This is a genomic window from Leeia speluncae, from assembly GCF_020564625.1.
Classification (GTDB): domain Bacteria; phylum Pseudomonadota; class Gammaproteobacteria; order Burkholderiales; family Leeiaceae; genus Leeia; species Leeia speluncae.
In genome coordinates this window covers 1-57,671 of record NZ_JAJBZT010000002.1, presented here as the reverse complement: position 1 = coordinate 57,671, position 57,671 = coordinate 1, and the positions used below count along the sequence as shown (strand labels likewise).

47 protein-coding genes and 1 tRNA gene (1 of these 48 running past the window's edge) are annotated in these 57,671 nt (G+C 44.9%); 24 read left to right on the top strand and 24 right to left on the bottom strand.

Annotation, left to right across the window (positions count from 1 at the left end; translation table 11 throughout):
• From LIN78_RS03205 to LIN78_RS03195, 3 genes are all read left to right on the top strand, one after another.
• Positions 1 to 402 carry the 3' portion of a histidine phosphatase family protein gene (locus LIN78_RS03205; protein WP_227178407.1) on the top strand. The gene continues 141 nt to the left of window position 1, outside the view, so 402 of the gene's 543 nt are visible here — the last part of the coding sequence; its start codon lies off the left edge, out of view; the stop codon is at positions 400 to 402.
• Positions 402 to 1,871 carry a cobyric acid synthase gene (locus LIN78_RS03200; protein WP_227178406.1) on the top strand — a complete coding sequence of 490 codons (1,470 nt, stop codon included), beginning with the start codon at positions 402 to 404 and terminating at the stop codon, positions 1,869 to 1,871. The genes LIN78_RS03205 and LIN78_RS03200 overlap by 1 nt, the downstream gene beginning before the upstream one ends.
• 135 nt (positions 1,872 to 2,006) lie before the next feature.
• Positions 2,007 to 4,040 (top strand): putative bifunctional diguanylate cyclase/phosphodiesterase, encoded by a 2,034-nt coding sequence (locus tag LIN78_RS03195; RefSeq protein ID WP_227178404.1) that lies wholly within the window; start codon positions 2,007 to 2,009, stop codon positions 4,038 to 4,040.
• A gap of 87 nt (positions 4,041 to 4,127) precedes the next feature.
• Here the strand turns inward: LIN78_RS03195 and LIN78_RS03190 are convergent, their stop codons facing one another.
• Positions 4,128 to 6,416 carry a penicillin-binding protein 1A gene (locus LIN78_RS03190; RefSeq protein ID WP_227178402.1) on the bottom strand — a complete coding sequence of 763 codons (2,289 nt, stop codon included), beginning with the start codon at positions 6,414 to 6,416 and terminating at the stop codon, positions 4,128 to 4,130.
• 179 nt (positions 6,417 to 6,595) lie between these two features.
• Between LIN78_RS03190 and LIN78_RS03185 the strand changes: the two genes are divergently transcribed.
• Genes LIN78_RS03185 through aroB form a run of 7 tightly spaced genes read left to right on the top strand, consistent with a single transcriptional unit; the run spans position 6,596 to position 13,131 of the window.
• Positions 6,596 to 7,678 (top strand): pilus assembly protein PilM, encoded by a 1,083-nt coding sequence (locus LIN78_RS03185; protein ID WP_227178400.1) that lies wholly within the window; start codon positions 6,596 to 6,598, stop codon positions 7,676 to 7,678.
• On the top strand, positions 7,675 to 8,247 hold the full coding sequence (locus LIN78_RS03180) for a PilN domain-containing protein (protein ID WP_227178398.1): 573 nt from the start codon (positions 7,675 to 7,677) through the stop codon (positions 8,245 to 8,247). The genes LIN78_RS03185 and LIN78_RS03180 overlap by 4 nt, the downstream gene beginning before the upstream one ends.
• 3 nt (positions 8,248 to 8,250) lie before the next feature.
• Positions 8,251 to 8,886 carry a type IV pilus inner membrane component PilO gene (locus LIN78_RS03175; protein WP_227178396.1) on the top strand — a complete coding sequence of 212 codons (636 nt, stop codon included), beginning with the start codon at positions 8,251 to 8,253 and terminating at the stop codon, positions 8,884 to 8,886.
• A 2-nt stretch (positions 8,887 to 8,888) separates the two neighbouring features.
• Entirely contained in the window at positions 8,889 to 9,419 is a 531-nt protein-coding gene (locus LIN78_RS03170) for a pilus assembly protein PilP (RefSeq protein ID WP_227178394.1), read from the top strand.
• On the top strand, positions 9,419 to 11,488 hold the full coding sequence (locus LIN78_RS03165; RefSeq protein ID WP_227178393.1) for a type IV pilus secretin PilQ: 2,070 nt from the start codon (positions 9,419 to 9,421) through the stop codon (positions 11,486 to 11,488). Before LIN78_RS03170 ends, LIN78_RS03165 begins: the two co-directional genes overlap by 1 nt.
• Before the next feature lie 28 nt (positions 11,489 to 11,516).
• Positions 11,517 to 12,059, top strand: coding sequence for a shikimate kinase AroK (gene aroK, locus LIN78_RS03160; RefSeq protein ID WP_373307738.1), 543 nt, complete (start codon positions 11,517 to 11,519; stop codon positions 12,057 to 12,059).
• Entirely contained in the window at positions 12,052 to 13,131 is a 1,080-nt protein-coding gene (gene aroB, locus LIN78_RS03155) for a 3-dehydroquinate synthase (RefSeq protein ID WP_227178389.1), read from the top strand. Before aroK ends, aroB begins: the two co-directional genes overlap by 8 nt.
• 83 nt (positions 13,132 to 13,214) lie before the next feature.
• On the opposite strand, the gene LIN78_RS03150 is transcribed toward aroB, so the two are convergent.
• Both LIN78_RS03150 and LIN78_RS03145 read right to left on the bottom strand, forming a co-directional pair.
• On the bottom strand, positions 13,215 to 14,405 hold the full coding sequence (locus tag LIN78_RS03150) for a DesA family fatty acid desaturase (protein ID WP_227178387.1): 1,191 nt from the start codon (positions 14,403 to 14,405) through the stop codon (positions 13,215 to 13,217).
• 56 nt (positions 14,406 to 14,461) lie between these two features.
• Positions 14,462 to 15,751, bottom strand: coding sequence for a mechanosensitive ion channel family protein (locus LIN78_RS03145; protein WP_227178385.1), 1,290 nt, complete (start codon positions 15,749 to 15,751; stop codon positions 14,462 to 14,464).
• A 106-nt stretch (positions 15,752 to 15,857) separates the two neighbouring features.
• On the opposite strand from LIN78_RS03145, the gene LIN78_RS03140 reads away from it, so the two are divergent.
• On the top strand, positions 15,858 to 17,339 hold the full coding sequence (locus LIN78_RS03140) for a YdgA family protein (RefSeq protein WP_227178383.1): 1,482 nt from the start codon (positions 15,858 to 15,860) through the stop codon (positions 17,337 to 17,339).
• Between the two features lie 91 nt (positions 17,340 to 17,430).
• On the opposite strand, the gene LIN78_RS03135 is transcribed toward LIN78_RS03140, so the two are convergent.
• From LIN78_RS03135 to purM, 4 genes are read right to left on the bottom strand one after another with little or no spacing between them, the layout of a single operon-like run.
• A complete protein-coding gene (locus tag LIN78_RS03135) occupies positions 17,431 to 18,684 on the bottom strand; it encodes an RsmB/NOP family class I SAM-dependent RNA methyltransferase (protein ID WP_227178381.1) in 1,254 nt (417 codons plus the stop codon).
• Positions 18,685 to 18,734: 50 nt separating this feature from the next.
• Positions 18,735 to 19,865: a DUF3108 domain-containing protein gene (locus tag LIN78_RS03130; RefSeq protein ID WP_227178379.1), complete on the bottom strand. Its 1,131-nt coding sequence runs from the start codon at positions 19,863 to 19,865 to the stop codon at positions 18,735 to 18,737.
• 10 nt (positions 19,866 to 19,875) lie between these two features.
• Entirely contained in the window at positions 19,876 to 20,472 is a 597-nt protein-coding gene (gene purN, locus LIN78_RS03125; protein ID WP_227178377.1) for a phosphoribosylglycinamide formyltransferase, read from the bottom strand.
• Between the two features lie 5 nt (positions 20,473 to 20,477).
• Complete coding sequence (gene purM / locus LIN78_RS03120; RefSeq protein WP_227178375.1) at positions 20,478 to 21,512, bottom strand: phosphoribosylformylglycinamidine cyclo-ligase; 1,035 nt, start codon at positions 21,510 to 21,512, stop codon at positions 20,478 to 20,480.
• A 252-nt stretch (positions 21,513 to 21,764) separates the two neighbouring features.
• On the opposite strand from purM, the gene LIN78_RS03115 reads away from it, so the two are divergent.
• Genes LIN78_RS03115 through LIN78_RS03105 form a run of 3 tightly spaced genes read left to right on the top strand, consistent with a single transcriptional unit; the run spans position 21,765 to position 24,232 of the window.
• Entirely contained in the window at positions 21,765 to 22,832 is a 1,068-nt protein-coding gene (locus LIN78_RS03115) for an AI-2E family transporter (protein ID WP_227178373.1), read from the top strand.
• A 3-nt stretch (positions 22,833 to 22,835) separates the two neighbouring features.
• Positions 22,836 to 23,567, top strand: coding sequence for a DnaA regulatory inactivator Hda (gene hda / locus LIN78_RS03110; RefSeq protein WP_227178371.1), 732 nt, complete (start codon positions 22,836 to 22,838; stop codon positions 23,565 to 23,567).
• Positions 23,564 to 24,232 (top strand): histidinol-phosphatase, encoded by a 669-nt coding sequence (locus LIN78_RS03105; RefSeq protein WP_227178369.1) that lies wholly within the window; start codon positions 23,564 to 23,566, stop codon positions 24,230 to 24,232. The genes hda and LIN78_RS03105 overlap by 4 nt, the downstream gene beginning before the upstream one ends.
• Here the strand turns inward: LIN78_RS03105 and murI are convergent.
• Positions 24,216 to 25,034: a glutamate racemase gene (gene murI, locus LIN78_RS03100; protein WP_227178366.1), complete on the bottom strand. Its 819-nt coding sequence runs from the start codon at positions 25,032 to 25,034 to the stop codon at positions 24,216 to 24,218. The genes LIN78_RS03105 and murI overlap by 17 nt on opposite strands.
• Positions 25,035 to 25,175: 141 nt before the next feature.
• On the opposite strand from murI, the gene LIN78_RS03095 reads away from it, so the two are divergent.
• On the top strand, positions 25,176 to 25,892 hold the full coding sequence (locus LIN78_RS03095) for a substrate-binding periplasmic protein (protein ID WP_227178364.1): 717 nt from the start codon (positions 25,176 to 25,178) through the stop codon (positions 25,890 to 25,892).
• Positions 25,893 to 26,001: 109 nt separating this feature from the next.
• Here LIN78_RS03095 and gcvP read toward each other — a convergent pair whose 3' ends face one another.
• Together gcvP and gcvH are read right to left on the bottom strand one after the other, a co-directional pair.
• Positions 26,002 to 28,872, bottom strand: coding sequence for an aminomethyl-transferring glycine dehydrogenase (gene gcvP / locus LIN78_RS03090; protein ID WP_227178361.1), 2,871 nt, complete (start codon positions 28,870 to 28,872; stop codon positions 26,002 to 26,004).
• 70 nt (positions 28,873 to 28,942) lie between these two features.
• Positions 28,943 to 29,314: a glycine cleavage system protein GcvH gene (gene gcvH, locus LIN78_RS03085; RefSeq protein ID WP_227178358.1), complete on the bottom strand. Its 372-nt coding sequence runs from the start codon at positions 29,312 to 29,314 to the stop codon at positions 28,943 to 28,945.
• Positions 29,315 to 29,439: 125 nt separating this feature from the next.
• Between gcvH and LIN78_RS03080 the strand changes: the two genes are divergently transcribed.
• Together LIN78_RS03080 and LIN78_RS03075 are read left to right on the top strand one after the other, a co-directional pair.
• Positions 29,440 to 30,321 (top strand): LysR substrate-binding domain-containing protein, encoded by an 882-nt coding sequence (locus LIN78_RS03080; protein WP_227178356.1) that lies wholly within the window; start codon positions 29,440 to 29,442, stop codon positions 30,319 to 30,321.
• 35 nt (positions 30,322 to 30,356) lie between these two features.
• The gene (locus LIN78_RS03075) at positions 30,357 to 31,739 is read left to right on the top strand and encodes a carbonic anhydrase family protein (protein WP_227178354.1); all 1,383 of its coding nucleotides are present in this window, start codon (positions 30,357 to 30,359) and stop codon (positions 31,737 to 31,739) included.
• A gap of 80 nt (positions 31,740 to 31,819) precedes the next feature.
• Here LIN78_RS03075 and gcvT read toward each other — a convergent pair whose 3' ends face one another.
• The 4 genes from gcvT to LIN78_RS03055 all read right to left on the bottom strand — a co-directional run bounded on the left by gcvT (position 31,820) and on the right by LIN78_RS03055 (position 36,951).
• Positions 31,820 to 32,944, bottom strand: coding sequence for a glycine cleavage system aminomethyltransferase GcvT (gcvT, locus tag LIN78_RS03070; protein ID WP_227178352.1), 1,125 nt, complete (start codon positions 32,942 to 32,944; stop codon positions 31,820 to 31,822).
• A gap of 116 nt (positions 32,945 to 33,060) precedes the next feature.
• Complete coding sequence (locus LIN78_RS03065; RefSeq protein WP_227178351.1) at positions 33,061 to 34,461, bottom strand: L-serine ammonia-lyase; 1,401 nt, start codon at positions 34,459 to 34,461, stop codon at positions 33,061 to 33,063.
• A gap of 324 nt (positions 34,462 to 34,785) precedes the next feature.
• The gene (locus LIN78_RS03060; RefSeq protein ID WP_227178348.1) at positions 34,786 to 36,402 is read right to left on the bottom strand and encodes a methyl-accepting chemotaxis protein; all 1,617 of its coding nucleotides are present in this window, start codon (positions 36,400 to 36,402) and stop codon (positions 34,786 to 34,788) included.
• 87 nt (positions 36,403 to 36,489) lie between these two features.
• Positions 36,490 to 36,951, bottom strand: coding sequence for an Lrp/AsnC ligand binding domain-containing protein (locus tag LIN78_RS03055; RefSeq protein WP_227178346.1), 462 nt, complete (start codon positions 36,949 to 36,951; stop codon positions 36,490 to 36,492).
• Positions 36,952 to 37,279: 328 nt separating this feature from the next.
• Here LIN78_RS03055 and putA point away from each other — a divergent pair, with 328 nt between their 5' ends.
• Complete coding sequence (putA, locus tag LIN78_RS03050) at positions 37,280 to 40,417, top strand: bifunctional proline dehydrogenase/L-glutamate gamma-semialdehyde dehydrogenase PutA (RefSeq protein WP_227178344.1); 3,138 nt, start codon at positions 37,280 to 37,282, stop codon at positions 40,415 to 40,417.
• A 126-nt stretch (positions 40,418 to 40,543) separates the two neighbouring features.
• Complete coding sequence (locus tag LIN78_RS03045; protein ID WP_227178341.1) at positions 40,544 to 41,089, top strand: hypothetical protein; 546 nt, start codon at positions 40,544 to 40,546, stop codon at positions 41,087 to 41,089.
• Between the two features lie 27 nt (positions 41,090 to 41,116).
• On the opposite strand, the gene LIN78_RS03040 is transcribed toward LIN78_RS03045, so the two are convergent.
• Positions 41,117 to 42,904 carry an ABC transporter ATP-binding protein/permease gene (locus tag LIN78_RS03040; protein ID WP_227178339.1) on the bottom strand — a complete coding sequence of 596 codons (1,788 nt, stop codon included), beginning with the start codon at positions 42,902 to 42,904 and terminating at the stop codon, positions 41,117 to 41,119.
• On the bottom strand, positions 42,888 to 43,661 hold the full coding sequence (locus LIN78_RS03035; protein WP_227178338.1) for an RNA methyltransferase: 774 nt from the start codon (positions 43,659 to 43,661) through the stop codon (positions 42,888 to 42,890). The genes LIN78_RS03040 and LIN78_RS03035 overlap by 17 nt, the downstream gene beginning before the upstream one ends.
• A gap of 160 nt (positions 43,662 to 43,821) precedes the next feature.
• Between LIN78_RS03035 and LIN78_RS03030 the strand changes: the two genes are divergently transcribed.
• On the top strand, positions 43,822 to 44,646 hold the full coding sequence (locus LIN78_RS03030; RefSeq protein WP_227178336.1) for an inositol monophosphatase family protein: 825 nt from the start codon (positions 43,822 to 43,824) through the stop codon (positions 44,644 to 44,646).
• Between the two features lie 64 nt (positions 44,647 to 44,710).
• Here LIN78_RS03030 and LIN78_RS03025 read toward each other — a convergent pair whose 3' ends face one another.
• From LIN78_RS03025 to LIN78_RS02990, 8 genes are all read right to left on the bottom strand, one after another.
• A complete protein-coding gene (locus tag LIN78_RS03025) occupies positions 44,711 to 45,235 on the bottom strand; it encodes a hypothetical protein (RefSeq protein ID WP_227178334.1) in 525 nt (174 codons plus the stop codon).
• A gap of 87 nt (positions 45,236 to 45,322) precedes the next feature.
• Positions 45,323 to 45,898, bottom strand: a complete 576-nt coding sequence (gene pth / locus LIN78_RS03020) for an aminoacyl-tRNA hydrolase (RefSeq protein WP_264474482.1) — start codon at positions 45,896 to 45,898, stop codon at positions 45,323 to 45,325.
• Between the two features lie 120 nt (positions 45,899 to 46,018).
• Complete coding sequence (locus LIN78_RS03015; protein WP_227178333.1) at positions 46,019 to 46,585, bottom strand: 50S ribosomal protein L25/general stress protein Ctc; 567 nt, start codon at positions 46,583 to 46,585, stop codon at positions 46,019 to 46,021.
• A 106-nt stretch (positions 46,586 to 46,691) separates the two neighbouring features.
• Positions 46,692 to 47,642: a ribose-phosphate pyrophosphokinase gene (locus LIN78_RS03010; RefSeq protein WP_227178331.1), complete on the bottom strand. Its 951-nt coding sequence runs from the start codon at positions 47,640 to 47,642 to the stop codon at positions 46,692 to 46,694.
• Between the two features lie 89 nt (positions 47,643 to 47,731).
• A tRNA-Gln gene (locus tag LIN78_RS03005) sits at positions 47,732 to 47,806 on the bottom strand.
• 13 nt (positions 47,807 to 47,819) lie between these two features.
• The gene (gene ispE / locus LIN78_RS03000; protein ID WP_227178329.1) at positions 47,820 to 48,668 is read right to left on the bottom strand and encodes a 4-(cytidine 5'-diphospho)-2-C-methyl-D-erythritol kinase; all 849 of its coding nucleotides are present in this window, start codon (positions 48,666 to 48,668) and stop codon (positions 47,820 to 47,822) included.
• 14 nt (positions 48,669 to 48,682) lie between these two features.
• Complete coding sequence (lolB, locus tag LIN78_RS02995) at positions 48,683 to 49,240, bottom strand: lipoprotein insertase outer membrane protein LolB (RefSeq protein ID WP_227178327.1); 558 nt, start codon at positions 49,238 to 49,240, stop codon at positions 48,683 to 48,685.
• A gap of 53 nt (positions 49,241 to 49,293) precedes the next feature.
• Positions 49,294 to 50,979: a tetratricopeptide repeat protein gene (locus LIN78_RS02990; RefSeq protein WP_227178325.1), complete on the bottom strand. Its 1,686-nt coding sequence runs from the start codon at positions 50,977 to 50,979 to the stop codon at positions 49,294 to 49,296.
• A gap of 192 nt (positions 50,980 to 51,171) precedes the next feature.
• Here LIN78_RS02990 and mutM point away from each other — a divergent pair, with 192 nt between their 5' ends.
• The 4 genes from mutM (at position 51,172) to LIN78_RS02970 (ending at position 57,576) form a co-directional block, all read left to right on the top strand.
• On the top strand, positions 51,172 to 52,008 hold the full coding sequence (gene mutM, locus LIN78_RS02985; RefSeq protein WP_227178323.1) for a bifunctional DNA-formamidopyrimidine glycosylase/DNA-(apurinic or apyrimidinic site) lyase: 837 nt from the start codon (positions 51,172 to 51,174) through the stop codon (positions 52,006 to 52,008).
• A gap of 114 nt (positions 52,009 to 52,122) precedes the next feature.
• Positions 52,123 to 54,081, top strand: coding sequence for a dynamin family protein (locus tag LIN78_RS02980; protein WP_227178321.1), 1,959 nt, complete (start codon positions 52,123 to 52,125; stop codon positions 54,079 to 54,081).
• A gap of 202 nt (positions 54,082 to 54,283) precedes the next feature.
• Positions 54,284 to 55,000 carry a response regulator gene (locus LIN78_RS02975; protein ID WP_227178320.1) on the top strand — a complete coding sequence of 239 codons (717 nt, stop codon included), beginning with the start codon at positions 54,284 to 54,286 and terminating at the stop codon, positions 54,998 to 55,000.
• 35 nt (positions 55,001 to 55,035) lie between these two features.
• Positions 55,036 to 57,576 (top strand): ATP-binding protein, encoded by a 2,541-nt coding sequence (locus LIN78_RS02970; RefSeq protein ID WP_227178318.1) that lies wholly within the window; start codon positions 55,036 to 55,038, stop codon positions 57,574 to 57,576.
• The last annotated feature ends 95 nt before the right edge of the window (positions 57,577 to 57,671 follow it).

Sequence of the window (57,671 nt, the reverse complement as noted above, 5' to 3'; positions counted from 1 at the left end):
TTAATGTCTAGTCCCTCTAGTCGATGCCAAAAATTGGCAGAAGAAATTGCTAGGGAAAAGAGTGTTTCTATCTCCACGTCAGAACTGCTGAGAGAATTATATTTTGGATATTGGGAAGGACGTGCTTGGGAGAGCATTTCTGTGGAGGAATTAGATGCATGGGCACAAGATATTTGGGGCTATTGTCCGGGTGATGGGGAATCAGCCTCTTCATTAAAAGACCGATGCCTTCAGTTCCTTGCTTGGATGCAGCAGCAGCCAATAACAAAAGATATTGTCGTGATTTCTCATGCTGGGTTTATTCGCATGTGCCTTTCTTTGCTTGGGAAAATTTCACCGGACGAGCAATGGACTTATCCCATTGCTTACATGCATCCCTATCTCATAGAAGAATTCGTTTAATGCCAACCATTATGATTCAAGGGTGTACCTCTGATGCCGGGAAAAGTACGATGGTTGCGGCATTGTGCCGTGTGCTCGCTAAACATTCTCTACGTGTTACCCCCTTTAAACCACAAAATATGGCTTTAAATAGTGCGGTAACGATTGATGGTGGTGAAATTGGCCGTGCGCAAGCTTTTCAAGCCTTGGCTGCGGGCATTCCTGCACATTCGGATCAAAACCCTGTATTACTCAAACCTACTTCGGATTGTATGGCCCAAGTCATAATCCAAGGAAAGGTACTAGGCAATTTAAATGCAATTGACTATCACGAGTATAAAAAAACCGCAAAAAATGCGGTCATGGATTCTTGGCAACGCCTTTCTTCCCTGTTTGACTGGGTCGCAGTCGAAGGGGCGGGTAGCCCTGCTGAAGTGAACCTTCGTGAAGGTGATATTGCGAATATGGGCTTCGCGGAAGAGGTTGATTGCCCTGTCTGGTTAGTCGCAGATATTGATCGTGGCGGAGTTTTTGCTCATATCATTGGCACGCTAGCTTGTTTGTCTGAGTCAGAGCAAGCCAGAATTCAAGGGTTTATCATTAACCGATTTCGTGGGGATATTGCTCTGCTTGAACCGGGTATTACCTGGCTAGAGGAAAAGACGAATAAGCCCGTGCTCGCCGTCATTCCCTATCTGCATGGTCTGACGATTGCTGCGGAAGATGCTATCCAAACCGAACATCAAGGGGATGGAAAATTTCGCATCTTGGTACTGACGCTACCGCATATTTCTAATCATACCGATTTTGACCCGCTTCGTTTGCATCCTGAAGTGACACTTACATTTAGCACGCCAGAGCAACCATTGCCCTCAGCCGACTTAATCATTATTCCCGGCTCCAAAAATACAAGGAGTGATCTCGCCTGGCTAAAGCATTTTCATTACGATGCTGCGATTACTCGGCATCTTCGTTATGGTGGAAAGGTGATCGGCATTTGTGGTGGTTACCAGATGCTGGGTGAATGGGTTGACGACCCCTCTGACATAGAAGGTGAGCTAGGTAGATCCGCAGGTTTATGTTTTTTACCGATTGGTACGACGCTACACCCAGTGAAACAGTTAAAAGAAGTTCAAGGGACATTAACTTTGTTAAATGAGCGAGTGCCTGTAAAAGGATATGAAATTCATCAAGGGATAAGCCAGATTTTAGAAAGTGGAACTCAACAAATTATTGAAAATACTGTAGACCAATCATACATTGGATGCCTTTCCAAGGATGAAATGATTCTTGGTACTTATCTGCATGGTGTATTCGATGACCCCAATGCTTGCCAATTACTATTGAAATGGGCAGGACTAAACGCGTCTGTCCAACCCTCAATTGACACGTTGTATGAACAGGCGATTGAAAGACTCTCTACGGCTTTCGAAACCGCGTTTGAAGAAAGGCAAAGAGGATCTTTGCTAACTTATCTGACTGGTGAGTAACTTAACTCAATAAGTTTGATTTTTTACAAAACATTCATCAATTATTCCCGATAAAGTCATTAAAATTTCTGCATAATTGCATGGAATATGCTGAAGTACTCTGCAAGTTTTTGTGAATGGAAAAAGGGGTTTCATATGAATGATGTAGCTAGCTTGTTTGACGAGGTCTTGCCACCCTTGTCTCAGCAGTTGGATACGTACTATGAAGCACTCAACTTTCTTAATATCCCTGTGTGGGTATTTGATATTGATTACCGCAGAGTATATTGGGCCAACGATTCTGCGTTGTTTGTCTGGAAAGCCGATAATCTTGAAGAGTTGCTCGCTAGGGACATGGGGGCCGACATGTCGCTTACTGTGGCACAACGCTTGGCTCAATATCAGCAGGATTTCATTTCTCAGCCAGAGTGTACGTTTACAGAGCAATGGACTTTATATCCGTTAGGGTTGCCAGTCGTGACAACGGTGATTTTTAGCGGTCATCGTTTAGCCGATGGTCGGATGGGTATGCTATGTGAGGCAAGGCCCATTGACGAACATGCGCCGGAATCTCGCCGTTCGGTAGAGGCGTTACTGCATACATCGGTGATGATTACGCTCTACTCGAGAGAAGGGATTCCCTTGTATCGTAATCCCGCCGCGAGATCTTCAACATTACACCCAGAAGAGACGCTTCAAGATCGAATTCAACATAGTAATCAGAGTTTTAGCTTATCGACGGTACTGTCTGCTAATAATTTAAGCTCATTTTCTTTACCTGTTGACACGCCTCATGGCGCAAGATGGCATGAAATATCCGCGAGAGTATGTCGTGATGCCGTATCTGGCCAAGAGGCTATCTTGGTTAGTGAAACAGATATTACTTCTGTCAAAGAAACGGAAGCGATGGCACATCATCAAGCCATGCATGATTCACTAACGGGTTTACCTAATCGAATCCATGCAATGGAGCACTTTGACCGTATCATTTCTAGTTGCGATAGTGGCAAAGTAGAAGCGGCAATGCTCTTTATTGACTTGGATCGTTTTAAAGATGTAAATGATTCGCTAGGGCACAATGCTGGGGATGAGTTACTTGTAGAAATTAGCGAGAGACTCAAAAAGGTCATTAAAAAAGATGACCTACTCGCACGGCTGGGCGGCGATGAGTTTTTAATCATGCGTGCGTGCGCTGATGTAAAAACAGAAGTACTCCGGCTAAAGGTGTTGTTGCTGAATGTGATCTCTACACCTGTGCTTATTAATGGGGTAGAGGTACGGGTAACGCCAAGTATTGGCGTTTCACTTTTCCCTAATGATGGCAATTCGATGGAGACGTTGCTAAGACATGCTGATTTAGCTATGTATTCGGCAAAAGAGGCCGGGAGAAATGGTCTTGCGTTTTATCATGCACAACTTTCCGAACAAGTGGTTAAGCGCGTTAAATTAGAAAGCGATTTGAGGCTTGCTTTTGAACGGAAAGAGTTTGTATTGCACTATCAGCCTCGCGTATCCGTGCAAACGGGGAAAATCATTGGTGTAGAGGCGCTGGTTCGGTGGTATCATCCCGAGCGCGGTTTGGTATTTCCTGACGCTTTCATTCCTATTTGTGAGTCAAATGGAATGATTCGGCAATTAGGCAAAGAAGTATTGGACATAGCCACTAAACAGCAAGCGATTTGGGCGCAGCAAGGGCAACCGATTTCCGTTGCAATCAATATCTCTCCACAACAAATTAAACACGATGGCTTCTTTGAAGAAATTGTGGAGATTGTCATGCGGAATAAATGTAACCCACGTTTAATCGAATTAGAAATTACTGAGTCGACTTTGCTAGGCAATGATCAGCAAGTTCATAACTTCTTAAGTGCGGTTGAATCAATGGGGATGTCCATTGCGCTAGATGACTTCGGGGTGGGCTATTCAAATCTGATTTATTTGCAACGTTTCCCAATTAAAACGCTAAAAATTGATAAAAGCTTTATTCAGGGTTTAGAGGAAAATAAAGCGTTGGCGAGTTTGGTTGTCTCTATGTGTCAATTAATGGGATTTACAGCGGTTGCAGAAGGGGTAGAAACTGAAGCGCAAATGAAATGGGTTGCGGAACAAGCAATCGAAGAGTATCAGGGCTATTACTTCTCTAAGCCTCTACCATTAGCAGAGATCAATCAATTACTTGCAATTCGATAGATTCAGACTGAAACAACTCTCACTCTGACGAAATTGGCGTATTAAAAAAGGCGGTTCAACCCTTGTGTGTTGAACCGCCTTTTTATCTTAGAAGAGCATATCTTTAATCGTGTCTACGCTCGTTGCTGAACTAGCTGGCACTTCTTCGGTTGAAGAATTATCTAGTCCAAGATCCGGTGCAACATTTGTGTGTTCACCATAGAAGACTTCTCCACCACTATTCACCATGCCTTGCGGTGCTTGAAGTGGCCGCTCAGGTACGCCTTTTAGCGTTTGCGCCATGTAGTTCATCCAGATCGGCAATGCCGCATGCCCCCCAGACTCCGAACCACCTAGCGGTTTCGGTTGATCATAACCAACCCACACAATCGCTACCAAGTTTCGTTGAGAGAAACCAGCAAACCACGCATCAATCACATCATTCGTGGTACCCGTTTTACCCGCTAAATCGCGCCGTCCTAAAGACATCGCACGTGCAGCAGTACCATATCGAACCACATCACCAAGCATACTAGTCATAATGTATGCATTCCTTGGGTCAATCGCTAAGGGGGCATTTTCACCTGCTTTATATGGTTTGCTCTGGAAAATGGTCTTGCCTTTACTATCTTCAATACGATCAATAAAGTAGGTTTGAACCTTATATCCGCCATTAGCAAATACGCTATATGCGCCGGCCATTTGGTATGGTGTTACGGTCCCAGCACCCAGTGCCATGGTTAAATAAGCGGGATGATGGTCTGGGCTAAATCCAAATTTCTTGATGTACTCCTGTGCGTATTGCGGCGTAATGGCTTGCAGTAATCGGATTGACACAAGGTTCTTCGACTTGGTTAGCGCACGACGAATCGTCATTGGACCTTCATACTTGCCATCCGAGTTCTTTGGTTCCCAGTGTTGTCCGCCTTGATCAATACTCAATGGTGCATCATTAACTACTGTCGCCGCTGTAAAACCTTTTTCGATTGCCGCCGAGTAGATAAATGGCTTGAAGCTAGACCCCGGTTGACGCCATGCCTGTGTTGAATGGTTGAAATTGTTTCGGTTGAAATCAAAACCACCAATGAGGGCTTTAATTGCACCTGTGTTCGGGTCTGCCGAAACAAATGCAGATTCAATCTGAGGAATTTGGGTAATCGACCAATTGCCATCATCCCCTTTTGTTACACGAATCACCGCACCAGGGCGAATACGAACAGATTCATTCGCCTTATTGGATAGCATCGATTTCGCAAATTTTAACCCATTGCCGGTGATTTCGATGGCACCACCAGATTTACGATAAGCGACAACTTTATTCGTAGATGCCTCAAGTACTACCGCAGGATAAATGTCGCCACTATCCTTTACTTCGGCAAGCGCTGCATCTAAATACTCTTCAGAGCTGTCGTTTGAGATATCAATGAATGATTCCGCACCGCGGTAGCCATGGCGTCTATCGTAAGACAGCAAGCCAAATCGAACTGCATCATAAGCAGCCTCTAGGTGCTTACTTTCAACCGTCGTGTAGACTTTAAAACCTTGTGAATAGGCGGCTTCTTTGAATTGGTCGTACATAAACTGCCGTGCCATTTCTGCAACATACTCACCATGCGCAGGGAAGCCTTCCACGCTTTTTACCACATGTAGTTGTTCGACTTTTGCCGCTTCATATTCTTCATCGGTAATGTATTTCAACTCATGCATTCTACGCAGTACATACATTTGGCGTAGCTTTGCTCTGTCGGGGTTTACAACCGGATTAAACTTACTCGGTGCTTTAGGTAGGCCCGCAAGCATTGCCATTTCTGCAACAGAGAGTTCTGAAAGTGGTTTGCCAAAGTAGGTTTTAGCGGCAGCTCCAAATCCATATGCACGCTGACCCAGGTTAATCTGGTTCATGTACAACTCAAGAATTTGATCTTTGCTTAGGTTTTGTTCAATTTTAAACGCAAGCAGTGCTTCTTTAAACTTGCGCTCCAATGTGCGTTCAGGAGATAGAAAGAAATTCTTCGCCACCTGCTGGGTGATTGTACTCGCCCCTGATACCGTATGGCCTTGGGTTAGGTTGGCGAGTAATGCTCGTCCAACGCCAACATAATCAACACCGCTGTGTTCATAAAAACGTTCATCTTCAGCTGACATAATGGCGTGCTTCATTTGTTGAGGCACGTCCTGAATTTTGACAAAGTCACGTCTTTCTTGACCAAATTCCCCAATTTGCACGCCATCTGCTGTATAAATCTTTAAGGGAATCACAGGGCGATAGTCTTGCAACCCTTGTACGCTTGGTAAACGAGGGTAAGTAATCATAATGGCAATCGCTAACGTTGCGACGCCGATGAGGCCAAGCGTGATCAACGTAAGGATTGGGTACAGAATCCACTTTTTTGACATGATTTTTTGGGGTTCCCATCAAATTGTTAGGTGCATTTTAAACGAAATGGCCAAATTCTGTTGTGATTCTGCACATGATATATGCATGGATGCTTTACTTGCTTAATTCCTGCTGCTAGGATTTGATGTAGTTTCACACAATTCTTGTGTAACTTGCTTAATGCACTAGGAAAATTGCCTTGAAAACAGGTCTAAATTTTGAATTTCTAAAACCAAAGTTACCTCCCGTCATTGGGGTCGACATCAGTGCGGCTTCCGTTAAGATGGTTGAGCTAAATAAAAGCGGTAACGGGTTTTCTATCGAGCGCTACGTAATTGAGCCACTGCCAAAAGACTCTATGTCTGACGGCAATGTTAGCAATTATGAGGCAGTGACTGATGCAATTAAGCGTGCTTGGCGTAAACTCGGCAGCCGGACCAAAAATGCAGCGCTTGCATTACCGGCTGGTGCGGTCATTACTAAAAAGATTACGGTGCCTGCAGGGCAAAAAGATCGTGATCTTGAGATGCAAGTTGAGTCAGAAGCCAATCAATACATCCCATTTGCGCTAGAAGAAGTGAATTTAGACTTCCAAGTGATTGGACCATCACCTGCCGCCCCTTCTGAAATCGAAGTGCTTATTGCCGCGTCGAAAAAAGAAAAAGTGGAAGAACGCGTTTCAGTTGCAGAGGCCGCGGGACTGCGTGCTATTGTGATGGATGTCGAGTCATTTGCAACACAAGCCTCATTAGAGTTAATCCAAAAGCAATTGCCAAGCGCTGGTAAAGATCAAACCATAGCTATGGTCGATGTTGGTGCAACCATGATGCACATCATGGTCGTTAGAAATAACCAGCAAGTGTTCCTAAGAGAGCAGGCATTCGGTGGTAATCAACTAACCCAAGATATTCAGCGTCGCTTCAACCTTTCTCAAGAAGAGGCAGAAGCTGCCAAACGCAATGGCGGACTTCCTGAGGCTTACGAGCCAGAAGTGCTTAAGCCATTCATGGAGTCACTCGCGAATGAAGTAAGTCGCTCGTTACAGTTTTTCTTTGCTTCAACCCAATTTAATCAAGTGGATTTCATCTTGCTAGGTGGTGGTTGTGGCAGCATCCCTGGGCTAGATGAAGTAGTTGCGAACCGCACTCAAGTCAGTACATTAATTGCCAACCCATTCCTAGGTATGTCTCAACCTAATCGCATAAAACCACGTCAATTATTGCAAGATGCACCCGCTTTATTGATTGCATGTGGACTAGCCTTACGGAAGTTTGAACTATGATTCGATTAAACCTTCTTCCGCACAGAGAGCTTCGAAAAGCTCAACAGATTAAGCAGTTTTATGTTGTCTTAGGTGTTGTACTTGCCGCTAGTGCTGCATTTGCCTTTGGTGGATATCAGTTCCTAGATTTGCAAATTGCAAATCAAAATAATAGAAACAACTATCTCCAATCTAAAATCGATGTCTTAAGTAAGCAAATTGAAGATATTCAAACACTGAAAAAGGAGCGTGATTCGTTACTCGCTCGTAAGAAGGTTGTTGAAAAACTTCAAACTAGCCGTTCTGAAGTTGTACGTTTGATGGATCAGCTAACTAGGTTAACGCCTGAAGGCATTTACTTAACATCCATTAAACAGACAGATGCAACAGTTAATTTGGTTGGAATGACGCAATCAAATGCACGGGTTTCAACATTTATTCGTAATATAGAGAACTCAACATTTCTCACTTCGCCTCGATTAATTGAGATTGCAAGGTCTCAGGCTGACAGTAAACTGAATCAGTTTTCAATGACCCTAGAGATTAAAAGAGAGTCTGAAGAATCTGTCGCATCAGGTGCAAAAGGGTAAGTCATGGCAATGGATCTCGACGAATATAGAAACTTAGATATTAAAGAAATCGGTGCATGGCCATTGCCTGCCAAGTTAGCGGTGTTTTTAATTATTTTTGTTTTGATACAAACCGCTGCGTATTTTACATTCTGGCAGGACCAAATAACGCAAAATACGGAAGCTACAAATAAAGAGCAAACCCTGAAAGATGAGTATCTGGATAAAAAGCGCCGGGCGGTTAATTTAGATGCCTATAAGCAGCAGCTTGTGGAAATTCGGCAGTCGCTGAGCGAGTTATTAAAGCAACTGCCAAAGAAGTCTGAAATGGATGCTTTGCTGACTGATATCAACCAAGCTGGTGTTGGACGAGGTTTGTCATTTGCCCTGTTTAAACCGGCAAGCCAAGAAATAAAAACCGCTGAGATGGCAGAGTTGCCAATCCAAGTTCAGGTTAGCGGTTCGTATCATGACTTCGCCCAGTTCGCGAGTGACATTGCTCAATTGCCTAGAATTGTCAATTTGAAAGATATCGATATTTCGACAAGTTCAAAAGATGGCGGCATGGTTATGTCTGCAACGGCCAAAACATTTCGATATTTAGATCAACAAGAAATTGATGAAATGTCTGCGCAAAAACAACCAGAACCGGGGAAATGAGAATGAAAAATAGAGCCCGATATGGATTGATTGTAAGTACGCTCGCTTTACTATTAAGCGCTTGTGGTAATTCAGGCACAGAAGATCTTGATGAGTGGATGAGCACCGAGGGCGCATCTATTCGAAGCAGGATTGACCCCGTGCCTGCACTAGAGCCATACGTTCCTTTTGCCTATCAAGCATATGATTTGCCAGACCCTTTTTCGGTGACAAAAGTTCAGCAAAATAAGGGGAAAGGTATCAATTCACCTGACCCAAACTGGAAGAAAGAAGCGCTTGAGGAGTTTGACCTCGATAAGCTAAATATGGTGGGAACGTTGAATAACAAAAAAGAAGGTGTGACGGCACTTATTCAATCACCTTCGAAAGATATTTTTAAAGCCAAGATTGGTAACCACATCGGCAGGAACTTTGGGGTAATTACTAATATTGATGAATCATCTATATCAATCAAAGAGTTGATTGAAGACAGTAATGGTGATTGGTCTGAACGCAGCGCCTCCCTGAAACTTGTCGAGCAGGAGCAAAAATAATGAATTGCCGCATCCTTCAAAAAAATCTTAAATTAAAAGTCTTGGGCATTTCACTTGGTTTGTACAGTGCACTTGGCTTTGCAGCTTCTAATACTATCGAAAGTATTGATGTTTCCGCACAACCTGGCGAAAAAACCTTGCTAAGGGTGCATTTGCAAAAAGCGGCACAAAAGCCTACAGGATTTTCTGTAGCCACGCCACCTCGTGTAGCGCTGGACTTTGCGGATGTTGCTAATGGAGTTTCATCTGATAAAGCAATTGCTCCTCAAGGCAATTTAAGGGCGGTCAATCTTGTTGAAGCAAATGGACGTACAAGATTGGTTTTAAGCTTGTTGCAAAATGCGCCTTATGAAGTTTCTGTGTCAGGGCAAGATGTGTTGATTACTTTGGCCTCTGCGCCGACAGCGAGTGTTACTTTGCCGTCTGCGTCTGCTGACACAACCAATACGCAGGTTGGTGCCAATAATAAAGATAATGGCTTAGATGTTGTGAAAGATATTGAGTTTCGCAAAGGTCTACAAGGTGAAGGAAGAATCCTTATTGATTTAGCAAAAGGATCTGCTGGTGTAGATATACGCCAGCAAGGAAAATCCTTGGTTGTTGATCTTGCTAAAACAAAGTTACCAGAAAACCTTCAGCGTAAGCTGGATGTCATTGATTTTGGTACCTCGGTTGTTTCTGTAGAAGCAAAGTCGCAAGGTGGAAATACTCGATTGCTTATTGAGCCAAAGGGTAATTGGGAGTATTCATCCTACCAAATGGATGGTCAATTAGTTGTTGAAGTGAAAGAGTCTTCTACGGACAAGAAAAACAGTCAAGCCAAAACTTACAACGGCGAGAAACTCTCTTTAAATTTCCAAAACGTTGACGTTCGCTCTGTGCTAGCTGTACTTGCTGACTTTACGGGAATGAATATTATTACTAGTGATACTGTAACCGGTAATTTGACTCTTAGGTTAAAAGACGTTCCTTGGGATCAGGCATTTGATATTGTGCTTCAGGCTAAGGGATTGGATAGTCGCAAAAAAGGTAATGTGGTTTTAGTGGCCCCTCGCGAAGAGTTGGCAACAAAAGAAAAATTAGAGTTAGAAACTCAGCAGAGCATTGCAGAGTTAGAACCTCTTAAAACAGAGGTATTTCAAATCAATTATCAAAAAGCCAAAGTGATTTTTGACTTTTTGAAAGATGAAAAATATCCTTTCTTATCAAAACGTGGGTCAGTTATATCTGATGAGCGTACCAATCAGATCTTCTTAAAGGAAATCCCTTCAAAACTTGAGGAGTTTAGAGAGTTATTAAGAAGAATTGATGTACCGACAAGGCAGGTGCTAATAGAGGCTCGCATTGTTGTCGCTGATCAAGACTTTTCTGGGCAAATTGGTGGTTCTTTAGGTTTGTCTTTGAATAATACCCAGAAGTTTTTTGGTAGCTCAGATACGACTGTTAACTCCTCTTCAAAAGCCAGTACAGGGCTAACATCTGCTACACAATCAAGTGGTGGAGGTTTGTTCTCATTAGCATTAACACATAACCCAACTGGACAAGTGTTGAGTTTGGCGTTAACAGCGTTGGAGTTAGATGATCGAGGTAAAATTATCAGTAGCCCTCGTGTAGTCACAATGGACCAACAAAAAGCGACGATCAAGCAGGGCATGAAGGTCCCTTATCAAACATGTTCTGCATCGACATCCACTACGACTGGGACATGTACAACAACGTTTCAGGATGTAAACTTATCATTAGATGTAACGCCTCAGATTACACCTGATAATAAAGTTAACTTGATTATGACAGTTAATAAAGACACGTTGGGTACTCTAACTGACGCGGGATATATTATTAATACGAATCAAGTTAGCACTCAAGCATTGTTGGCAAATGGCGATACAACAGTGATTGGTGGTATTTTTGAAGAAAATAAGCGTACTGATATCAGTAAAACCCCTCTTTTGGGTGACATTCCTGTGTTTGGCTACTTCTTCAAAAATAAAAGCACAACCGATAAGCGTGCAGAGTTGATGATTTTTGTTACCCCTAAGATTTTGGATGAGCGTTTGACGGTTCGCTAAATAGCATTCAAGCACTAAATCCGTTACAATGCCCGTCATGGCACTAGACATGACGGGCAATTTCTTTTTGGTAGGCTTGATGGGCGCGGGCAAGACGACGGTTGGTAGGGCGTTGGCAAAGCGTTTTGATAAGCAATTTTATGATTCTGACCACGAGATAGAGTCTAAGACAGGCGTAAAGATCGCCACAATATTTGAGATTGAAGGTGAGTCAAAATTTCGTGAGCGGGAATGCGAAATGATTGATGAACTCTCTCAGTTGCAAAATATTGTCTTAGCGACGGGTGGTGGCGCAGTCATGAATCCTGATAATCGACGCTGTTTAAAAGAGCGTGGATTAGTCATTTATTTGCGCGCGAGCGTGGATGATCTTTACCTTCGAACGAAGCTTGATAAAAATCGACCTTTGCTTCAAACCGCAAATCCTAAAGCACGGTTACAAGAACTGTTTGAGATCCGAGACCCGCTATATCGAGAAGTGGCAGATGTGGTGATTGATACTAGTCGACAAACTGTTGCAACATTACTTACACAAATTGAACCTAAGTTGGAAGCTTTGTTGAATGATTGAATGTACTTTAACGGTTGAATTAGCTGAGCGTAGCTATCCTATCCATATAGGAACAAATGGGCTTGATCAGTTAGCGAATCTTTTGAAGGATGTTTTCAAAAGTAAGCAGGCCGTTGTGGTGACAAATGAAACCGTCGCTCCTCTGTATTTAGATGCTGTTAAACAGCAATTGCATCAATTATCTATTCAAGTGATCGAAGTCGTTTTGCCAGATGGAGAGCAATACAAGACCGGTCAGTATCTTGATCAGATTTACAGTGTAATGCTCGTCAATAAATGCGATCGTAAGACCACCTTAGTCGCGCTTGGTGGCGGTGTCATTGGCGATATGACTGGTTATGCTGCCGCAACCTATATGCGTGGCGTGTCTTTTGTTCAGATTCCTACTACACTGTTATCCCAGGTTGACTCATCTGTCGGCGGTAAAACGGGAATTAACCACCCGCTTGGCAAGAATATGATTGGCGCCTTTTATCAGCCCAAAGCCGTTGTTGCGGATATGAATGTATTTGATACGCTACCTGATAGAGAGCTTTCTGCAGGATTGGCGGAAGTAATTAAGTATGGCCTGATTGATGATATTGCATTCTTGGAATGGCTTGAAGCAAATATTGATGCATTAATGTCTCGTGACAAAGAGAAGCTTGGAGAGGCAGTTGCTTGGTCTTGCCGTAATAAGGCTAGAATTGTTGCGGAAGATGAAACCGAGTCTGGTGTGCGGGCATTATTAAACCTTGGGCATACATTTGGCCATGCAATAGAAGCAGGTATGGGCTATGGTGTTTGGTTACACGGTGAAGGTGTGGCTGCTGGCATGGTCTTGGCAGCGAAAACATCTGCTGCTCTGGGTTATATTTCGGAAGCAGATGTCGCTCGTGTAATCAGTATCCTTGCAAAGGCAAATTTGCCTGTTGAGCATCCGAAATTAGGTCTAGAACGCTACTTGGAGTTGATGAGTGTGGATAAAAAGAATGAGGCCGGTAAAATTCGATTTATCCTGATGAAGTCTTTAGGACAGTCTTTTATTACCGCAGACGTTCCTGTTGCAGTTCTTGAGCAAGTGTTGAGCTAAATACGCTGTGTAGTGACGGCTTCGGATACCAATAAAAAACCTCGCGACTGCGAGGTTTTTTATTGGTAGCTAATTTCAGTCTCTTAGGCCGGGCGCATTGCAATCTGGCGAAGCTTTAATGAAAAGTGCTTTAGCTCAGGTATATTGCTGCCCTCTGCTCTATGGCACCAATCATGAAGCTTTGACAAAAGTTGATCAGGGCTTAAACTTGACCGTTCCCATAATCCAGTTAGCTCTTGTCTCATGGAGTAAATCGTTTGCAGTAATGGGCTGTTGGAAAGGACATTACTGAGTAACTGGTGCTCGTGCTGTGGCGTGTCTTTTGCATCTTGTTTTAACCAGCGTTTAAAACTTGTCCAGTCTAATTCATTCGGTAATTTTGCATGTGCTTGCAGTCGTTGAATCTCTTCCGCACAAATATGTTTTAGGCTGCGTGCATATTTTGCCGCAATAATGTAACGGCTAGAGATGATCGCTTCTAATGTATCTTTGTCAGCAACTTGTTTGGTTGGGATTTCCTCTGTTACTGGAATGGACTTTTTCACTGAAGCCAGTCCGAGTAGAGATAGGATTCGGATATACATCCAACCAATATCAAACTCATACCATTTGTAAGAGAGTTTTGCCGAGGTGCCAAAGGTATGGTGATTGTTGTGAAGTTCTTCGCCTGCAATCAAAATACCCCATGGGAAGATATTGGTGCTTTTGTCTTCACATTCAAAATTACGGTAGCCCCACCAATGTGCTAGTCCATTGATGACACCTGCGGCAAAAAATGGTGTCCATACCATTTGAGTTGCCCACATCCAAATGCCATTAGGTCCAAATAGCGTGATGTTAATGATGAACATCATCGTAATGCCGCCGGTACCAAATCGGGTGTAGACGTTTCTTTCCATCCAGTCGTCAGGTGTTCCTTTGCCAAATTTGACGAGTGTTTCTTGGTTGCGCGCTTCTTTTCTATATAACTCAGCACCTTCCCATAGGACGGTTTTGATGCCGTATACCCATGGACTATGCGGGTCTTCTGCTTTCTCGCAGCGTGCATGATGTTTACGATGAACAGCGGCCCATTGCTTCGTCTGCATCCCTGTCGTTAGCCATAGCCAGAGGCGGAAAAAGTGGGATGGAATTGCATGTAATTCTAGTGCGCGATGTGCTTGGTGGCGATGTAGGTAGATAGTGACAGCAGCCATTGTGATGTGCGTCATCACGAGTGTGACGATGATATAACCCCACCAAGGAAGGTCGATCAGACCATTCAGATATGCCATACTTTTAGATTGCCTGTAAAGTAACTAAACCAATGATTCTACATAAAATTTGATGGTTATGTGGTTTTTGTTGTCGAGTTAAATATAGCTGTTGTAATAGGGGCTAATTCGATTTGATTACTTTTGAACTGTGCATGAATCTCTTGTAATAAATCTGAGCGTAACTGCCCGGTGCCATTTTGCGGATCGGATAGCCAAAGACTGAGTTCTAGCTCCACCCCTTCATGTCGAATGGTTTTGTAAACCACATTAGGGGAGGGAACTTGGAGAATGCGAGGGTGAGATTTTGTGGCGTTAGACATAATTTGCTGAGCAAGCTGAATATTGCTGTTATTTGCAATCAGCAAGGTGATTTGTACCAGCATGTTTTGATCACTATATGAATGATTCAAAACGACAGAGGTGATGAGTGTGTCATTGGGGATGATTGCCTCGGTTCCATCCGACTGTCTCAATACTAGATACCTTGCAGTTAGTCTTGTTACCTCGCCATATTTATTATCGACAGTGATAAAGTTACCAAGACGAATAGATCTATCCATTAAGATGATAAACCCGCTGACGTAATTGCTTGCAATCTTTTGTAAGCCCAATCCAAGACCGACACCTAGCGCACCGCCAAACACAGAAAATAAGGTGAGGTCGATGCCAACCAATGGCAAGGCAATCATTACGCCGATTACTAAGAGTAAGGCGCGGCTGAGCTTTGCCAACATGACTCTGAGGCTACTATCTAATACGTCAGAAGATAGAATTCTTCTTTCTAATGTCCGGCCAACCCATAGGGCAATAATCAGTGTAATACTGATGGAAAGCGCCCCATTGATTAGCATTAATAAAGAGAGACTGTGTTTTCCGAGGGGAATGCTGAGTTCATCTAATGTATGGATGATCCATTGTAGTTGCCCAGTGATATGCAGTGCAAAGCCTAGCCAGATGGTGCTGACTAGACTTTTTTCGGATATCCGTAGCCATTTATTCTCATTGAAAATATTTCGCAAGAAATACACCGCTGCGCGGATGATTGTTAAGGCAATTAAGAGTGAGGTCGCAATATTGAGTAGCCGAACTGACTGGTGCGGATGAAGGAAGTGTTTGCCAGTTTCTACGACCAGTAGTGCAGCGATTGGGAACAGGACACGATGAAAACCATAAAGACTGATGGTTTTCGTTGAGCTTTGGTTCTTGGGGCGAAATAGGCGGTGTAAGGTAAATGCGAGTGTTATCGCTACACAAATAATCAAAATCTGCCGGAGTTGCGTTGCTTTGAAGAGTCCTTCTGATAAATCAAGCCAAAGGTCTTTAACTTCAGATGCGTCTAAAATGTTGTAGAGAGGTGCGCTCATTTATGAAATATAGATGGTTGGTGGATAATTTCTCTGTCATTTTCGTGTGTTTGTGACAGGGATTTGATAACATAACGTTTTATATCAATGCATTGGCGTTTTGACAATGAATAAAAAAGTTCTGTTCCCCGTTGCAGGCTTAGCTGCAGCAGTTGTTTTGTATACTGGTACATCTTGGTGGCTGGGCGGGAAAGTTGAAGCCCAATACGAGCATTATCATGCATTTTTGAACAAACAAGCTTATTTAAAAGTGGTGAAATCTGAATTTCACCGCGGATTGTTTACTTCTACAAGTGAATGGAAGGTTGCTTTAAGCGGTACGCTTGCTTATAGCTATCGTCAAGCGCTCCAAACTTACGGAGCAGATGCTCCTCCGCTGGAGCTGACTGTACGTGAAACGATTCATCATGGCCCATTCCCAGGCATTTCTTCTGGGAGCTTTGCGACAGGTCGTGCCATTGTCGATACTGAGATCGTTTGGCCAGAACAAGTTAAGCAGGCGCTAACAAGTGTGTTTGGTGATCAAGCACCGCTGACCATCAAGACACTCGTCGGTTGGTCTGGTGATGGTCAGATGGATATTTCTAGCCCTGGTTTTACTAAGGCAATCCCGAATGGTGAAGCAACCATTCAGTGGTCTGGCTTAAAAGGCAAAGTTAATTACGCAGCTGATTACAGTAATAACAAATACGAATTCCTCAGTGAAGGTTTAAATGCGACTGGAAAAAATGGGGAAACCTTAAAGGTTGGTAAAATGACCTTTACTGGTGATAACCACAAGGCATTTGAAGACCTGATGATTGGTAAGGCAGGCTTTGAAATTGCTGGCATTAATTTTGCCAACACCAAAGCGCCAGATCAAAATGTTCAGATTGATAAAATCACTTACAGTGCAGATGCAAAAGAGGCTGGTGAGTTTCTGGATGTCGCTGTCAAATTGGGTGTAGATAAAGTATCGGTGAAAGGGAAGTCATATGGACCTGCTCACTATGATGTCAGCTTGAATCATTTGCATGGCGCAACCTTAGCGAAATTATCCAATGCTTTAAATGAAATCCAGAAGCAAGAAATTGCGCCTGAACAAGTGCAAGGCATGATGATTGGTGTGTTGATGCAGCATGGAATTCCATTGTTGAAGCAAACACCTGAATTTAAGATTGATCGTATTAGCCTGCAGTTGCCTGAAGGTGAAGCCAAGATTGAGGCGCATGCCAAAATCAATGGTTTTGATGGTAGTGAAATTCAGCAGCCAATGTCGCTGCTACAAAAGCTAGATGCCGGTGTGGACGTTGTATTCCCTGAGAAAATTGCTCGTGATATCGCAACTAAAGGTATTGGTGCAAAAATGGGGTTAGATAATCCTGCGGATGCATCTGCAATGGTAGATCAGCAAATTGAAGGCTTGATTGCTCAAGGTTTTGCATTAAGAAAATCTGGCATGCTAAGCACAAAAGCAGTTTGGAAAGCGGGTAAGCTGTTTGTTAATGGCAAAGAAATTCCATTGCCTATGTTGATGGGCGGTGCGGCGCCAAGTATTCCTGCGGCTCCAGCTGCGGATGAGGCGCCTGCAGAAGATGCTGCACAATAAGAGATGAGTGTGTAATTGCGAAGGTAATTAACTGCTCAGATAAACAAAAAGCCAAGCATGATGCTTGGCTTTTTGTTTATCTAGATTTGCGTTAACTTGCTTTTCTAGTAAGGATGGCCGCGAAGAAGCCATCTGTAGAATGCTGGTGTGGGTATAGTTTTAAGAAATCGCCGGTATCTAACTCTACACGTTGTTGTTCGAGAACCTCTTTAGCGGATGTAATTTCAAAATCAGGATTCTTTTCTAAGAATGCAGTGATTTGATCTTCATTTTCTTCCGGAAGAATGCTGCAAGTTGCATAGACGAGTCTGCCGCCTGGTTTTACTAATCGAGCAGCGGATTGCAAAATGGCTTTCTGTTTTTGAAGAATCTCAGCTAGTCCAACTTCATTTTGGCGCCATTTCAAATCTGGATTTCTTCTTAGCGTACCCAAACCACTACAAGGCGCATCGACTAAAACACGATCAATTTTTCCTGCTAAGCGTTTGATTCGCTGATCGTTTTCGCTGGTGATTAACTGCGGGTGAACATTCGATAGGCCAGAGCGCTTTAAGCGTGGTTTTAGATTGTTAATCCGCTTTTCTGCAACATCGAATGCATATAGACGGCCTTGAGAAGCCATCATTGCGCCAAGCAGTAGTGTTTTTCCACCCGCCCCAGCACAGAAGTCTACGACCATTTCTTGGCGCTTTGGTGCGACCAATAGCCCCAGAATTTGACTGCCTTCATCTTGAACTTCAACATCACCATGAACAAACGCAGGGTGTTTATGGATGGCTGGCTTGCCTTTTAATCTAAGACCGAAAGGAGAGAATGGTGTTGCTGAGTATTCTAGGCCCGACTTTTGTAACTGTGCTTCAATAATCGCACGCTGAGCTTTGAAGGTGTTAATGCGCAAATCTAGCGGAGCGCTTTCTTTCATGCCGCGACCAATTTGAATAATGTCTGCATCCTGCATGTGTGCCTTTAGGCGACTGCAGACCCACTCTGGCAACTCGGCTTGTGCTGAAATTGGCATTTCAGCTGGCGTTTGCTCCATGGCTTTCTTGAGCCATTCAATGTCTTCTTCTCGTAAAATGGTGGCCAATTCTTTTTGTGGCAACCCTTTTACGAGGCGGAAATAAGCAATCAACTGTTGGCGGCCACTAGATGGTCCAATTCGCCAGTCAATCCAGATTTTATTTCTCAGAAGACCAAATACGGTTTCTGCAATCCAGTTTCGATCTTGTTGACCGAGCTGTGGGTTGTTGCGGAAAAAATAGCTCAGGCTCACATCAGCAGGGTGCTTAAATGTTTTAATCTGAGACAGTGCCTGACTAGCTTGTTGAAACAGTTGGGCGTTCATAGGTTCATTTCTATATGCTAAGAGTGATGTAGAGTAGTCGTGTTTGATGGTTATTTTCGACTACTTGGATATTGGTAATCTTGGTAGCGATAGATGGTCTTTTGACCAAAGGTTAATCCCACTAACTGCAGATCTACCGCTTTTCCATTGTTATCGATTCCTTTTAGGCGAACGGGAAAGTTTTGGTGGTCTAAGTCGAGCCAAATATCAAACTCTCTGTTGCCATTTAATTCTTTACCTTTCACGTGGGCGGATCGAATGACGCCAACTGGTGTGTCTATCTCTTCTTCATTATCCGCGGAAAATCTAATTTTATAGAGTTTTTTTCCTGTGACGAGATTCAAATCAATCGACGTTCCTGGACTTAATTGTACTGCTAGTTGATATCCCATGCTGAGAATATCTTGTGTATTGGGTGCGAGCGGTTCGGTGGTGAGTTGGTTTGGTTCTCCATAGCGAAGTTCGCGCGCTTTGTAATCAAACTCTGCAATATGTTTCGGTGTGTCGTTATCATCTCTAATGTCTGCAAAAGAATCCGGTGCGATCCCTTCATCCGTAATTTTGCCTTTACTAATGTAATGCGCACTCTTATTAAAGAGGGCCATCTTCATTTCTACTGTGTAGCCATCTTTTGTGACAGACCAAGTTTGGCGTGCATCTATCGAAGAGCCTTTTAGTCTGTATACGGCTTTCCCTTCATTTGGGAAACGTTGTTCATCAGATTTTGCTAGTTTTGTGCTGCCCGTTTTTATATCCGCAACAGATGCTACATTTTCTTTTGCCAGTGGTTTTGTGTCTGTTGGTTTTGATGCTGGATGTTCAACGGAGGCTACGCGACTGGAGGCTGTGCTTTCTGGTTGGGCGTTAGTAGACGCAGGCGTCTCTTTGCTGGCCAACTTTTCTGTGCTACTTGGTTGTTTTTTTTCTTCAGATGCGACACCTTCTTTTTTGCTGCCGGATTTCGACTGTCCGGACGAAGCGATGCCTGCCGTGATGCCCTTATGAGTTGCTTCTGTCTGCTGAATAGAAAGTTTTTTTGTTGCTTTCAACAGACGTGTCTTTAAGACTTTTTGCTCGGAGGTTGCCCAGTCCGGCAATATGACGACTTCGCTGACTATTGCGCATGAATGGATAAGTAGAGAAAGAGTGGCTGCAATCAGCAGCCGCTTAAATGGTTTCATCTGAGGTTGGTCAGTGAGAAATGCGGACAGTTCCGTTTTCTAAGATGGTTAGTTTGTCTTCAACAAACCATTTCACTGACTGAGGATAGATGATGTGTTCTTGTGTCAGTACACGAGAGGCTAAACTATCTTCGGTATCGTCTGGTAAGACAGGTACTGCTGCTTGCGCAATGATTGGCCCATGATCTAGTTCTGCAGTCACAAAATGCACACTACATCCGTGTAGTTTTACGCCTGCATCCAATGCTTGCTGATGAGTATGCAGGCCTTTGAATGACGGAAGTAAAGATGGATGAATGTTGATTAAGCGATTTTGATAGTGATTAACAAAGTCAGCAGAAAGAATACGCATAAAACCAGCCAGTACGACTAAGTCTGGTTGATAGCTATCGATCAGTTTAATCATTTCTGCATCAAAGGCTTCTCTGCTAGAAAAGCCTTTGTGAGAAAGGACGGCGGTAGGAATATTGCGGGTGGCGGCAAACGCTAACCCCCCTGCATCTTCTTTGTTGCTGATAACGGCAGCAATTTCACATGGCAAGTTGGCGTTAACCAGTGCTTGCATGTTGCTGCCTCTACCAGAAATAAGGACAACCACCTTCTTCATGCTGCTTAAACCACTAGTGTCTGTGCTTCGCCAACTAACTGTGGGCGAATGCGACCGATGCGGCTAACTGATTCACCTGCTTCGGTTAGAATCCGAACTGCATTGTCAGCGTCTGCAGCAGAAACAACGATAGCCATACCGATACCGCAGTTGAATACACGGTACATTTCATTCATGTCTACATTGCCTGCTTTTTGTAGCCATTCGAATAGTTTTGGCAACTGCCAGCTTCCTGCAACCAATTCTGCAGTTAGGCCTTCTGGTAATACACGTGGAATGTTTTCTAACAAGCCACCACCAGTAATGTGTGCCATGCCTTTTACCGTAATGCTTTCCATTAGTTTTAATAATGGTTTTACATAAATGCGGGTTGGTGCCATGATGGCTGCAGATAATGTTCTTCCGTAGAAGTCTGCTTCTAGGTCGGCATTGCTATGCTCAATAATTTTACGGATTAGTGAGTAGCCGTTTGAGTGAGCGCCATTGGATGCTAAACCAAGTACTACATCGCCTTCGGCAATGGTTTTGCCGGTGATGATTTTAGACTTTTCAACAACACCAACCGCAAAACCTGCTAGGTCGTATTCGCCAGAAGGGTACATGCCTGGCATTTCAGCGGTTTCGCCACCAATTAGTGCGCAACCAGCTTGTTCGCAACCCGTTGCAATGCCTTTTACTACATCGGTTGCTTGCGCTACATCTAGTTTTCCACAAGCAAAGTAGTCCAAGAAGAATAGCGGTTCTGCACCTTGAACCAAGATGTCGTTAACGCTCATTGCGACTAAATCGATACCAACGGTGTCATGACGGTTTAGTTCGAATGCTAGTCTAAGTTTGGTACCCACACCGTCGGTGCCAGAAACTAGGACGGGTTCTTTATATTTTTTGCTAATTTCAACAAGTGCACCAAACCCACCAATGTCAGTGAGCACTTCTGGGCGCATGGTTTTCTTTGCAAGTGGCTTGATGTTTTCTACTAGTTGATCGCCCGCGTCGATATCAACACCTGCATCACGATAAGTCAATGAAGTGGTCGTCAAGATGAAATCTCTCTTTCAGCTGTCTGGTGGCTTTGGTTGCCAGTTCGCTATTTCTAAAAAACAAAGGGTATTTGGTTTTCTATTGCGCCAACGCATGTTTCCACTTGTTGGTACCTATATTGTCTTTATAAGGTAACAATCAAATCTGATTGTCATGATATGTTCCATAATCAGTCGCCCAAACGTATCGAACTATGGAATAATCAGTAATCTGTGACTAACAGGCATTCTTTTGCCCCGAATTGTACCCGAATGCAGCCAACTCGTCCCGCTCTTTCATTTTCAATCTGGTTAACTGTTGCCTTTGTCGGACTATTTGCACTGATTTGGCTGCTTGGCTCGGTGCTGACGCCATTTGTTGTTGCGGGGATCCTTGCTTATATTCTTGAGCCATTGTGTGATCGGCTAGTAAAGTGGAAGGTTTCTCCTACGATCGCTAGCCTGCTAGTCATGCTGCTGTTAGTGGTGATCATGCTTGCTTTAATGATGCTGATCTTGCCGATGATATATCGTCAGGTAGCGTCTTTGCTTGATATGATGCCAGCAGTAGGTGCTTGGATTGAAAATCAATTAGTTCCAACCTTATCAAATTGGTTAGGTACACCTGTTTCACTTGATGCTGCACAGATTCAAACATGGATCACAGCGAATCTATCTCAAGTGAAAGTGTTGGCAATTAGCTTGTTGCCGTCTATTAAGACAGGGACGGCGGCAGTATTTAGCACCTTAGCGAATTTGACGATCATTCCATTGGTGATGTTTTACTTTTTGCGTGATTGGAAATCGCTCATTCGGCGCATTTCGGGACTTGTTCCTAAGCGAGTATTGCCGACGGTTTCATTGATTGCGGGTGATGCAGACCGAGTGCTCGGTGAGTTTTTGAGAGGCCAGTTGTCGGTGATGTTGGTGATGGCTGTGCTCTATAGTGTTGGCCTGTCGATCGCAGGGTTGGATTTCTCGATTTCCATTGGATTAATTGCTGGCTTATTGGTGTTTATTCCCTATATTGGAATGGCGATTGGTTTATTACTGGCAACATTAGCCGGTGCACTCCAGTTTGATCATATTCAACCGTTGATTGCTGTCTGGTTGGTGTTTGGCGTTGGACAGTTCATTGAAGGGTTTGTGGTGACCCCGTGGTTGGTAGGGGAGCGTATTGGATTACACCCCGTCGCTGTTGTTTTTGCCTTAATGACGTTTGGCCAGTTGTTTGGATTTGTTGGCGTGTTGTTAGCGTTACCAATGGCTGCATGTGTGTTGGTTGCATTAAGGCATGCCAAAAAAGCATATATTAATAGTGAATTTTATCGGCAGTCGTAAATAATGTCTTTGAAGCAGTTAACGCTCGATCTTGTTCCGAATGAGGAGGCTACGTTTGATAACTTTGTGATTGGCGAGAATCACGAAGTGGTTGAAATGTTGTCTGCTTGGTCGAGGGAGTCGGCGTCTGATCGTTTTATTTATCTCTGGGGTGAGGCTGGATGTGGCAAAACTCACCTAATGAAGTCTTCATTGGTCGCGGCTGCCGAGCAAGGATTTGTCACCTGCTATTTGCAAGATGACTTGTTGTTAGAGGTGGAAGCAGATAGTTTGCCTGAGAATGCCTATGTGGCAGTCGATGATGTCACTAGATTGAATCCCTCGCAGCAAATTGCCATTTTTGCTTTATACAACCGTCTGAAAGAGGGCGGTGGTGCGATGTTAACTAGTGGCCCATTACCTTCCGCCCAGTTAGATTTGCGAGATGACTTGGTGACTCGGTTAGGATGGGGCTTGAGCTATCGAGTGAATGGGTTAAGTGATGAGCAAAAGTCTCTTGCCCTACAGCATTATGCCAAAGAAAAGGGCTTTGATTTAACACCAGAAATGGTGGACTACATGCTCATTCATTACCGCCGCGATTTACCATCTTTACTGCAGTTGTTATCGCAGTTAGATCAGTTATCTCTTTCCTTAAAACGCCCCATCACGCTTTCGTTTGTTAGACAGGTACTACAAAGGCGAGTGGAGGTTGACCAAAACCCTAAACAAGAAGATATGTTGATTTTTTCATGAAAAACTTAGCGTTATTTGACTTAGACAATACATTGTTAGCCGGTGATAGTGACAAGACGTGGAATCAATTTCTAATTGATGAAGGGCTTTTGGACGCAGAAGAATCAAAGGTGGCAAATGATCGTTTTTATCAGCAATATTGTGATGGTTCATTGAATATTGATGATTATTTAGCTTTTGCATTGGCGCCGCTCACCCAGTTCTCAATGGAAGAGTTAGCGGCCTTACATGAAAAGTTTATGGCGAATTATATTCGCCCAATGATGAGCGAAAAGGCAAAATCATTGGTGGAACGCCATCTGGCTGCGGGTGATTTGGTGATGATTATTACCGCCACAAATCGCTTTGTGACGGAACCAATTGCTAAGGCTTTTAATGTGCCTTATCTGATTGCGACTGAGGCGGAAATTAAAGATGGCCGCTACACAGGAAAGTCTACTGGTGTGCCAAGTTTTAAAGAGGGCAAAATTACGCGCTTGGAAAGCTGGCTGGAAGAGAAAAACCTTTCTTGGTCCTCATTTGGTGAGTCGTGGTTTTACAGTGACTCCATGAATGATTTGCCTTTGTTAAAGTTGGTAAATCACCCGATTGCTGTTGATCCAGACGCTACCTTGGCTGAGCATGCAGAAGTGCATGGATGGCCTGTGATTAGCTTGCGCTCATAAGTGCATCGGGCAAGGATTGCGCGGTGCTTTCTTTGCCCCATAATCGAGAGATTACCTGATTGGTTGTTTCTGAGGGCGCGCTTGTATAGAAGCGTGCTGTTTCTAGGATTGGCGTCGCTAATCTAAGCAATTCCTCTGCGGCTAGCCGATCTTTCGTGTGTCTTGCGACGGCTAGGCCAGTATCAATAAGTGATACCTGATTACCCGCGATCTCGTTGATGGTTGCGGCTAAAAATGGGTAGTGTGTGCAGCCGAGCACGATGGTGTCTACGTTGGCATCTAACATCGGTCGCATGTATTTGCCTAAAAGTGCTTTCGTCTTCTCTGTGTCTATTTCCCCTGCTTCCACTAATTCTGGCAAACCATGACATGGTTGCGAGTGAACTTCAATGTCGTTGCCAAATCTATCTAAGAGTGCGGCAAATTGCGTGCTTTTTAACGTTCCTTCTGTTGCTAGAACGCCAATTTTTTTGTTGCGAGTTTGCAATGCTGCTGGTTTGACTGCAGGTTCCATTCCTATAATAGGAAGCGGGTAGTGTGCTCTTAGGTATTTTGCGGCGGCAGCCGTTGCCGTATTGCAGGCAATGACGATTGCCTTACACTGTTGGGCGATTAAAAAATCGCAGATTTTTTTTGCCCGATCTACAATAAATTCTGGTGATTTTGTTCCGTAAGGCACATTGGCAGAATCGGCGACATAGATGTAGTGTTCGAGTGGCATTTGTTCGTTCAGGTGCTGAAGAACCGATAGGCCGCCAAGTCCTGAGTCAAAAATTCCAATAGGTTGGTTTCGTGCGTCCATGTGCCAATCTTATTAATTGCATTTAGCGCTGATTATAGTGTTAAGCGCTTACTTTTTGTATGTTGTGTTGTCGATCTATTTCGTAAATTTGATATGAGCAGAGCAACTAAAATTTTTGCTACTAAATTATGGTGTCTGTGGATGGCGTTATTGTGCTTTTCACCGATTGCCGTCTGGGCCGCACCGCCACTCCAGATTGCTGTCGATACAGAAAATCCACCATTTATGTATGCATCTCACGGGGTGGCAAAAGGTTTTTATCCGGATGTGATTAAACATGTGTTTGCTAGAATGGGAAGCCGAGTGGTGATTACCCCGCTTCCTTGGCCAAGAGCACTTGCGAGTGCGAGAGCTGGGAAAATGGGGATTGCAGGGTTGTATCGGATTTCTGAGCGGGAAAGCTGGTTGGATTACAGTGCGCCGTTATTTGTCGAACGAATTTTAGTGTATCACTTGACGATGAAACCCATTCACTTCAAGTCTGTTGCCGACCTTAATGGGCTGAAAGTTGGTGTGATTCGCGGCTGGAGTTACGGAGATGCGTTTGATCAGGCAAGAAAACGTGGCTTGTTTACTGCGTATGAATTGCCGAGTGACGAATTAGGGATGAAAGCCCTTCGTGCTCGCCATGTTGATGTCATGTTAGCGATTCAACAATCGGCGCAAATTATTTTAGATAGCACAACGGATATCACGGCAGAGCCATTACCCTTGGCTGAGTTTTCGACTTATGTGGCATTTCCTAAATCGATGAATATGCGCGAACTGTTGACACGATTTAATTTGAAATTACTAGATGCGCGTAAAGATGGTAATTTTTCTGCGATTGCTGCACATGCAATCGCCGAGGCAAAGTGATCGGCATAATCGAATCAATCATAAAAAAATGGCGCCATGTCTAGATGGCGCCATTTTTATTTGTACTAGCCGGATGACTAAAGCGTTAGGTTCCGGCTATTCGCAAGGCTTACTCGTAGTCGCTCATTGGAATGCAGCTGCAGAATAAGTTGCGATCACCATAGACGTTGTCGACACGTCCGACAGGTGGCCAGTATTTTTGCTGGCGTAAACGCTTCACTGGATAAGCTGCTTGTTCGCGTGCGTATGGGCGATCCCATGCATCAGACAAGACAACTTCTGCTGTGTGTGGCGCGTGAACCAATGGGTTGTTGTCCTTTGGTAGTTTGCCATCTTCCACCGCTTGAATCTCTTCACGAATTGCGATCATTGCTTCGATGAAACGATCGAGTTCTTCAATTGATTCTGATTCGGTTGGCTCAACCATCAAGGTACCTGCAACAGGGAAGCTCATGGTTGGTGCATGGAATCCGAAATCCATTAGACGTTTTGCAACGTCATCAACAGAAATACCGCTGCTGTCTTTGATTGGACGTAGATCTAAAATGCACTCGTGAGCAATCAATCCACCTGGGCCGCTATAAAGTACCGGGTAGTATGGAGCTAGTTTTTTCGCCACATAGTTTGCTGCCAAGATGGCATTTTGAGTGGCGTAGGTTAGACCATCACCACCCATCATACGAATGTAGGCCCAAGAAATTGGCAAAATGCTAGCGGAGCCAAATGGCGCGGCAGAGATTGGACCAATATTACTTGCGCTATTGTCTAGTGTTGGATGGCCTGGCAAGAATTTAGCTAAGTGACCGCCTACTGCAACAGGGCCAACACCTGGTCCACCTCCGCCGTGCGGAATGCAGAAGGTTTTGTGTAGGTTTAGGTGAGAGACGTCGCCGCCAAATAAACCCGGGCCAGATAGGCCAACTTGCGCATTCATGTTCGCGCCATCAACGTACACTTGACCACCATGCTGATGAACAATGTCACAAATTTCGCGAACACCCGCTTCAAATACACCGTGTGTAGATGGGTAGGTAATCATGATGGCGGCTAAATTGGCGCTGTGCTGCTCTGCTTTGGCACGCAGGTCTGCAATATCAACGTTACCTTGCTCATCGCACTTCACAACGACCACTTGCATGCCTGCCATTTGTGCAGACGCAGGGTTCGTACCGTGTGCAGAAGACGGAATCAAGCAAATATTGCGATGCCCTTCGCCACGGCTTTCATGGTAAGCATGGATAATTAACAAGCCAGCGTATTCACCCTGAGAACCTGCATTTGGCTGAATAGACACTGCTGCGTAGCCAGTAGCAGCGGCAAGCATCTCTTCTAACTGGCGAATCATGACCAAATAGCCTTCGGTTTGATTCACGGGTGCAAATGGGTGTAACTGACCAAATTCAGGCCATGTAACAGGGATCATCTCTGTCGTTGCGTTTAGCTTCATGGTGCATGAGCCAAGCGGGATCATGGTGCGATCAAGCGCCAAGTCTTTGTCGGCCAAGCGGCGTAGATAGCGCAGCATTTCTGTCTCTGAGTGATAGAGATGGAAGACTGGGTGATCTAGATAGCTACTTGTACGGTTTAGCTTGTCAGAGAAACTCGCGGTGACGTTTTCTAGTGCGGTAATTTCTGGTAGGTCTGCACCTTGTGGCGCAAAAACATGCCATAGCGCTTCAATGTCTTGGCGAGTCGTGGTTTCATCTAGAGAGATACCTAGTTGATCTGCGCCAACGTTACGTAAGTTAAGACGTAATTGTTGGGCTGCTTCAACAATGGCTTCTGTACGCGCACCAGTTTGCACGGTCAGAGTATCGAAGTAGGTATCGTTGGAAATAGTGAAACCGAGTTGCTTCAGTCCGCTAGCCAAGATACTGGTTAGGCGGTTAACACGCTGAGCGATGACTTTCAGTCCTTTAGGACCATGGTAAACGGCATACATACTTGCCATCACTGCTAGCAATACTTGGGCGGTACAAATATTCGACGTTGCCTTTTCGCGGCGAATATGTTGTTCGCGAGTTTGTAGTGCTAGACGGTAAGCGGGTTGACCTTGGCTATCAATTGATACACCCACTAAACGGCCAGGCATTTGACGTTTGTATTCGTCCTTTGTTGCCATGTAACCTGCATGCGGGCCACCAAAGCCCATTGGTACGCCAAAGCGTTGTGAGGTACCGATAACGATATCCGCACCCCATTCGCCCGGTGGGGTCAGTAGCGTTAAGGCAAGCAGGTCTGCCGCCGCAATGACTAAACCACCGCGTGCTTTGTATGACTGAACCCATTCTGCGTAATCACGGACATCACCATTGACGCCTGGGTATTGCAAGATGACGGCGAAAGAATCGTTTTCTAGTGGTTCGTTACCAGAAAAAATACGTACTTCTACATCAATTGGCTTGGCGCGTGTTTCAACAACCGCGATGGTTTGTGGCAACACATCTGCCGCAATGTAAAGCACATTAGACTTGCTTTTACCTGCGCGTTGAGCAAGCGTCATGGCTTCGGCTGCTGCAGTGCCTTCATCTAACATCGATGAGTTGGCAATGTCCATGCCGGTCATGTCAGTGATCATGGTTTGGAAGTTTAGAATGGCTTCTAAACGACCTTGAGAGATCTCTGGCTGATAGGGGGTGTAAGCGGTGTACCAAGCTGGGTTTTCCAAGATATTGCGTTGGATAACACCTGGGGTATGTGTGCCGTAGTAACCCATGCCAATGTAAGACTTAAATACTTGGTTTTTGCTAGCGATTTCTTTTAGCTCGGCCAATACTTCCGCTTCTGTGCGTGGGCCAGGAAGTGGCATTGCTTCACGGCGGATATTCGCTGGCACAATTGAAGAAATGAACGCTTCCATTGAGTCAAAGCCAAGCTCGCTAAGCATTGCGGTTTGATCATTGCGCGATGGGCCAATGTGACGGCGCTGGAATGCGTCGTGTTGTTCTAGTTCGGTAAGAGAGAGTGGGGTGTTTGGCATCTGATATCACTCCAAGTGATATAAAAACAACAAGGCCGCAGAAGTGGCGGCCTTATCTAGTATTCAATAATTACTGACCGATAAATGCTTTGTAAGCATCTGCATCCATCAATTGCTCAATGTTTGCATCTGCTGCTGGTTTGAGTTTAACAAACCATGCTTCGCCTTCAGGGTCTTCATTCACTAGCGCAGGGTTGTCTACTAGTGCTTCGTTTACTGCAACTACTTCGCCACTAATTGGCATCTTTACATCGGCAGCGGCTTTTACGGATTCGATCACACAGCTTGCGTCACCAGCTTCAACAGTGCTACCTACTTCCGGTAACTCTACAAATACCAAGTCTCCTAGAGAATCTTGTGCGTAGTGAGTAATACCAATAGTCACAGAGCCATCTGCTTCAGGGCGTAGCCATTCGTGATCTTCTGTAAAACGAACTGTCATGATGTTTGCCTTTTTAATCTGAACAATTGTGGGGAGGTTAAGTGCGAAAAATACGGCTTTGTGATATATAAGTCAAATCAATAGTTATAATGATTAGATTTATAATATAAATAAAAGAGGCGCATGTGAAAAACCTTCCAACCGATCTGCTGCGAACCTTTGTGACAGTCATTGATCAGGGCGGCTTCTCGAATGCGGGTGATCTGCTTGGTCGTTCCCAGCCGGCAATCAGTTTGCAAATTAAACGACTAGAAGAATTGGTCGAGGTGTCTCTTTTTCAACGAACAGGAAGAAGTTTTCAGTTATCTGAAGAGGGGCAGGTGCTACTCGCTTATGCACGCTCTATTTTGAACCTAAATGATGAAGCGTTTGCAAGACTGGGCAAGTCGAGCTTATCTGGGGTGGTGCGTTTGGGGGTGCCTAACGAGTTTGCCGACTCATTTTTGCCTGATATCTTGGGAAAGTTTTCTCAGAGTTATCCTGATGTGACGTTGGAAGTGGGATGCGAATTATCAACGCATCTTTTAGCGAAGCTAGATAAAGGAGAGTACGACCTAGTATTTGGCCTACATACGTCTAGCAAAGTAAAAACGACGAGTGAAGGTTGGTCAGAGGAGTTGGTGTGGGTGGGAAGCCCACAGCATGCGGTTTATAGTAAGTCGCCATTGCCTTTGATTGTGGCTCCGATTGGTTGCGTATATCGTCAACGTATCTTAGAAACGCTAGAGCAGATGGGGCGTCCTTGGCGTATTGCGTACACTAGCCCTAGCTTTGGTGGTATTAAAGCTGGTGTGTTGGCGGGGCTAGGTGTCACCGTATTGGCTAAAAGTGCGGTACCAGATGGCGTTCGCGTGTTGGGGGAGGCAGAAAAAATGCCTAAATTGCCTGGCATCCGTGTACATTTGCACTATGATCAAAGCAAGGCGAATGGTGCTGTATTAGGATTGGTTGATTTTATGTCTGCCAGATTGGCGACAACGACTAGCAGTGTCACATCAGCATTATAAACTGTAGGCTGCTTTAGCGATGGAAAGGGAGCAATATGTCAGAAGAAAAAGCGCCAGAGGCGACGCCAGTACCTGCGCCAGAGGCAGTAGCAAAAAGCAAAAAGCAAAAGCTGCTGATGTATGGATTAATCGGCGGTGGTGTACTGCTGATTATTATTAGTGTGGTGGTTGGGTTTTTATTGTCTCGTGGGCACGATACCCCTGCGAAGCATGAAGGAAAATCCGCAGAAGAAGGCCATGCGACCGAAGAGGGTGGGCATGCCGCAGAAGGTGAGCATAAAAAAGAGGAAGGAAAGCAGGATGGTCATCAAACAGATGAGCACGCTGCAAATACACATGGAGCAGAACCTGCTGGACATGGTGAAACCAAAAATGCAGAACATGGTGCGGCTGCCGCAGAGTCTGGTCATGGTGGGAATGATGAGGCTGCCTTAAAGGCTGAAGCAGAAAAGCTAAAGCATGAAGTTGGTCAGTTACAGTTAGATGTGCAAAAGCAAAGCGAAATGCTGACACTGTCTGACGAGGCATCAAAACTGAAGGCGGAGATTGAAGAGCTAAAAGCGAAAAAGTCTGCGCTAGAAGGTGATAAGGTTAAAATTTCTGAAGGCGTTAAACAAATCCGTTCTGGCGAGAAAAAGTGCGTGATGTCTGGTGATCCTGCCAAGCGAATGGATGAGCTACGTGCTTGTCTTGGATTGAGTGGTGCAGCTAGCGGTGGTAAAGAAACGGCGAAAGCTGGAGGCCACGAAGGGCCGCATTGGAGTTATTCTGGTGAAACTGGTCCCGAATATTGGGCGAAACTAAACCCAGAATGGAAACTTTGTTCTGCAGGAAAGACGCAGTCGCCGATTAACTTGGTGGGATCTTATCCTAAAGGTGCGCCGAGCCTTTCTTTTGGCTATAAGTCTGGCGCAATGTCTATTGTGAATAATGGACACACGATTCAAGTCAATTTGAAAGAGGCAGGTGGTGTTGAGTTGGCTGGTAAGAAGTACAGCCTACTGCAGTTCCATTTTCATACGCCAAGTGAAGAGCAGATTAATGGACGACCATCCGATATGGTGATGCACATGGTGCATAAGTCTGATGATGGCAAATTGTTAGTGATTGGTGTCTTGCTGAATAAAGGTAAAGACAACGCTGCATTGAAAGCCGTTTTTGACAATATCCCAAGAGAAGAGGGGGGAGAGAAGTCCCTAGATGCAAAGTTTGATGCAACAAAAATGTTGCCGACAAACAAGGCGTTCTATCACTTTGAAGGCTCGTTGACCACGCCACCATGCTCAGAGGGCGTTCAGTGGTTTGTCCTGAAAGAGCAGGGAAATCTATCACCTAAGCAGTTCGGTTCATTCTCCGGCGTTTATCCATATAACGCGCGACCAATCCAACAAGTGAATGGCCGTAAAATTGTCGAGTAAGTGATTGCGCTTGCCGCCGAGAGTCCAATAAAAAACCTACCACTTGGTAGGTTTTTTATTGCCTGCAGAGCGCGAAAGAATTAGCCGCGGTAGTAGCGTTGAGGGACAAATGGAGTTTTGCTCACCTTCATTGGTACTTGTTTGCCCCGTACTAATGCAAATACGGCGGTGTCTGCTGCTGCGTAAGCTGTCTCTACGTAAGCGAGTGCCATTACGCCTCCTAGGCTAGGACCGAAGCCGCCAGAGGTTACTTTACCAATCACCACGCCATCCGCATTCACGATTTCAGCGCCTTCACGCACGGGGGTGCGTTCTTGGCCTAATAGGCCAACGCGTTTACGGGAAACGCCATTTTGTAATTGAGCCAAGATGGTCGCTGCGCCCGGGAAGCCACCCTCTCGTTCTCCACCTGCACGGCGAGACTTTTGAATTGCCCAGGTAAGGCTAGCTTCGACTGGGCTGGTGCTGGTATCAATATCATGACCATACAAGCACAATCCGGCCTCTAAACGAAGAGAGTCACGCGCGCCAAGACCAATTGGGGCGACATCTTCTAATGCCAACAAGGCACGGCTTAATGCTTCTGCATGGCTATTTGGTACAGAGATTTCAAACCCATCTTCACCAGAGTAACCTGAGCGAGTGACAAAGCATGCGGCGCCTGCTAATTGCAGCGTGCGTGCAGTCATAAATACCCAAGATGAAAAATCTGTTTCTGGACTTAATTTGGCTAGCGCCGCTGCGGCAGTTGGGCCTTGCAGTGCGAGTAGACAGTGTTCTGCAAGTACTTCGATTTCACATTTGCCAGCGAGGTGTGCTTGCATGTGAGCGATATCTTGTTCTTTACAGCCTGCATTGATCACAACAAATAAATGATCGCCCGCATTGGTGATCATTAAATCGTCTAGAATGCCGCCTTCTTCATTGGTGAAGAAGCCATAACGTTGTTGGCCTTCAGGTAGCGTGGTGAGATCAACCGGCACGAGTGTTTCTAATGCGCTAGCAGCATTTGGGCCATGAAGCTTCACTTGGCCCATGTGTGAAACATCAAACAAACCTGCTTTTTCACGGGTGTGAAGGTGCTCTTTAAGAACCCCCATTGGGTATTGCACAGGCATGTCGTAGCCGGCAAAAGGAACCATTTTGGCGCCAAGGTCAACGTGTAGTTGGTAGAGGGCGGTACGGTGGAGGGGTGTATCACTCATCTGGAGCTCCAGTTGTCATTATCTAAACAAATGAGCAACCTCCAGTGGGAGATTGCTCACCATTTCTAATTAAAATAAACTGAAAACAACAGCAGTGATGAATGCGACTTAGTGAATTAACACTCAATCACGTTAACAGGCACTTCAATCACATTAATGGCCAGACCACCACGTGCTGTTTCTTTGTATTTCAGTTTCATGTCTGCACCCGTCTCACGCATGGTTTTAATCACACGATCGAGTGATACAAAATGTTTTCCATCGCCACGCATCGCCATACGTGCAGCGTTAATGGCTTTAATCGATGCCATGGCATTACGTTCAATACACGGCACTTGAACTAAGCCGCCCACAGGGTCGCAGGTTAGGCCAAGGTTGTGTTCCATGCCAATTTCAGCTGCATTTTCTACTTGTTCTGGGCTTAGTCCCATCACTTCAGCTAAGCCGCCTGCCGCCATCGAACATGCAGAACCCACTTCACCTTGGCAGCCAACTTCAGCGCCGCTGATCGAGGCATTTTCTTTGTATAGAATACCAATCGCACCTGCTGTTAGCAGGAAGCGCACGATCCCATCATCGTTCGCGCCCGGGATAAATCGGTGGTAGTAGTGCATGACGGCTGGAATAATCCCAGCGGCACCGTTGGTTGGCGCAGTCACGACTCGGCCACCTGCTGCATTCTCTTCGTTCACGGCTAGCGCGTACAGGTTTACCCAATCCATGGTGGTCAGAGGGTCTTTTAGCGCGGCTTCAGGTTGAGAGGCTAGCTGGCCAAACAGTTCTTTGGCACGGCGACGCACCTTCATGCCACCAGGCAGGATGCCTTCGGTTTTACAGCCTCGCTCTACTGCCCCTTGCATCACTTGCCAAATTTTTAGCAAGCCACTACGAATTTCTTCTTCTGTGCGCCAAGATTTTTCATTCTCTAGCATGATGTCAGAAATGCGCATATTGTGCTTTTGGCACAACGCTAGTAATTCATTGCCTGATTTAAAAGCAAACGGTAATGAGTGATCGTCTGCTTTTAACTGGTCTTTACCTGCATTTTCTTCGTTAACGACGAATCCGCCGCCAACCGAATAATAAATCTTTGCGCGGATTTCTTTGCCTTCCGCGTCATAAGCGGTGAACTTCATACCATTAGGGTGGTAAGGCAAGCTCTGGCGCTTATACATAATTAAATGTTCTTTTTCGACAAAGCGGATGGTTTTATGCCCCATCAAATTGACAGCGTTATCTTTACGAATACGCGCCAACTTGCTTTCTACTTGCTCAACATCTACTAAGTCTGGCAATTCGCCTTCTAGACCTAGCAGAACAGCAGTGTCCGATCCGTGGCCTTTACCCGTTGCCCCAAGCGAACCATACAGTTCTGCTTTAATTGAGCTAACAGCGTCTAGTAAACCATCTTCCTCAATCACACTCACGAACCGCCAAGCCGCGCGCATCGGGCCAACAGTGTGCGAAGAAGAAGGGCCAATCCCTATTTTAAATAAGTCAAAAACGCTGATGCTCATGCTGTGCAACTCCGTGAATAGTCAACATTCACTGCTAAATTGTTATTGTTTTCCTAGCAGCGAATACGAATGAATTTTGAAGCACTGAGAATCGCTTACATTAGCGTCTTTGTGTGTTCGTTATCCGACATATTCCTGCCTGCACTGGTCAGCATGACCGGTTGCTTGGGAAGTTAATCTGAATTGAGTGAAATAACCCAGACTGCTTCAATGGCATCTTATGATGGGTGAAAGGGATTTGTAAAATTAATATTGTTGATTGGTGGATTTATAATATTTATTTATCGAGAGGTTGCTAGCTGCAACCCTCGATAAAGATAACAGTTAAGCGCTGTATCGACTTAAGCTGCTTTGCAGGCTACCCGCTAATTGATTTAGCTCATTAATTTCGCGATCTGCTCCGGCGATCATTTCGGCGGTGACTTGTGCAAGGTTGGCCACTTTTTCAACTGTAATGGCTAATTGCATGCTGGCTGTACTTTCCTCTTGGAGCGCATTGCTAATGTCGGTAACACGAATCTCTGCTTCATTCGTGAGGGATTGAATGTCGCCAACCGCTTTGCCGGCCGTTCTGGCAATGTCTGCTGCCGACTCCACCAAACTGACGTTGGAAGACATTTCCGAGGTGGTTTTTTCTACCGTAGTGCGGATAGATGAAATCACCTCTACAATCTGTTGCGTCGAATTGGTGGTGCGTTCAGCTAGTTTTCTTACTTCATCTGCAACGACTGCAAATCCTCTGCCTTGCTCGCCAGCCCTTGCGGCTTCAATCGATGCATTCAGTGCAAGTAAGTTGGTTTGGTCAGCGATTTCCTTAATAATATTTACGACTTCGCCAATTTGGCGGGCATTGTCATTTAGCGTGGTTAAATTACTCGCTGTCGTACGGATGCTTGCCACTAGCTGATCAATACTGTTGGCGGCCTCATTCACTATTTTGCTGCCCTCTACCGATTGTTGTCCCGCTTTTTGTGCGAAGCGTTGGGTGTCTTGGTTGTTGCCTGTTACCACGGTCAAACTGTTGGACAACTCTTCTACGCCTGCCGCCATCGACATTGCTGCATCCGACTGACTAATACTGTTTTGTTGTACGGTTTGGCTGGTTTGATTTAGATGCGCACTACTTTGATGAATCGCAGAGACGGCTTGTTGTGTTTGGCTTACGAGCCCATGCAATGAGGTCATCAGCTGATTAAATGCTTGAATGGTCTCACCAAACTCATTTTGTTTGTTGTAATTGACTCGCAGCGTCAGGTTCCCGCTACTGATCACCGATTGTGCAGTGTCTCTTAATGCAGCTAAAGGCTTGGAGACGTTAGAGATAACTCGGGTGGCAATTAATAGAAAGATAATGCTTCCACCAATTGCTAGGCCACCTAGAATTATCGCAGTTTGTTTAAAAAATGCATTGGCACCCGTTTGTATGCTTTCTGCCTCTTTCACGATATTTTCTGAGAGCGATTCCATATCGCCTTCTAGTTTTGAAAACGCAGCCTTAAATTGTGCCAGCGCTTCCGCTGTGGGCGCTTGATGGGCCACATAACTATCAGAGAGTTTAGAAGCCAGCATGGTGTAATTGTCTAACGAACTCTTCGTTGACTTCATTTGCGCAGCAAGCTTCTCAGATAAATTGACTTTTTGATTGGCGGAAAATGCGGTTTGTAATGTATTGATATGATCCGCTAAATCTGTTTTTGCGGCTTTAATTTGTGCATCATCATTATTTGCAATTTGAAATGCTTGGATGTCCGCCCGAATAGCATCATGCATCATATCCGCTTGCATTTGGTTTTGAACCACCTGCTGGCTATCAATCAGCCGTCCGACATCGCCTTTTAGCGCAGATAATCCACCTTGGGCGGCAACACCTAGGCCAATGGCAACGATAATTCCCGTCAGTGCAAAGCCATATAACTGATGGCGAATAGAAATGGTTGCCATAAAGTCGTCCCTGTTAGCGATTATCGATAAATTATCCTCATTTCATCTTAGATAGCAACCGTTGAAATATCTAGCAGAATCTATTTATCAAATTGGTAGTTTGACGGTGTTTTTTACTTCTTCCATCACTGCATAGGTATGCGTTTCGCGAACCCCTTTTACTGAACTCAATAACTCATCTAAAAAGGTGCGATATGCATTCATATCTTTTACCCGTGCCTTAATTAGGTAGTCAAACCCGCCTGCTACCATGTGACACTCCATGATCTGAGGCATTTTCTTTGCGGCATCTTTAAAAGAGGCAAAAGATTCTGGTGTGGTTCTATCTAAAGAGACTTCCACAAACACCAGCAATCCAACCCCCATGAGATTTGGGTCTAGCACTGCCATGTAATGCCGGATATAGCCATGAAACTGCAATCGTTTAACGCGTTCTAGGCAGGCAGCAGGGGAGAGGTGTACTTGTTTGGCTAATTCCACATTGGTCATTTTTCCGTCGTCTTGCAAAAACTTCAAAATGGCCTTATCAGTCCGATCGAGGGTAATCATCGTTTTTTACTTTGCGTGTTAATAATTATATTTGGCAATACTGTTCTTGTTCTAACTATAGTTCTGTAAAAACTCTAAATTACCAAACCCTATTTGTCAAAAACATCCATATCATGAACAAAAATTTCCAGCCCCATCTGGACATTTTTTTGTTGGTGATTGCAGTAATTTTAGGGGGTAGTCAGCGGATATTTAGGCTACCCCCAATTTATTGTGAAAAGCAGAAAAGAATAATCAGCCTACTCTCAGAGTTGGTAAAGGCAGCCCCACAGAGGGCAATGTCTATAATGAATACATAGTAATTTTGAATGAATCGGAAACCTTGAACATGAATACAACACCCTCTCCTGTTCCTCCGGTCGCCCCAGGATTGCCAACCCTTCGTCCACGGTTTTTAATGGATGAAGCGGAGGCGCTACGTCCGCTACTAGAAGCGGCAACGCTGCCGGTAGCCAAGCGACAACAAGTACAAGAAACCGCGAAACAATTGGTTTCTAAAGTACGTACCAAAAAGCTAACTAAGTTAGATGCTTTCTTGCAGGAATACGGACTGGATACCCAGGAAGGGGTGATCCTGATGTGTTTGGCGGAAGCCTTGTTGCGTATTCCTGATACAGAAACGCAAGATGCCTTGATCCGTGGATTACTATCCAAGGGGGAATGGCAAAAACACATGGGAAGTTCAACTTCTTGGTTGGTGAATGCCTCTACTTGGGGCTTGATGCTCTCTGGCAAAATCCTGAGCTGGACCAAAGATCCTGGCATTATCATCTCTCGTCTAACCACAAAACTGGGTGATGTGACCCTGCGCCAAGGCGTGAAAACCGCCATGGGTATTCTGGCGAAAGAGTTTGTGATCGGTGAGACCATCCAGGATGCGCTGAAAGAATCTTCTGCGCTACCAGAATTCCGTTACTCCTTCGATATGTTGGGTGAGGCAGCATTTACAGCTCAAGATGCAGCCCGCTATTACAAAGATTACCAAGATGCGATCGCCGCCTTGGCCTGCCCGCCAGCAAGTGATTTCTTTGGCCGCAACAGTATTTCGGTCAAGCTATCTGCGTTGCACCCACGTTACGACTACACCAAGCGTGAGCGTGTGCTGAGCGAAATGGTGCCGATGGTGCTAAAGCTTTGCGAGCAAGCACGCGATGCCAATATTCTGTTGACGTTAGATGCCGAAGAAGCCGATCGCTTGGAGCTTTCGCTAGAGTTGCTGGATGCGTTATTGGCTGCGCCTAGCCTGAAAGGTTGGGATGGTTTGGGCTTGGCTGTTCAGGCCTACCAAAAACGTGCACCACTCGTGATTGACTGGTTGGCAGAGCGTGCCCGTTTCCACGGCAAGACCATTCCGGTGCGTCTGGTAAAAGGCGCTTACTGGGATGCAGAAATTAAGCGTGCGCAGTTGGCGGGCTTAGAAGGCTTCCCTGTTTACACCAAGAAAACCCATACTGACGTGTCTTATATGGCATGTGGTCGCCGTATGTTGTCACATGGTGATGCCTTCTACCCGCAATTTGCGACACATAACGCACATACCGTTGGCTACTTCTTAACGCTAACTCGCGGAGATGGCGCTGAATTCAAAGGTGCAGACTTCGAGTTCCAACGCCTGCATGGCATGGGCGAAATGCTACATCGTTCGCAAATGGAAAAATTCAATGTGCCAGTCCGTGTGTACGCACCAGTCGGCTCTTTCCATACCTTGCTTCCTTATTTGGTTCGCCGCTTGCTAGAGAATGGTGCCAATAGCTCATTCGTAAACCGCTTGGGTGATGCGAGCCTACCAATCGATGATGTGGTGGCAGATCCAATCAAAAAAGTGGAAGCAACCGATCTTTCCGGACACAGCAAAATTGCATTGCCAATCAATATCTTTGGCAACGACAGACAAAATTCCAAAGGGCTTAACATGGCTGACTTAGACGTACTGACCCCACTACAATCTGAATTAGAAAAACATTACGCACGCCAATGGCAAGCCTGCCCAATTATTGGTGGTGAGCGTCGTGGTGGCAATGCAGTGAATGTATTTAACCCAGCAAACATGAGCGAGCAAATCGGTATGGTCGCTTCTGCCGATGAAGCGATGATCGATGAGGCAATGAAAGTTGCTGATGCAGCATCTGAAGAGTGGAGCCAAACGCCGGTTGAAGTCCGTGCTGCGGCGCTATACCGTGCGGCTAACTTGTTAGAAACCAATCAGGCAGAATTGATTGCTATCTTGGTTCGTGAAGCTGGTAAGACACTGAATGATGCACTAGGTGAAGTGCGCGAGGCCGTAGACTTCTGCCGATTCTACGCCAATGAAGCTCGTCGCTTGATGGGACAGCCAATCCAATTGCCAGCTGTTACTGGTGAAGATAACCAACTCATCTTGGCTGGTCGTGGCGTGTTCTTCTGCGTGTCACCTTGGAACTTCCCATTGGCCATCTTCTTGGGCCAAATTACCGCCGCTATCGCTGCGGGTAATGCCGTGATTGCAAAACCAGCAGGCCAAACCTCGCTGATTGCTTACCGCTCGGTTGAATTGCTACTAGAAGCCGGTATTCCTGGTGGTGTGCTTAACTATGTGCCTGGTTCTGGTTCAAAAATTGGTCGCCAAGTAATTAACGATCCTCGCCTAGACGGTGTGGTCTTTACTGGTTCAACCGAAGTGGCTCAGCAACTATTCCGTGGCTTGGCTAATCGTGACGGTGCCATCTTGCCGCTAATCGCAGAAACCGGCGGTATGAACGCCATGATCGTGGATAGCTCTGCGTTACCAGAACAAGTGGTATCCGACGTGATCATGTCAGCGTTTAACAGCGCGGGCCAACGCTGTTCAGCACTACGTCTACTCTTTGTACAAGACGACGTTGCTGATCACACTATCAAGCTACTGAAAGGTGCAATGGCTGAACAGCAGCTGGGTAACCCAGCGCTGATTCAAAGCGACATTGGCCCAGTGATTGATGTGAATGCAAAGATCGAACTAGAACGCTACATTGCCGGCCTTCGCCAAACCGCCAAAGAAATCGCGACTGCAGCATTACCGGCTGATGCATCACGTGGCAACTTTGTAGCACCAGTAGCGTTTGAAATTACGCTAGACCAATTGCCAGAGCGTGAAGTATTTGGCCCTGTGCTACATGTGATTCGTTGGAAAGCGGGCGAACTACAGAACATCCTAGCCGCTATTCACAAAACTGGTTATGGCCTAACACTAGGTATCCACAGTCGTATCGATGCGCATATCGACTGGATCAAGAAAAACGCACGTATCGGTAATATCTATGTAAACCGTAACCAGATTGGCGCGGTGGTAGGTACCCAGCCATTTGGTGGGGAAGGCCTATCTGGTACGGGTTATAAAGCAGGTGGCCCACACTACCTACTCAAGTTTACAACCGAGCGTGCTATTTCTGTAAATACTACCGCTGCGGGTGGTAATGCATCACTACTTGCATTGGGTGGTGAAGGCTAAGTTTTCCTAACCCTTGTAACAACTCTCTCCAAGTTAGGTTTGCCGGGGCAATGCCCCGGCATTTTTTTGTGCAAGACACGTCGGAAATACTCATCCGTCAAGCGGGAATTTCGTTAAAATATCGCTATGACTAAGAAACAACCAATTCCCCTTTATCGTTATTTTCCGCTACAGTTTGCAAACGGAAATGTCGTGAAACGCTTTGCAAAGCCCTGCTTAAAATGCGGGGAATGGGTAGAGTTACCACATATGTATGGCGTGGTTAAGCAACAAGCAGAGCGTGCCTTTTTATCTGCAAATGCTGAATGCCCGAAGTGTGCTCACAAATTTGCTGTTGATTGCATGATTACGTCAGAAAAACTCGTCGTCAAAATGCATTTGCCGCATGCTTTTATGCTTTGGTATCTGTTAAGAACTACCCCTACACCACCAGCCATCTCCGCTGCAAGTCAGCAAGCGGTTGCGCAAGCCTCCCTCAAACCTGTGGCGATGTCCGAAGTAGAGTTAGCGGTAGATCAACTTGGGCAATACCAAGGAAAACCAATTCCAGCGGCCGTGAGCTACAAAGGGGAGTGGTATGATTTTGAACGAGTGGCCATGAAGCAAGAGCGGGCATTGGCAAAAGAAGAGTTATGGCTAGATGCCGGGCTTATCTTTAAAAAAAGGGGCTAATGTAGCCCCTTGTTTCGTTTGCCTGCGTTAGCTATTTTCCTGAAGTCGCCAACTGCCTTTTCCTTCCAAGACCAATGAATATTGGTGGTGTGCAATGAGTGTGCTGCGATGCCCCACACTAACAATCAGTGTGTTAGGTAACTCGCTGCGAAGCATTGAATACATGGCATCCTCTAGCCCTTCATCCATTGCAGAAGTCGCTTCATCTAGAAAGATCGCCTCGGGTTTAGATAGTAGCGCGCGGCCAAACGCTAATCGCTGTTGTTCGCCTAGCGATAAAATACGCGTCCAATCCTCTTCCTCTGTAATACGCTTGCCTAAGTGACCTAACTGCACCTTCTGCAAAACGTCACAAATTTCCGCATCACTAAATGCCTCTTCTGCTAATGGGTAGCAAAGCCCCATTTTTAGGCTACCTAATGGCATGTAGGCTTTTTGCGATAAAAATAAGCGCTTATCCGCCTCTGGGATGACGACATGGCCGCTAGCAAAAGGCCATAATCCTGCCAAACTGCGAAGTAGGGTGGTCTTTCCACTGCCAGATTTGCCTTTAATTAACAAAGACTCCCCTTTGCCGACAGACAGGTTTAAATCTGTCAGCATCGTTTCTTCTGTTGGGCTTAACACGCATAGGTGTCTTGTCTCTAGTTTCTCGCCAATTTCAATATCTGCTGTTGGCAGCCTGTCTGCCGCATTAATCGCACGAGAAAAACCAGTCAAACGATTAATTACTGCGCGGTAGTTGGCAAATGAATCATAAGACGTACGGATAAAAGATAACGCATCCTGCACCTGTCCAAATGCTTGTGAGGTTTGCATGACATCCCCCAACGATATCTGCTTACTCAAAAAACGTGGCGCCTGAACAATAAAGGGGAAAACTACCGCCGCTTGGCTAATAGTTAAGTTAAAGCCTTGAAACTTGATGGATCGGAAGACGATCTCCCAAGCATTAGCAATCACGGCAAAGAATCGATTATCTAAGATACCACGCTCAATTTTTTCGCCTTTAAAAAAGGCGACGCTTTCACCGTATTCTCTTAAGCGAATGAGTGCATAACGGTAGTTCGCGCTTAACTGTTCATTTAAGAAGTTTAATTTGACGAGCGGTCGGCCAATCCGAATCGCTAATAAAGTGGCAATAAATACGTAGATATAAACTAAAAAGACCATTGCACGAGGGATATCAGTGCCAAATAAATGTAAGGCACCAGACAAACCCCAGAGAATCGTCGTGAATTCGATGAGAGATACGACAGCATCAACTAATCCAAGCGATAGCGTCATCGTGCTATCCGTAAAGGTATTAATATCTTGTTGAATACGTTGATCTGGGTTATCCGCATCCTCCGCTAAATATTGGGTGCGAAAATAAGCTTGTTCTTTGGTCCAGCGCCCTAAGAAACGCTCGTTTAGCCACACTCTCCAGCGAATCTGAAAAGATTGCTGCAGGTAGTAATACAGCAAGGCACGCACAACATGAATCGTCGCGAGCACAGAGAAAATGGCTAAAAATAGCCAAAATGCTTTGGCATCTACTTTTTGCAAGGCGTTGTAAAACCCGTTATACCAGAATGAAAACAAAACATTCATTCGAACGGAGAACAGCGTAAAGAGGAGAAGTAATGCAACCGTAGCCAACGGTTTTTTGCTACGTTTAGGGCAAAAATAGGGCCAAGCAATATCTGCAATCTGGCGGCCCCATTTCGTCGTTCGTGCAAGCGTGAAGCAAGTGACAGAAAAAATAATGACTGTGATAAAAAATGCCTTCACCAGCCATAGTAAACTGGTGCTTACCTCATGATTCCAATCCATTCTTGCCCTTTCCCTTTTGCATGACCTTTATCATGCCACGCAAAATATCTACTTCTTCTTTTTCTAATTGTTTACGTCCAAACAAGCGACGCAGTCTTGGCATCAACCGTTTCGGGTTGGCGGGGTTTAGAAATCCTACTTCAATTAAAGATTGCTCAAGATGCTGGTAAAACAACTCGATTTCTTCATGGGTAGCAAGTTGGTGACGTTCCACCACATTTTCTACTGAGGTATTAATTGCCATCCGGCATTCATAGGTCAGTACCTGCACAGCTTGAGCAAGGTTTAGAGAAGAATAGACCGGATTGGTAGGAATTGTCACTAGTAGGTTGCAAAGAGAAACCTCTTCAATCGACAAACCATTTGTTTCATTGCCAAAAACAAGGGCGACTTCCTCTGTTTGGGCAAGATCGCATAGATGTGCAGCACAACGACGCGCATCCATCAGTTCTGGGCCTAACTCACGGCGTCTGCTAGTCAGTGCCGCAGCAACGACAGTACCTTCTAATGCTTTTGCTAATGAGTCCACAACGATTGCGTTTTCAAGTACATCGGCAGCGCCACTCGCGCGAGTTGTTGCTTCCTCATCTGGAAAATGCTTTGGGTTCACGAGGTATAATTTCGATAAACCCATGTTTTTCATTGCTCTCGCCGTTGCGCCAATATTGCCAGGGTGAGAAGTGTGAGAAAGCACCACTCGAATGCGATTCAGTGGCAAATCTGCTGAAAGATCGATTTTTTCAAGAATTGATTTCACGTTAGTACTTGTTTTTATTTATAATGTTAAAATTCGATGAATCGATGGGGCGTGCCTCATTTCGATTCAACACATGTTCTTTGACAGTATTTTAGTAACACCGACACAAAGCATTGTTGCTTTCGGTGTTCATTGCTTCTTTTACAAACAGGTCTGACTCATGCAATCACATCCTATGCTCAACATTGCGGTGAAAGCTGCTCGCCGTGCAGCAAGCGTAATCACCCGCGCAAGCCGTAATTTGGACACACTTACCGTTCAATCCAAACAGCCAAACGATTTAGTAAGTGAAGTGGATCGTGCTGCAGAAGCTACCATTATTCAGACCATTCAAGAAGCGTATCCTGACCATGCTATTTTAGCAGAAGAAAGCGGTCAAATTGGTGACTCAGAGTACGTTTGGGTTATCGATCCTCTAGACGGTACCACCAACTTCCTTCACGGCTTCCCTCATTATTGTGTTTCTATTGCGTTGTTGCACAAAGGTGTACCAACTCAAGCGGTTGTTTACGATCCAAACCGTAACCATCTATTCACCGCAAGCCGTGGCGCTGGTGCGTTCTTAGATGGACGTCGTATTCGTGTATCTAAGAAAACACAATTGTCAGAAGCACTGCTATCTACCGGTTTTCCATATCGCGAATTAGAAAATCTAGACACCTATGTGACTACGTTCAAAGAGTTTACGCTGAAATCACAAGGGATCCGTCGTCCTGGTTCCGCCGCACTAGACTTGGCTTATATTGCTGCTGGCTGGGTAGATGGCTTCTGGGAGTTTGGTTTGGCACCTTGGGATATCGCTGCAGGCGCGTTACTAATTAAAGAGGCTGGTGGTTTGGTGACAGACTTTGCTGGTGAAGAAGGTTTCATGGAGAGCGGTAATGTGCTTGCAGGTACACCACGTGTATTTGGCCAGATGTTGCAAGTATTGCAACCATTGCTACCAAAGCCTGTTGATCCAGATAGCTTTGCTGCACAAAATTAATTCCGTGCATTGAAGTAATAAAAAAGGCCAAGCTTGCTTGGCCTTTTTTATTTGTCGAGTTGGCTTATTTGCAGCCAATCATCCCGTTTGAGGCGTACGGTTTTAAGCCAACGCTACATTTCATCGGTTCTGCAGGTGGTAAGGCGCGGCAGCTAAAGGCACCGTTCTTTTTTACAGATCCTGGGGTGATTTCCCATCCACTAGGGCAGGCTGGGGCACGTACACCACTCACTTTGAATGTTGTAGATGCTTGCCCCTTACAGTTGTTCACATTGTTGTGATCCACGCCAATTGCTTTGGCTGTATATGTGCCAGGCTTTGCATATACGTGCTGAACTTCTTTTGGTAGCCCTTGGTGAACTTCAATGAATTCTTGCGTTCCATCTCCGTACTCAACGGAAATCGCACAGTCCATGGTGCCATTTTTATTGCCATCAATTTTCAGTATGGCGGGTTCGCCAATCACAGCCGTTGCAGGTGATACAGTGAGTGAGCTAATTTCTGGACGGCTAAACATATCCGCTGCTTGACTAGTTTGCGCAGCTAAAGCAATTCCACTAACTACTAACGTTGTTAAAAATTTTGACATGACACCGTTCTCCATTTGTTGGTTTCTGGTAAACAAATTAACAAACTAGCTGAACAATGTCCATTCATGACAAAAAATTTAACACTTTCACTTTTTTGTGTGCAGTTTTAACATGGCGGCTGAAAAGTCACCCTTAATCACTTCGGTTAAAACGCTAGTGGCAGCATCTAGTGACTTATCTATTTCAATTTGCTCATTCAGTGTTGGCGCTTTTAGTACAAAATTCGCTACTTGAGATTTGTCGCCGGGGTGACCAATGCCAACACGTAAGCGCCAGAAATTTGGGCTGCCTAGATGCGCGATAATGTCTTTTAAGCCATTGTGTCCACCATGACCACCACCTTGTTTTAGTTTAATGCTGCCAGGAGGGATATCTAGCTCATCATGTACAACTAAAATTTCTTCAGGTGTGATTTTATAAAACTTTGCAAGCGAACCAACAGCCTGGCCACTTCGATTCATAAAGGTCATTGGTTTTTGAAGCCAAGTCTCTTCGTCAGCTAGTTTTACTCTTGCCACTTCTCCTGAAAACTTACCTTCTACACGCATTGTGCCCCCACCTTTGCGCGCAAGCTGGTCTACCCACCAAAAGCCCGCATTATGGCGAGTTGACTCGTATTCATTGCCAGGATTACCTAATCCAACTATCAGCTTTATTGGCATGAAAATTTCCTTTGTAACAACGCATGTAACGGATCAAAAAAATACAAAACAAAAAACCCGCATGTGTTTGCATGCGGGTTTTTAATCTATCGCAAGGCGATAGTGCCTGACAGCTAAAGATTAACCGCGAACAGCAGCAATCGCAGCAACAGCCAAGTCACCAGCTTGAGCAACTAGCTCAACGCCTTTTGGCAGTTTTAGTTCAGACAAGTGAATTGCTGATTCAGCAGTTAGGCCAACCAAGTCAACTTCGATGAACTCTGGTAGGTCTGCTGGCAAGCAAGAAACTTGAACTTCAGTCAAGATGTGGTTAACGATACCGCCGCCAAGCTTAACGCCTGGGCAAACATCACCATTAACAAAGTGCAAAGGCACTTTCATTTGTAGTTTCTGATCTGCAGCAACGCGCTGGAAATCAATGTGCAAAACTTGTTGTTTGTACGCGTGCCATTGGGTAGCGCGCAACAAAACTTGTTCAGTTTTGCCATCAACAACTAGGTCAAGAATTGAGCTGTGGAAAGCTTCGTTCTGTAGTGCGTAGTATGTTGAGTTGTGATCTAGTTCGATAGAAACAGCAGCAGTGTTGCCACCGTAAACGATACCAGGAACTTTGCCTGCACGGCGAAGGCGGCGGCTCGCACCCGAACCTTCTTGTGCACGAGCTTGTGCAATAACTTCGATAGCCATTTTGAATTACCTTATAAACAGGTTTTAAAATATAAAGCTGTTATCCGCGACCAGATAACAGCAAGAGAGCAGGTTTCCCCGCTCATTCGCTTGCCTTTATTTACAATTAGTCTGCAAATAAAGAGCTTACAGAATCCTCATTGCTGATTCGCTTAATTGTCTTCGCTAACAGTTTGGCGATAGATAGTGAGCGAATCTTCTCGCATTCTTGTGCTTGTGGACTGAGTGGAATGGTGTTCGTTACCACTAATTCATCCAATGCGCTTTGCGCAATACGCTCAACAGCTGGGCCAGAAAGCACAGGGTGAGTGGTGTACGCTAATACTTTTTCAGCGCCATGCTGTTTTAGTGCATCGGCTGCTTTACATAGCGTATTTGCAGTATCCACCATGTCGTCCATGATCACGCAGGTACGGCCTTCAACATCGCCAATGATATTCATCACTTCGGCAACGTTTGCTTTAGGGCGACGTTTGTCAATGATGGCTAAATCAGAGTTTAGTAATTTTGCCATAGCGCGAGCACGAAGTACGCCACCAACGTCAGGAGAAACAACCATTAAATTAGGGTAGTTCTTCTGAACTAGGTCTTCTAGTAGAAGAGGAGTGGCGTAAATGTTATCGACAGGGATATCAAAGAAGCCTTGAATTTGGTCTGCGTGCAAATCAACGGTCAGTACACGGTCAACACCCGCAGAAACTAACATGTTTGCCACAACTTTTGCTGAGATCGGTACGCGTACAGAACGTGGACGGCGATCTTGGCGAGCATAACCAAAATAAGGAATAGCAGCGGTAATACGACCAGCAGAAGCACGTTTTAGTGCGTCAACAATCAACAAGACTTCCATTAGGTTGTCATTGGTTGGCTGACAGGTAGATTGCAACACGAATACATCGCGGCCGCGCACATTCTCAAGAAGTTCGACAGTTACTTCGCCGTCTGAAAATCTACCAACTGTCGCATTCCCTAAAGGGATGTCCAGATGGTGAACAACTTCTTCAGCGAGTGCCGGATTACCGTTGCCGGTAAATACCATCAGATTATTGTACGCCATCTTCGATTCTCCGCTTGCCTGCATTTTAGCGTCTTTAACAAACAAAAAGCGTGGCCACTTGGCTCACGCTTTTTTATTTTAATAACCGGTGGCTGGGGAGGTAGGGATCGAACCTACGAATGCCGGAATCAAAATCCGGTGCCTTACCACTTGGCGACTCCCCAGTTGTTTTAGCATTTATGCTGTCTTAGCCATGCTGTGTAGAGGGTGCGAATTATAACCACGAACTACTTTGCTTGGCAAGTGTTTTGGCAGAATTTTTTTTGCTGATTCTGCCGTTTGCTGGTCGTCGAACTCAACAAACACACACGCTCCGGAACCTGTCATGATTGCTTTGCCAAATTGGCTTAGTAACTCGACTGCTTCAGCAACTTCTTTAAACTGCTTACAAGCTATTGGTTGTAAGTCGTTTTTAAGTGATTGCTGCGTGCATTCACGGAAGTCCGGCATTATGATGGTAGGAGTGTCTCTTGTCAATAGGGGGTCTTTAAAAATTTCAACTGTAGGTACATTCACTTGCGGCATTGCTAATAGATAGTATTTTTCAGGCACCTCAATTTTTTGAAGTTTTTCACCAATGCCTTCTGCAAAAGCGGAATGTCCAAAGATGAATATAGGGACATCTGCGCCGAGTTGTAAGCCTAATCGCTGTAAGGTTTCATTATCTAGATTCGTATTCCATAACAGATTTAAGGCAATAAGCACCGTTGCTGCGTTAGAACTCCCCCCGCCAAGTCCGCCTCCCATCGGGATGTTCTTATTAACCGCTATGTCTGCCCCTAATGTGCTCCCTGTATATGTTTTTAACAGTAACGCAGCTTTGTAGCAAAGATCATTTTCAAATGGGATACCGTCTAAGGGTTGGCTGCTTAATAGTTGCCCATCTTCACGAACATTAATTTTTACTTCATCTATTAAGTCAATGAAGGTAAATGCGGTTTGAAGTAGGTGATAGCCATCATCTCTTCTTCCCGTGACATGAAGAAAGAGGTTGATTTTGGCTGGGGACGGAAATATATGATGCATTATTTGATCTTGGCTTACTTGTCTTGATTGGGTATTGCTTTAAAGGCTGGGCCGGTCGCCCATTCGTCAATCACAATTCTAATTTGAAGTGATTCTCTTGATAAATTTATTTTTTTGGGCAAATTGTTTGCGCTGTCTATCGATAAATACCTGATGGTCCATCCTGCTTGTTCAAGCGTGCTAACGCCATCGATGCTAGAAAACTGAAATGCGCCTGAGCGGCTAACATCATCAGGTCTGCCAAGTATCCAATTACGCAAGCCTGTTAATGGTAGTTGCCAGCCTAGAACTTCCTCAGTTAAAGATTCTGGGTCTTTCGCTTCCCATGTTTTATCACTAGTAACCAAGATCGTATTTGAAGGCGTATTTGCCAGCGTGGCTACCGTTTGTCCTAAAGGTCCTTCTAATCTAACCCAGTCGCCTTTGCTACCATGCTTCCAGTACACCTGTACTTGATCGGATTGGTCATCATGTTTGATGCCAAGGCGTCCGTTGGTTTCAAATACCATCTCACCAGTGTCTGGTTCATCTTTGGTGCTAACACTGCTGCAGGCGGCTAAAAAAACTGTCAAAAACACAATGCTGAAAGCACGGAAATACAAATGAAAATTTGGTATGAGTGGCATTAATTTGCGTTCAATCTTTTAATGGTTTCTGCGACTTCAGTGCGATCGGGCGATTTTTGTTGGGATGCATTCCATATTTTTCTTGCATCCTCTTTTTTGCCATTTACCCATAGCACCTCACCGTAGTGCGCTGCAATTTCTGCATCGTCTTCCATTTCGTAGGCTTTACGTAAATTGGTTTCTGCCTCAGTAAGGCGTCCTAGCCGGTATTGCGCCCACCCTAGGCTGTCAATATAAGCTGGGTTGTCAGGCTCAAGTGCTAACGCTTGCTCAATGAGAGGAAGTCCTTCTTCCGCTTTTCCTAACTGGTCAGCCATCGTATAACCTAGCGCATTTAATGATCTGGCGTGTTTTGGCTCTAATGCGATCGCTTCTTTGAGATCGGTTTCTAGTTGCTTGCTGTTGCCAAGTTGATCGGCCAGCATGGCTCTTTCGTAGTAAAGATCAGGGTTCTTTTTGTCTGTGCTGATTCGTTGGCTAACCAATTGGTATGCATCGTCTAGGCGGTGAGCATGCTTTAGTAAAATAAGCTTTGCATCGCTAAATTGTTTTTGCATAGCGGGTTGTTGTTCAATAGCCTTGTCTAATAAGTCAATTGCACGGTTGTATTCTTTTTTGCCATCTAAAATGTCTGCAACGCGCAATTGTGCGCCTGCGAAACTACTGCCTGTTACCTGAAGGTAGTAGGCAATCGCATTTTCAGGTTGGTTTTTCTTTTCTTCGATTTCTCCAAGCAGAAGGTAAACTGCATCTTGATCCGAATAATCTAGGTCAAGAGACTGTTGAAGCGAGGCTTCGGCCTTGGCTAAATCACCAGATTGTAGTGATAAAATACCAATCGCGTAGGAGATGTCGGGATTATCTGGTTTTTGGCGTTGGGCAATTTCAAAGGCTCCTTTGGCTTTTGCAAATTGCCTATCGGTGACTAATAATCTTGCATAGGCCAATCTCGCCTCGGTTGCATTTGGATATTTATTAACAAAGCCTTCAAGAAGCGTAATCCCTGTCTTCATATCTTGCTTAGCGGATAGTCGCGCATACTGAATAAATGCAGGCTCCCAGTCTGGCTTTAACTGAATAGCATGCTTTAAATGGGTGATAACGCTTTCGTCATCTCCTCTTGCTTCTGCTGCATAGGCTTTCGCCCACCATGCCTCTGCTAAGCTAGGGTAGCCGTCTGCCATTTCATCTAGCATCGTCGCGCTAACTGTTTTTTGGGTGGCTTCCGAAGCTCTTGCGGCTAGCGTAATCCAAATTGCACCCGCTTTATCAGGATTGTCCTTTAATATATTTTCAAGTTGAGCTCTGTACTGCAACGGGTTTGGGCTCTTAAATATAAGAGAGATTAACCAGTCTTGTGCAATCGGGTCTTCTTTGTCTAAATGATTCCATATAGAAACGAACTCAAGTGCATTCCCGTATCTACCTGCGCGAATAGCGGCTTCTACACCTTGCCTTGCGATCAGTGGGTTAGGGTAGTCCTTTAATAATTGCGCATACAATGGGATAGATAGCCCTGGCTGACCACGCTGTTTAGCTACCTCTGCAATTAAATAGCGGTAAACGGATTGTAAGTATTTTTGATCTTGTAGAAGGTTTTCTTTTTCTGTTGAACCTTGAGGTGCGGCGATTGCTCCTCCGGTAATACATAACCATCCCAACATTGCGGCTATCCAGCGGTTCATTCCAAGAATCCTTTCTTATTAATTTTTTGCTTAGGCGCTATTTTTATCTGGTAATGCCATTGAGTTTCATTAAGCACTATTTACTTCAGAGTGTAGCTGAGGGGAAAAGGTTCTGAAATGGCTTTTTCTGATTGCAGATGAAAATGTATAACAATTAATATCATGTTTCGTTAAAGATAAAAAGATATCTGTATGCCTGAATTACCAGAGGTGGAGACTACAAAAAAGGGAATTGCTCCTCATGTAGAGGGAGCAATTGTTTCTGCGGTAGTTGTTCGACAACCCAAGTTGAGATGGCCAGTTACTCCTGGTCTGGATTCTCTGTTGATTGGTAAGCGGTTGCTAAAAGTCGAGAGGCGAGCAAAGTACTTGTTATTGGATTTTGGTGAGGGTTGGTTGTTAATTCACTTGGGTATGTCTGGCTCGTTACGTGTTTTGACCATTGATACTGAATTAAAAAAGCATGATCACATAGACATCTCTTTTACGGATCCAGAGGATAATCGGTCAATCATTCTGCGATATCACGACCCTCGTCGATTTGGTGCGGTGTTGTGGATACCTGATCACTGGTCAATCCATCCCTTGCTTGCTAAATTGGGACCCGAGCCGCTAACGGATGCATTTAATAAAGAATACTTGTACAACAAAATGCGGACGCTTCGCACTCCAATCAAAACGACCATTATGGATCAGTCTGTCGTCGTGGGGGTTGGGAATATCTACGCGTCGGAATCTTTGTTTTCATCGAAAATACATCCTCAGCAACCAGCTAATACCCTATCTGTTGAAGATTGCGAATTGCTTGTGCGTGAAATAAAACAGACTTTGCAGCTGGCAATTCAAAGTGGGGGAAGTACTTTACGAGATTATGTGAACTCAGCTGGTGATACTGGCTATTTTCAGCATGTGTTTAAAGTATATGATCGTGCAGGTGAGGGGTGTGTTGTCTGCAGTAAGCCGATTGAGCTAATTAGACTCGGTCAGAGAAGTACCTTTTTTTGTTCAAATTGTCAGTCTTTACGCTGAACGGACGTTTTTTTTGGATGGCTGGTGTTTACAGTCTGATTGACGTATGCCAACATCCTTATTCGTTGAAGTTAGTCCAGCAGGGCTTTACCTGTTGCGAAATGGAGAGTGAAATTGAGCCAAGATGCGTTGTCAGCTGATTTAAGTGCATACCACAACTGGCGTGAGCAAATTGTTCGTTCAGTGAATCAATTGCAGAAATGGTTAACCGAGCACGATCTAAATGATGCTCAGTTAATGCTCCGTAGCCAGCAGCTTGTTGAGCGCCTGAGGGACGATAAATTAAATATTGCTTTCGTTGCTGAATTTTCACGTGGCAAGTCAGAGCTCATTAACTCAATCTTTTTTGCGGGTTACGGTCAGAGAATTCTGCCTTCCTCTGCTGGACGCACTACGATGTGTCCAACCGAGTTAATGTATGACTCGCTTCGCCCTATTTCTATTCAACTATTACCAATTGAAACCAGAGATAGTTCGACTACAACTGCCGAATATAAACGCTACGCAGACGAGTGGATGACCATTCCACTGGATCTTGATTCTGCTGATGCAATGATGTCTGCCTTTCAGAGAGTTGGTGAGACCAAACGTGTGCCAACAGAGGTTGCCAAGCGGTACGGACTTTTTAACGAAGATGACCAAGATTCGTTAGTAACCGTTCACGCAGACGGAACGGTAGATATTCCTTGCTGGCGACACGCAATCATCAACTTCCCTCATCCATTATTGCAACAAGGATTGGTCATTCTTGATACGCCCGGACTAAATGCAATTGGTGCCGAGCCTGAGTTGACCCTTTCAATGTTGCCTTCTGCACATGCGATTGTATTTATCTTAGGTGCGGATACAGGGGTGACTCGTTCTGACCTGGATATTTGGCGGGAATACATCGCAGGTCATGGCCGTTCTGGTGGTCGTGTTGTTGTATTAAATAAGATTGATGGATTGTGGGATCCGCTGAAAACAGAAGCCGAGATTGATGCAGAAATTTCCAAACAGGTGGTGGAAAGTGCAGAACTGCTAGGTCTGAAATCAACGCAAGTGTTTCCTGTCTCTGCACAAAAAGGCTTGGTTGCAAAAATTCAAGGCGATGCTGGCTTGTTGGCGAAAAGTAGAATGCCAGCACTGGAAGCTGCTATTGCTGAAGGATTAATTCCTGCGAAGCAAGATATTGTTCGCGATGCTACTCAAAATGAAATTGAAGTCATGGTGAGTGATGTTCGCAGTATTCTTCAGGCTAGAAATGCGGGTATTCAAGAGCAGTTAGATGAGTTGCGCGCGCTCAAAGGCAAAAATAGAGACACGATTGTTAGCATGCTAGACAAAATCGCTGAAGAAAAACAGCGGTTTGAGAAGGGTCTTGCTCAGTTTCAAGCATTGCGTAGCGTATTCTCTCAGCAAACCAATATTTTATTTGGCTTCTTGGGTAAGGATGCTTTGAAGGCGGAGATTCAATCTGTTCGCGAGTCTATGCAAAAGAGTATGTTGTCTGCAGGCTTGTCGTCTGCGATGAACGGTTTCTTTAGAACGGTGAATGATCGTCTCACGCAAGCGGCGGGGCAGGTAACAGAAATTCAAGCGATGATGGGTGGAATGTATCAAAAATTTAGCCAAGAGCATGGATTGGCGAAAGTGACGCCATCTCCATTCTCTACGTTGAAATACCATAAAGAGATTAATCGCTTGGAGAAAGTCTATAGAGCGCACTTCTCTGGTTTTGGTACGATGCTTACCACTAGGCAAGAAACGCTAACGCACAAATTCTTCGAAACCATTGCAAACAATGTCGTCTATGTTTTTGATGTTGCGAATAGAGATGTAGAGGCGTGGCTGAAAGCCATTATGGCACCAATGGAAACGCAAGTCCGTGAACATCAGTTGCAATTGCGTCGTCGTTTAGAAAACGTGAAGCGGATTCATAAGGCGACGGATACGTTAGAAGAGCGTGTCATTGAACTAGAAACTGTTGCACAAGCGATTTCTGATCAGCAAGCGAATCTTGATAAGGTGTTAAAAGAGGTTTACCGCATTTTGAATGTGGATGCATCTAGCTTAATTGGTCAGGCGGCATAGGCTGGCGTAAGTTACTAAACTTTTGGTTGAACAATAAACCCCATGATTTGTCGTCATGGGGTTTATTTTTTTATATGGTTTTATATAGTTTAAATTGAAACAATTGAAACAAAGTATGTATTCGAATGTTAGAGAATATTGAATTACTAGAATGCCAGCGTTTCATATTGATTGAGTGCACCAAAAGAAGAGGTTCGTCCAAATGCAGCGAATTTTAATTGTTGATGATGAAATAGATATGTTGGAAATGCTGCAAGACCTTTTGTCATCTGCAGGGTTTGAGGCTGTAGCGGTGGATAACGGTAAATCCGCTATGCAGGAAGTGACTAAGACGCCTATTGATTTAGTGTTGATGGATTTGAAGCTCAAAGGGGAAGATGGCTTAACTGTCGCCCGAGCTGTGCGGCAGCTTTCTAGTGCGCCAATTGTGATTCTTACCGGAAAAGGTGACGAGACAGATCGTATACTTGGCTTGGAATTGGTGGCCGACGACTTTGTTATGAAGCCATTTAATCCAAGAGAGTTGTTGGCAAGGGTTCGTGCTTTATTGCGGAGAATGGAACGCGTTCAGGCGCCTGTGCTTGCAGGTATTGACGGGGCGGAATGTTATACATTTTCCAGTTGGACGGTGAATTTAACTAGTCGTGAACTGTTTGATGCAAATATGCAGTCATGTGCGCTCACTCCGGGTGAATTTGCGCTGCTAGAGGCATTTGTAAAAAACCCTCGGCGTGTTTTAAGTCGTGATGCATTGCTGGCGCACACTCGCAGTGGTGATACCGAGGTATTTGATAGGACGATAGATGTGTTGATCACCCGACTCAGGAAAAAAATCGAGCCAAATTCAAGACAGCCTTCTTTTATCAAGACGGAGCGTGGGATTGGCTACTTGTTTGCTGCGGATGTAAAACACGCTTAGTTGCTCTTCATCCGTTAAAAAAGGTGATGCCTGAAATGAAAATTAGAAAATGGCTTGTAGGATTGAAGCCTGAAACAGTTCGGGTGCGGTTGCTGCTGGCTTTTTTGGTCATGTTTCTATCTTCTATGTCGCTTGCCTTGGTGGGTTGGCAGGGCATGAAAAACACACAAGATGCATTAGATGGTTTTCAGTCTGATGTATTGCCAGATATATCTCGCGCCTTAGAAATGGCGCAAAAAACCTCTTCCTTGGCTGCTATGGCGCCATATGTAGCAGAAACAACATTGCCCTTTCAGTTGCAGACAGAAGCCGATGCACTCCGGTCCAGGCTTTATGAGGCAAGTCGCTTGTCTCGCGGATTATCTCGAAAGGGGGTGGAGCGACAGCAGTTAGTTGAGTCGCTCTCGCGTTTAGAAAAATCAATAGAGGCTTTAATTTCAGCGACAAGGCAAGATCTTTTTCTTCGGGAAGATTTGCGCGAGCAGCTTTATCAGTTGGACCGTTTGCAGCAATTAGATGAATTTCAGTCGGCGCCATCTGCTGCTGTTCAATTGGCAAGGCAATTGCTAATTGCAAGTAGCGTGTCTGATATAGATACCCTCTCAGTGCTAGAGAAAGATGTTCAGCAAAACATAAGTTCTAGTTTGTTACAGGAAGGTTTTCCGCAATTAATCGCATTGGCCGTGTCAGATACAAGCATCTTCTCTATTCGTAAAAAGCAATTTGCTTTATTAGATCAAAAAGCTTTTTTGCTTTCATTGACTAGGGCAGAGGCAGCAAGACTGGGGCAAGAGGTGGATGTTTATGTGGGAGAGGCAAGTAAATCGGTTGAAAACCGTACATGGTCTGTAAAGCATGCGGTGCAGTCTGGATTGGTCGGGATTGCAGTTTTAACCGGTTTATCTATTCTATTTGCTATTTCGGGTGCTGGTGCGGTGAATAGGTTGGTGAAAAGCTTATCCGGTATTACAAAAGTCATGAGCAAATTGGCAAAGGGGGATACGGAGCAGACTGTCCCTGCACTAACTAGAAAAGATGAGTTGGGTGAGTTGGCTCGCGCTTTTCAAGTATTCCGTGAAAATGCACTTGCAATCAGGCGAATGGCGAATGATTTAACCGAGCAACGAAAACTATTAGAAACAGTATTTGAAAATATTAACGATGGCTTATCCGTTTTTGATCGACATGGGAATTTGTTAGCGTGGAATCAGCGCTATGTGACTCTGCTAGAGTTTGCGCCTGGCCAGTTAGCGGTAGGAACCCCGTTACACCAAATTCAAGCATGGCTGCCAGTTGTTGATGTTTCAACTCCTTTGCCTTCGTGGCAGGCGCTAAATGATTTGCGCCAGCACTCTGAGCAGCGCTTTGAATTTACCTTTCCAAATGGAAAGGTGGTCGAATTTCGCAGTAACCCCATGCCCGGTGGTGGCTTCGTGACGCTTTATAGTGATCTGTCTGAGCGACGAGCCGTCGAGGCACAATTAAGGCAATCTCAAAAGATGGAGGTATTGGGACAGTTGACCGGCGGTGTGGCGCACGACTTTAATAATTTATTGGCGGCTATTTTGGGCAACCTATATTTATTAGAGGTTCAGCCAGACTTGTCTGATGAAGCGACAAAATATTTGAGACGGGCGCGCCAAGCATCAGAAAGAGGTGGTCAGTTAACGCAGCGGTTATTGGCGTTTGCTCGTAAGCAATCGCTTAAACCCGAGTTGTTAGATTTAAATCTTGTTGTGGTCGGGTTAACTGACTTGGTGGAATACAGTATTGGCTCTGGGGTTGGGGTGGAGCTAGTGCTGAGCGAGGTTGAGCCGTTTGCATGGTTAGATAGGGCTCAGTTGGAGAATGCTATTCTCAATCTGGTGCTGAATGCTAGAGATGCAATGCAACGACAGGGGCAAATCAAGATTGCCACAATGGTGGATGCAGCCAGCAAAATGGTTTCTTTGTCCATTACCGATTCAGGTACTGGTATCCCAGAACATATCAGAGAAAGAGTGTTTGAGCCTTTTTTCACAACAAAGACAGGGTCTGGAAGCGGCTTAGGCTTGTCTATTATCTATGGTTTTGTAAAGCAATCTGGCGGTGATATTCAGCTTTCATCTGTTATGAATAGTGGGACAACATTTACTTTGTATTTTCCACTGGCTGAGAAGGTGTTTGTTGAATCCGCTCAAGATGACTTATACATTGCGCCAATTCCAGAAGGGCTTAACCTATTATTGGTAGAAGATGAAGAGGATGTGCGGGATGCGCTCACTGATGTGTTGCGACATCATGGGTTTCAGGTGGTACCAGTAAGTAGTGTCGATTCCGCGTTGTCGAGTGCAGAGATCCATGCTTTTGATTTTGTATTATCAGATGTAGATCTGTATGCAGGGGGGTCGGGGGTGCAGTTGTTGCTTGCGCTCAATAAGCTGCAACCGGATCTTCCTGTATTGCTGATGTCAGGCCTGCCTTCTGAGATGCTAAAAGAGCGATTCGATCTCCCTATGGGGGCAAATCTACTACCAAAACCATTTAAAATTGAGATGTTCCAAGAGAAACTGGTAGAAATGTTAGATCTTGCTTAGCTGGCTAAAAAAACTTATAAAAATATTTCTGTGATATTTTCTTTTTGAATCAACGGGTTGATGTGTTTTGGTGTTGGCGTCTGTAAAGAAAAATG

What these genes read in the sequence shown, in the direction of transcription:
- LIN78_RS03200 (WP_227178406.1), top strand. Translation starts at nt 402, where the DNA reads ATGCCAACCATTATGATTCAAGGGTGTACCTCTGATGCCGGGAAAAGT.
- LIN78_RS03195 (WP_227178404.1), top strand. Translation starts at nt 2,007, where the DNA reads ATGAATGATGTAGCTAGCTTGTTTGACGAGGTCTTGCCACCCTTGTCT.
- LIN78_RS03190 (WP_227178402.1), bottom strand. Translation starts at nt 6,416, where the DNA reads ATGTCAAAAAAGTGGATTCTGTACCCAATCCTTACGTTGATCACGCTT.
- LIN78_RS03180 (WP_227178398.1), top strand. Translation starts at nt 7,675, where the DNA reads ATGATTCGATTAAACCTTCTTCCGCACAGAGAGCTTCGAAAAGCTCAA.
- LIN78_RS03175 (WP_227178396.1), top strand. Translation starts at nt 8,251, where the DNA reads ATGGCAATGGATCTCGACGAATATAGAAACTTAGATATTAAAGAAATC.
- LIN78_RS03170 (WP_227178394.1), top strand. Translation starts at nt 8,889, where the DNA reads ATGAAAAATAGAGCCCGATATGGATTGATTGTAAGTACGCTCGCTTTA.
- LIN78_RS03165 (WP_227178393.1), top strand. Translation starts at nt 9,419, where the DNA reads ATGAATTGCCGCATCCTTCAAAAAAATCTTAAATTAAAAGTCTTGGGC.
- aroK (WP_373307738.1), top strand. Translation starts at nt 11,517, where the DNA reads ATGCCCGTCATGGCACTAGACATGACGGGCAATTTCTTTTTGGTAGGC.
- aroB (WP_227178389.1), top strand. Translation starts at nt 12,052, where the DNA reads ATGATTGAATGTACTTTAACGGTTGAATTAGCTGAGCGTAGCTATCCT.
- LIN78_RS03150 (WP_227178387.1), bottom strand. Translation starts at nt 14,405, where the DNA reads ATGGCATATCTGAATGGTCTGATCGACCTTCCTTGGTGGGGTTATATC.
- LIN78_RS03145 (WP_227178385.1), bottom strand. Translation starts at nt 15,751, where the DNA reads ATGAGCGCACCTCTCTACAACATTTTAGACGCATCTGAAGTTAAAGAC.
- LIN78_RS03140 (WP_227178383.1), top strand. Translation starts at nt 15,858, where the DNA reads ATGAATAAAAAAGTTCTGTTCCCCGTTGCAGGCTTAGCTGCAGCAGTT.
- LIN78_RS03135 (WP_227178381.1), bottom strand. Translation starts at nt 18,684, where the DNA reads ATGAACGCCCAACTGTTTCAACAAGCTAGTCAGGCACTGTCTCAGATT.
- LIN78_RS03130 (WP_227178379.1), bottom strand. Translation starts at nt 19,865, where the DNA reads ATGAAACCATTTAAGCGGCTGCTGATTGCAGCCACTCTTTCTCTACTT.
- purN (WP_227178377.1), bottom strand. Translation starts at nt 20,472, where the DNA reads ATGAAGAAGGTGGTTGTCCTTATTTCTGGTAGAGGCAGCAACATGCAA.
- LIN78_RS03115 (WP_227178373.1), top strand. Translation starts at nt 21,765, where the DNA reads ATGCAGCCAACTCGTCCCGCTCTTTCATTTTCAATCTGGTTAACTGTT.
- hda (WP_227178371.1), top strand. Translation starts at nt 22,836, where the DNA reads ATGTCTTTGAAGCAGTTAACGCTCGATCTTGTTCCGAATGAGGAGGCT.
- LIN78_RS03105 (WP_227178369.1), top strand. Translation starts at nt 23,564, where the DNA reads ATGAAAAACTTAGCGTTATTTGACTTAGACAATACATTGTTAGCCGGT.
- murI (WP_227178366.1), bottom strand. Translation starts at nt 25,034, where the DNA reads ATGGACGCACGAAACCAACCTATTGGAATTTTTGACTCAGGACTTGGC.
- LIN78_RS03095 (WP_227178364.1), top strand. Translation starts at nt 25,176, where the DNA reads ATGGCGTTATTGTGCTTTTCACCGATTGCCGTCTGGGCCGCACCGCCA.
- gcvP (WP_227178361.1), bottom strand. Translation starts at nt 28,872, where the DNA reads ATGCCAAACACCCCACTCTCTCTTACCGAACTAGAACAACACGACGCA.
- gcvH (WP_227178358.1), bottom strand. Translation starts at nt 29,314, where the DNA reads ATGACAGTTCGTTTTACAGAAGATCACGAATGGCTACGCCCTGAAGCA.
- LIN78_RS03075 (WP_227178354.1), top strand. Translation starts at nt 30,357, where the DNA reads ATGTCAGAAGAAAAAGCGCCAGAGGCGACGCCAGTACCTGCGCCAGAG.
- gcvT (WP_227178352.1), bottom strand. Translation starts at nt 32,944, where the DNA reads ATGAGTGATACACCCCTCCACCGTACCGCCCTCTACCAACTACACGTT.
- LIN78_RS03065 (WP_227178351.1), bottom strand. Translation starts at nt 34,461, where the DNA reads ATGAGCATCAGCGTTTTTGACTTATTTAAAATAGGGATTGGCCCTTCT.
- LIN78_RS03060 (WP_227178348.1), bottom strand. Translation starts at nt 36,402, where the DNA reads ATGGCAACCATTTCTATTCGCCATCAGTTATATGGCTTTGCACTGACG.
- LIN78_RS03055 (WP_227178346.1), bottom strand. Translation starts at nt 36,951, where the DNA reads ATGATTACCCTCGATCGGACTGATAAGGCCATTTTGAAGTTTTTGCAA.
- putA (WP_227178344.1), top strand. Translation starts at nt 37,280, where the DNA reads ATGAATACAACACCCTCTCCTGTTCCTCCGGTCGCCCCAGGATTGCCA.
- LIN78_RS03045 (WP_227178341.1), top strand. Translation starts at nt 40,544, where the DNA reads ATGACTAAGAAACAACCAATTCCCCTTTATCGTTATTTTCCGCTACAG.
- LIN78_RS03040 (WP_227178339.1), bottom strand. Translation starts at nt 42,904, where the DNA reads ATGGATTGGAATCATGAGGTAAGCACCAGTTTACTATGGCTGGTGAAG.
- LIN78_RS03030 (WP_227178336.1), top strand. Translation starts at nt 43,822, where the DNA reads ATGCAATCACATCCTATGCTCAACATTGCGGTGAAAGCTGCTCGCCGT.
- LIN78_RS03025 (WP_227178334.1), bottom strand. Translation starts at nt 45,235, where the DNA reads ATGTCAAAATTTTTAACAACGTTAGTAGTTAGTGGAATTGCTTTAGCT.
- pth (WP_264474482.1), bottom strand. Translation starts at nt 45,898, where the DNA reads ATGCCAATAAAGCTGATAGTTGGATTAGGTAATCCTGGCAATGAATAC.
- LIN78_RS03015 (WP_227178333.1), bottom strand. Translation starts at nt 46,585, where the DNA reads ATGGCTATCGAAGTTATTGCACAAGCTCGTGCACAAGAAGGTTCGGGT.
- LIN78_RS03010 (WP_227178331.1), bottom strand. Translation starts at nt 47,642, where the DNA reads ATGGCGTACAATAATCTGATGGTATTTACCGGCAACGGTAATCCGGCA.
- ispE (WP_227178329.1), bottom strand. Translation starts at nt 48,668, where the DNA reads ATGCATCATATATTTCCGTCCCCAGCCAAAATCAACCTCTTTCTTCAT.
- LIN78_RS02990 (WP_227178325.1), bottom strand. Translation starts at nt 50,979, where the DNA reads ATGAACCGCTGGATAGCCGCAATGTTGGGATGGTTATGTATTACCGGA.
- mutM (WP_227178323.1), top strand. Translation starts at nt 51,172, where the DNA reads ATGCCTGAATTACCAGAGGTGGAGACTACAAAAAAGGGAATTGCTCCT.
- LIN78_RS02975 (WP_227178320.1), top strand. Translation starts at nt 54,284, where the DNA reads ATGCAGCGAATTTTAATTGTTGATGATGAAATAGATATGTTGGAAATG.
- LIN78_RS02970 (WP_227178318.1), top strand. Translation starts at nt 55,036, where the DNA reads ATGAAAATTAGAAAATGGCTTGTAGGATTGAAGCCTGAAACAGTTCGG.